The 57,671-nt window shown below is 59.1% G+C and carries 54 protein-coding genes, 1 tRNA gene and 1 pseudogene (2 of these 56 cut by a window edge); 31 read left to right on the forward strand and 25 right to left on the reverse strand.

Going from position 1 to position 57,671, the window contains the following annotated elements; translation table 11 throughout:
- From mazG to SIC17_RS00295, 7 genes are all read right to left on the reverse strand, one after another.
- Nucleotides 1-589: the 5' portion of a nucleoside triphosphate pyrophosphohydrolase gene (gene mazG, locus SIC17_RS00265; protein WP_412546029.1), read on the reverse strand. It extends 218 nt beyond the left edge of the window; only the first 589 of its 807 coding nucleotides appear in the window; its start codon is at nt 587-589; the stop codon falls past the left edge of the window.
- Nucleotides 590-713: 124 nt separating this feature from the next.
- On the reverse strand, nt 714-1,562 hold the full coding sequence (locus SIC17_RS00270; protein WP_412546030.1) for an MBL fold metallo-hydrolase: 849 nt from the start codon (nt 1,560-1,562) through the stop codon (nt 714-716).
- Complete coding sequence (locus tag SIC17_RS00275; protein WP_291895382.1) at nt 1,559-2,341, reverse strand: TatD family hydrolase; 783 nt, start codon at nt 2,339-2,341, stop codon at nt 1,559-1,561. The genes SIC17_RS00270 and SIC17_RS00275 overlap by 4 nt, the downstream gene beginning before the upstream one ends.
- 19 nt (nt 2,342-2,360) lie before the next feature.
- Nucleotides 2,361-3,401 carry a DNA polymerase III subunit delta' gene (locus tag SIC17_RS00280; protein ID WP_412546031.1) on the reverse strand — a complete coding sequence of 347 codons (1,041 nt, stop codon included), beginning with the start codon at nt 3,399-3,401 and terminating at the stop codon, nt 2,361-2,363.
- Nucleotides 3,398-4,030, reverse strand: a complete 633-nt coding sequence (gene tmk / locus SIC17_RS00285) for a dTMP kinase (RefSeq protein ID WP_412546033.1) — start codon at nt 4,028-4,030, stop codon at nt 3,398-3,400. Before tmk ends, SIC17_RS00280 begins: the two co-directional genes overlap by 4 nt.
- 1 nt (nt 4,031) lies before the next feature.
- The gene (locus tag SIC17_RS00290; RefSeq protein ID WP_412546034.1) at nt 4,032-5,177 is read right to left on the reverse strand and encodes a D-alanyl-D-alanine carboxypeptidase family protein; all 1,146 of its coding nucleotides are present in this window, start codon (nt 5,175-5,177) and stop codon (nt 4,032-4,034) included.
- Between the two features lie 103 nt (nt 5,178-5,280).
- Complete coding sequence (locus SIC17_RS00295; protein ID WP_412546035.1) at nt 5,281-6,171, reverse strand: septal ring lytic transglycosylase RlpA family protein; 891 nt, start codon at nt 6,169-6,171, stop codon at nt 5,281-5,283.
- 125 nt (nt 6,172-6,296) lie between these two features.
- On the opposite strand from SIC17_RS00295, the gene SIC17_RS00300 reads away from it, so the two are divergent.
- Nucleotides 6,297-6,384, forward strand: a tRNA-Ser gene (locus tag SIC17_RS00300).
- Here the strand turns inward: SIC17_RS00300 and SIC17_RS00305 are convergent.
- Together SIC17_RS00305 and SIC17_RS00310 are read right to left on the reverse strand one after the other, a co-directional pair.
- Entirely contained in the window at nt 6,385-6,966 is a 582-nt protein-coding gene (locus tag SIC17_RS00305) for a hypothetical protein (RefSeq protein WP_412546036.1), read from the reverse strand. It lies immediately after the preceding tRNA gene.
- Nucleotides 6,967-7,187: 221 nt separating this feature from the next.
- The gene (locus SIC17_RS00310; protein ID WP_291895397.1) at nt 7,188-7,571 is read right to left on the reverse strand and encodes a hypothetical protein; all 384 of its coding nucleotides are present in this window, start codon (nt 7,569-7,571) and stop codon (nt 7,188-7,190) included.
- A 196-nt stretch (nt 7,572-7,767) separates the two neighbouring features.
- Between SIC17_RS00310 and msrP the strand changes: the two genes are divergently transcribed.
- The gene (gene msrP / locus SIC17_RS00315; protein ID WP_412546037.1) at nt 7,768-8,733 is read left to right on the forward strand and encodes a protein-methionine-sulfoxide reductase catalytic subunit MsrP; all 966 of its coding nucleotides are present in this window, start codon (nt 7,768-7,770) and stop codon (nt 8,731-8,733) included.
- A complete protein-coding gene (locus SIC17_RS00320) occupies nt 8,733-9,410 on the forward strand; it encodes a sulfite oxidase heme-binding subunit YedZ (protein ID WP_412546038.1) in 678 nt (225 codons plus the stop codon). The genes msrP and SIC17_RS00320 overlap by 1 nt, the downstream gene beginning before the upstream one ends.
- Here the strand turns inward: SIC17_RS00320 and SIC17_RS00325 are convergent.
- Complete coding sequence (locus SIC17_RS00325) at nt 9,383-10,246, reverse strand: alpha/beta fold hydrolase (RefSeq protein WP_412546039.1); 864 nt, start codon at nt 10,244-10,246, stop codon at nt 9,383-9,385. The two genes, SIC17_RS00320 and SIC17_RS00325, sit on opposite strands and share 28 nt — an antisense overlap.
- Before the next feature lie 5 nt (nt 10,247-10,251).
- Nucleotides 10,252-10,740, reverse strand: coding sequence for a hypothetical protein (locus SIC17_RS00330; protein ID WP_291895405.1), 489 nt, complete (start codon nt 10,738-10,740; stop codon nt 10,252-10,254).
- Nucleotides 10,741-10,884: 144 nt separating this feature from the next.
- On the opposite strand from SIC17_RS00330, the gene SIC17_RS00335 reads away from it, so the two are divergent.
- The 4 genes from SIC17_RS00335 (at nt 10,885) to SIC17_RS00350 (ending at nt 16,827) form a co-directional block, all read left to right on the forward strand.
- Nucleotides 10,885-12,006 carry a M14-type cytosolic carboxypeptidase gene (locus tag SIC17_RS00335; RefSeq protein ID WP_412546040.1) on the forward strand — a complete coding sequence of 374 codons (1,122 nt, stop codon included), beginning with the start codon at nt 10,885-10,887 and terminating at the stop codon, nt 12,004-12,006.
- Between the two features lie 74 nt (nt 12,007-12,080).
- Complete coding sequence (locus SIC17_RS00340; protein ID WP_291895408.1) at nt 12,081-12,491, forward strand: BLUF domain-containing protein; 411 nt, start codon at nt 12,081-12,083, stop codon at nt 12,489-12,491.
- 274 nt (nt 12,492-12,765) lie between these two features.
- On the forward strand, nt 12,766-14,631 hold the full coding sequence (locus tag SIC17_RS00345) for a M2 family metallopeptidase (protein ID WP_412546041.1): 1,866 nt from the start codon (nt 12,766-12,768) through the stop codon (nt 14,629-14,631).
- Between the two features lie 171 nt (nt 14,632-14,802).
- Nucleotides 14,803-16,827: a M3 family metallopeptidase gene (locus SIC17_RS00350; protein WP_412546042.1), complete on the forward strand. Its 2,025-nt coding sequence runs from the start codon at nt 14,803-14,805 to the stop codon at nt 16,825-16,827.
- Nucleotides 16,828-17,032: 205 nt separating this feature from the next.
- Here SIC17_RS00350 and SIC17_RS00355 read toward each other — a convergent pair whose 3' ends face one another.
- Nucleotides 17,033-17,794 carry a HupE/UreJ family protein gene (locus SIC17_RS00355; protein WP_412546043.1) on the reverse strand — a complete coding sequence of 254 codons (762 nt, stop codon included), beginning with the start codon at nt 17,792-17,794 and terminating at the stop codon, nt 17,033-17,035.
- 290 nt (nt 17,795-18,084) lie between these two features.
- Between SIC17_RS00355 and SIC17_RS00360 the strand changes: the two are divergent.
- From SIC17_RS00360 to SIC17_RS00370, 3 genes and pseudogenes are all read left to right on the forward strand, one after another.
- Nucleotides 18,085-18,156: pseudogene (locus SIC17_RS00360) on the forward strand (hypothetical protein); the annotation flags it as partial.
- A gap of 63 nt (nt 18,157-18,219) precedes the next feature.
- Nucleotides 18,220-18,603: a hypothetical protein gene (locus SIC17_RS00365; protein ID WP_412546952.1), complete on the forward strand. Its 384-nt coding sequence runs from the start codon at nt 18,220-18,222 to the stop codon at nt 18,601-18,603.
- On the forward strand, nt 18,600-19,484 hold the full coding sequence (locus SIC17_RS00370; protein ID WP_412546044.1) for a sterol desaturase family protein: 885 nt from the start codon (nt 18,600-18,602) through the stop codon (nt 19,482-19,484). Before SIC17_RS00365 ends, SIC17_RS00370 begins: the two co-directional genes overlap by 4 nt.
- 9 nt (nt 19,485-19,493) lie before the next feature.
- Here the strand turns inward: SIC17_RS00370 and SIC17_RS00375 are convergent, their stop codons facing one another.
- Nucleotides 19,494-20,078 carry a HupE/UreJ family protein gene (locus SIC17_RS00375; RefSeq protein WP_412546045.1) on the reverse strand — a complete coding sequence of 195 codons (585 nt, stop codon included), beginning with the start codon at nt 20,076-20,078 and terminating at the stop codon, nt 19,494-19,496.
- 111 nt (nt 20,079-20,189) lie between these two features.
- Between SIC17_RS00375 and kynA the strand changes: the two genes are divergently transcribed.
- Genes kynA through SIC17_RS00445 form a run of 14 tightly spaced genes read left to right on the forward strand, consistent with a single transcriptional unit; the run spans nt 20,190 to nt 34,617 of the window.
- Nucleotides 20,190-21,038 (forward strand): tryptophan 2,3-dioxygenase, encoded by an 849-nt coding sequence (kynA, locus tag SIC17_RS00380; RefSeq protein ID WP_366940121.1) that lies wholly within the window; start codon nt 20,190-20,192, stop codon nt 21,036-21,038.
- Between the two features lie 3 nt (nt 21,039-21,041).
- Nucleotides 21,042-21,668 carry an arylformamidase gene (kynB, locus tag SIC17_RS00385; RefSeq protein WP_291895416.1) on the forward strand — a complete coding sequence of 209 codons (627 nt, stop codon included), beginning with the start codon at nt 21,042-21,044 and terminating at the stop codon, nt 21,666-21,668.
- Between the two features lies 1 nt (nt 21,669).
- Nucleotides 21,670-22,899 (forward strand): kynureninase, encoded by a 1,230-nt coding sequence (gene kynU, locus SIC17_RS00390; RefSeq protein ID WP_412546046.1) that lies wholly within the window; start codon nt 21,670-21,672, stop codon nt 22,897-22,899.
- Between the two features lie 6 nt (nt 22,900-22,905).
- The gene (locus SIC17_RS00395; protein WP_412546047.1) at nt 22,906-24,993 is read left to right on the forward strand and encodes a 3-hydroxyacyl-CoA dehydrogenase NAD-binding domain-containing protein; all 2,088 of its coding nucleotides are present in this window, start codon (nt 22,906-22,908) and stop codon (nt 24,991-24,993) included.
- A complete protein-coding gene (locus SIC17_RS00400) occupies nt 24,993-27,287 on the forward strand; it encodes a bifunctional salicylyl-CoA 5-hydroxylase/oxidoreductase (RefSeq protein ID WP_412546048.1) in 2,295 nt (764 codons plus the stop codon). Before SIC17_RS00395 ends, SIC17_RS00400 begins: the two co-directional genes overlap by 1 nt.
- Entirely contained in the window at nt 27,284-28,042 is a 759-nt protein-coding gene (locus SIC17_RS00405; protein ID WP_291895421.1) for an SDR family NAD(P)-dependent oxidoreductase, read from the forward strand. The genes SIC17_RS00400 and SIC17_RS00405 overlap by 4 nt, the downstream gene beginning before the upstream one ends.
- A complete protein-coding gene (locus SIC17_RS00410) occupies nt 28,042-28,527 on the forward strand; it encodes a MarR family winged helix-turn-helix transcriptional regulator (protein ID WP_412546049.1) in 486 nt (161 codons plus the stop codon). The genes SIC17_RS00405 and SIC17_RS00410 overlap by 1 nt, the downstream gene beginning before the upstream one ends.
- A complete protein-coding gene (locus SIC17_RS00415) occupies nt 28,517-29,332 on the forward strand; it encodes an enoyl-CoA hydratase family protein (RefSeq protein ID WP_412546050.1) in 816 nt (271 codons plus the stop codon). Before SIC17_RS00410 ends, SIC17_RS00415 begins: the two co-directional genes overlap by 11 nt.
- A gap of 1 nt (nt 29,333) precedes the next feature.
- On the forward strand, nt 29,334-30,497 hold the full coding sequence (locus SIC17_RS00420; RefSeq protein ID WP_412546051.1) for an acyl-CoA dehydrogenase family protein: 1,164 nt from the start codon (nt 29,334-29,336) through the stop codon (nt 30,495-30,497).
- Nucleotides 30,494-30,904, forward strand: a complete 411-nt coding sequence (locus SIC17_RS00425) for an acyl-CoA thioesterase (RefSeq protein ID WP_291895426.1) — start codon at nt 30,494-30,496, stop codon at nt 30,902-30,904. Before SIC17_RS00420 ends, SIC17_RS00425 begins: the two co-directional genes overlap by 4 nt.
- Nucleotides 30,904-31,296, forward strand: coding sequence for a RidA family protein (locus SIC17_RS00430; protein WP_412546052.1), 393 nt, complete (start codon nt 30,904-30,906; stop codon nt 31,294-31,296). The genes SIC17_RS00425 and SIC17_RS00430 overlap by 1 nt, the downstream gene beginning before the upstream one ends.
- Nucleotides 31,293-32,927, forward strand: a complete 1,635-nt coding sequence (locus SIC17_RS00435) for an AMP-binding protein (protein ID WP_412546053.1) — start codon at nt 31,293-31,295, stop codon at nt 32,925-32,927. Before SIC17_RS00430 ends, SIC17_RS00435 begins: the two co-directional genes overlap by 4 nt.
- A 40-nt stretch (nt 32,928-32,967) precedes the next feature.
- Nucleotides 32,968-33,234, forward strand: coding sequence for an Lrp/AsnC ligand binding domain-containing protein (locus SIC17_RS00440; protein WP_291895432.1), 267 nt, complete (start codon nt 32,968-32,970; stop codon nt 33,232-33,234).
- A gap of 3 nt (nt 33,235-33,237) precedes the next feature.
- Nucleotides 33,238-34,617 (forward strand): L-serine ammonia-lyase, encoded by a 1,380-nt coding sequence (locus SIC17_RS00445; protein ID WP_412546054.1) that lies wholly within the window; start codon nt 33,238-33,240, stop codon nt 34,615-34,617.
- A 3-nt stretch (nt 34,618-34,620) separates the two neighbouring features.
- Here SIC17_RS00445 and SIC17_RS00450 read toward each other — a convergent pair whose 3' ends face one another.
- The 5 genes from SIC17_RS00450 to SIC17_RS00470 form a co-directional block, all read right to left on the reverse strand.
- On the reverse strand, nt 34,621-35,691 hold the full coding sequence (locus SIC17_RS00450) for an efflux RND transporter periplasmic adaptor subunit (RefSeq protein ID WP_412546055.1): 1,071 nt from the start codon (nt 35,689-35,691) through the stop codon (nt 34,621-34,623).
- 11 nt (nt 35,692-35,702) lie between these two features.
- Complete coding sequence (locus tag SIC17_RS00455; RefSeq protein ID WP_412546056.1) at nt 35,703-38,792, reverse strand: efflux RND transporter permease subunit; 3,090 nt, start codon at nt 38,790-38,792, stop codon at nt 35,703-35,705.
- A 109-nt stretch (nt 38,793-38,901) separates the two neighbouring features.
- Nucleotides 38,902-39,561, reverse strand: coding sequence for a CoA transferase subunit B (locus SIC17_RS00460; protein ID WP_412546057.1), 660 nt, complete (start codon nt 39,559-39,561; stop codon nt 38,902-38,904).
- The gene (locus tag SIC17_RS00465) at nt 39,561-40,265 is read right to left on the reverse strand and encodes a CoA transferase subunit A (RefSeq protein WP_412546058.1); all 705 of its coding nucleotides are present in this window, start codon (nt 40,263-40,265) and stop codon (nt 39,561-39,563) included. Before SIC17_RS00465 ends, SIC17_RS00460 begins: the two co-directional genes overlap by 1 nt.
- An 81-nt stretch (nt 40,266-40,346) precedes the next feature.
- On the reverse strand, nt 40,347-41,222 hold the full coding sequence (locus SIC17_RS00470; protein ID WP_291895440.1) for a YihY/virulence factor BrkB family protein: 876 nt from the start codon (nt 41,220-41,222) through the stop codon (nt 40,347-40,349).
- Between the two features lie 76 nt (nt 41,223-41,298).
- Between SIC17_RS00470 and SIC17_RS00475 the strand changes: the two genes are divergently transcribed.
- Complete coding sequence (locus tag SIC17_RS00475) at nt 41,299-42,291, forward strand: helix-turn-helix transcriptional regulator (protein WP_412546059.1); 993 nt, start codon at nt 41,299-41,301, stop codon at nt 42,289-42,291.
- Here SIC17_RS00475 and SIC17_RS00480 read toward each other — a convergent pair.
- Entirely contained in the window at nt 42,288-42,539 is a 252-nt protein-coding gene (locus SIC17_RS00480; protein ID WP_412546060.1) for a hypothetical protein, read from the reverse strand. The genes SIC17_RS00475 and SIC17_RS00480 overlap by 4 nt on opposite strands.
- A 328-nt stretch (nt 42,540-42,867) precedes the next feature.
- Between SIC17_RS00480 and SIC17_RS00485 the strand changes: the two genes are divergently transcribed.
- Nucleotides 42,868-44,091 (forward strand): pentapeptide repeat-containing protein, encoded by a 1,224-nt coding sequence (locus SIC17_RS00485; RefSeq protein WP_412546061.1) that lies wholly within the window; start codon nt 42,868-42,870, stop codon nt 44,089-44,091.
- Here the strand turns inward: SIC17_RS00485 and SIC17_RS00490 are convergent.
- Nucleotides 44,088-45,182: a CaiB/BaiF CoA transferase family protein gene (locus SIC17_RS00490; protein ID WP_291895444.1), complete on the reverse strand. Its 1,095-nt coding sequence runs from the start codon at nt 45,180-45,182 to the stop codon at nt 44,088-44,090. The two genes, SIC17_RS00485 and SIC17_RS00490, sit on opposite strands and share 4 nt — an antisense overlap.
- Nucleotides 45,183-45,277: 95 nt before the next feature.
- Here SIC17_RS00490 and SIC17_RS00495 point away from each other — a divergent pair, with 95 nt between their 5' ends.
- The gene (locus SIC17_RS00495; protein WP_412546062.1) at nt 45,278-46,594 is read left to right on the forward strand and encodes a response regulator; all 1,317 of its coding nucleotides are present in this window, start codon (nt 45,278-45,280) and stop codon (nt 46,592-46,594) included.
- On the opposite strand, the gene mfd is transcribed toward SIC17_RS00495, so the two are convergent.
- On the reverse strand, nt 46,591-50,076 hold the full coding sequence (gene mfd, locus SIC17_RS00500; protein ID WP_412546063.1) for a transcription-repair coupling factor: 3,486 nt from the start codon (nt 50,074-50,076) through the stop codon (nt 46,591-46,593). The two genes, SIC17_RS00495 and mfd, sit on opposite strands and share 4 nt — an antisense overlap.
- Nucleotides 50,077-50,085: 9 nt before the next feature.
- A complete protein-coding gene (locus SIC17_RS00505; RefSeq protein WP_412546064.1) occupies nt 50,086-50,379 on the reverse strand; it encodes a succinate dehydrogenase assembly factor 2 in 294 nt (97 codons plus the stop codon).
- Nucleotides 50,380-50,454: 75 nt separating this feature from the next.
- On the opposite strand from SIC17_RS00505, the gene recG reads away from it, so the two are divergent.
- Nucleotides 50,455-52,539, forward strand: coding sequence for an ATP-dependent DNA helicase RecG (recG, locus tag SIC17_RS00510; RefSeq protein ID WP_412546065.1), 2,085 nt, complete (start codon nt 50,455-50,457; stop codon nt 52,537-52,539).
- Here recG and SIC17_RS00515 read toward each other — a convergent pair.
- Nucleotides 52,526-53,191 (reverse strand): DUF502 domain-containing protein, encoded by a 666-nt coding sequence (locus SIC17_RS00515; protein ID WP_412546066.1) that lies wholly within the window; start codon nt 53,189-53,191, stop codon nt 52,526-52,528. The two genes, recG and SIC17_RS00515, sit on opposite strands and share 14 nt — an antisense overlap.
- A gap of 142 nt (nt 53,192-53,333) precedes the next feature.
- Here SIC17_RS00515 and SIC17_RS00520 point away from each other — a divergent pair, with 142 nt between their 5' ends.
- Complete coding sequence (locus tag SIC17_RS00520) at nt 53,334-54,530, forward strand: DUF3089 domain-containing protein (RefSeq protein ID WP_291895451.1); 1,197 nt, start codon at nt 53,334-53,336, stop codon at nt 54,528-54,530.
- A gap of 7 nt (nt 54,531-54,537) precedes the next feature.
- Here the strand turns inward: SIC17_RS00520 and kdsA are convergent, their stop codons facing one another.
- Complete coding sequence (kdsA, locus tag SIC17_RS00525) at nt 54,538-55,386, reverse strand: 3-deoxy-8-phosphooctulonate synthase (RefSeq protein ID WP_291895453.1); 849 nt, start codon at nt 55,384-55,386, stop codon at nt 54,538-54,540.
- 100 nt (nt 55,387-55,486) lie between these two features.
- Between kdsA and SIC17_RS00530 the strand changes: the two genes are divergently transcribed.
- The gene (locus SIC17_RS00530) at nt 55,487-56,869 is read left to right on the forward strand and encodes a cryptochrome/photolyase family protein (protein ID WP_412546067.1); all 1,383 of its coding nucleotides are present in this window, start codon (nt 55,487-55,489) and stop codon (nt 56,867-56,869) included.
- Here SIC17_RS00530 and SIC17_RS00535 read toward each other — a convergent pair.
- Complete coding sequence (locus tag SIC17_RS00535; protein WP_291895458.1) at nt 56,866-57,474, reverse strand: DUF6134 family protein; 609 nt, start codon at nt 57,472-57,474, stop codon at nt 56,866-56,868. The genes SIC17_RS00530 and SIC17_RS00535 overlap by 4 nt on opposite strands.
- A 77-nt stretch (nt 57,475-57,551) precedes the next feature.
- On the opposite strand from SIC17_RS00535, the gene SIC17_RS00540 reads away from it, so the two are divergent.
- Nucleotides 57,552-57,671 carry the 5' portion of a cysteine synthase A gene (locus tag SIC17_RS00540; protein WP_412546068.1) on the forward strand. It continues 879 nt past the right edge of the window, so only the first 120 of its 999 coding nucleotides appear in the window; its start codon is at nt 57,552-57,554; its stop codon lies beyond the right edge, outside the window.

Below are 57,671 nucleotides of genomic sequence, written 5' to 3' on the forward strand. Positions count from 1 at the left end.
CTTCATCTATAGCCGACTGGTCGTTATGCATCATTGCATCGCTCACTTCGCCGATTTCCTCGTGCACTTTTTCAAGCACACGATCGGCATCCGGCCAGTCAAACCCGACGGTGGCGGCACGTTTCTGGAGCTTCTGTGCGCGCTTCAATGCGGGCAGGGCGACGGGGACATCATCCAGCAGGCTTTCGCCCTTGTCCTTCTGTTTGCGTTCCAGTGCTTTTTGTTCTTCCCAGGCCTGGTTCTGGGCATCCGTATCCCGCTCACTCGCATTGCCAAACACATGTGGATGGCGACGGATCATCTTGTCATTGATCGACTGGCACACATCATCAAAGTCAAACAGGCCAGCCTCCTTGGCCATCTGGGCGTGGAACACGACCTGCAGAAGGAGGTCGCCAAGCTCATCCTGCAGGTCCGGCATGTCCTTGCGCTCGATCGCGTCGGCAACCTCATAGGCTTCCTCGATCGTATAGGGCGCAATCGTGCTGAAATCCTGTTCAACATCCCACGGACATCCGGTGTGAGGATCACGCAGGCGGGCCATAATCGCCAATAGTTCGGACATTGGCTGGAGTGGAGTGTCGGACATGTGTTTGCTCGCTGAAAGGCTGGGCGCCAAGATGAGCAGATTCTGTGTGCGGAGCGATAGCAACACCTATCCCAAGTAAGCGCATAATGGATATTATGAGAAATACGATGTTGATTTGAGCTGGCTATACAACCGCAACCGCATCAGCACACTTCGTGATGCGCAGACCGTCATACGCAACATGAACGCCCTTGGGCAGACGCGATGACAGCGCTTGATAGTCCAGCGTGATGTGAAGGTTTGTCAGAACGGCCTGGACTGCGCCCACCGCTTCAACAGCATTCAGAGCTTCACTTACAGAGAAATGAGTCGGATGCGCTTCCTCACGCAGCGCGTCGACCGCCCAGCAATCCACGTCCTGCAGTAACGCTGCGCTGTTGGCCGGCAATGCATTGATGTCAGCAGAATACGCGAGGCCATCACACAGAAAGCCCAGCGAGTTGATTGGACCGTGTTCCTGGTTAAACGGTGTGATGATCAACTGACCACCTGGTCCGTCGATCGTGATCGCCTCTAGAGGTGTGAGCTCGCTGCGTGCATCCAGGATCGGCGGATAGATGGAGTTCTCGGGCGCCACGAAGGTGTAGCTGAAACGCGACAACATTATTTCCGCCGTACGCGCATCCATCCATACCGGAATGCGTTTGCGCTGCAACAGCGCGAAGGCACGCACATCATCAATGCCGTGCGTTTGGTCTGCGTGTTCATGCGTCAGCAGCACGCCGTCCAGGCGTCTGACACCAGCCGAGATCATCTGTTCGCGAAAATCGGGAGACGTGTCGATCACGATACGCGTGACGTCTTCGCCGGCATCGAGGTCCTCGACGCTCTTGGCGCGTTCCAGCAATGCCGAACAACGACGACGTCTGTTGCGTGGATTGGCCGGGTCGCAATCGCCCCAGTCACCATTTGCGCGCGGTACTCCTCCCGAAGAGCCTGTTCCGAGCAATGTCAGGCGCGTGACACCACTCATGGCCGGCTGACCGTGTCAAACAGTTGGAAAAAGGCGTCGGAGGTCTTCTGCGCGGCTTCGGTTTCGTCCCAGCCCTTGATCTCACCGAGTTTGGCGGCGACGGCAGGAAGAAAGCTCGGCTCACACCGCTTGCCACGATGCGGAACCGGCGCAAGATACGGGCAATCTGTTTCAACAATCACGCGATCATCCGGCACAATGTCCTTGAAAACCGCGCGAACATCATCGGCTTTCTTGAAAGTGATGATGCCGGACGCCGCGAAGTAAGCGCCGAGTTTTGCAGCACGTCTGGCGAGCTCAGGGCCACTGGTATAGCAGTGCATCAGCGGGCGAAACGCCCCCTTCCCCATCTCTTCCTCCAGGATGTCGCCCATCAAATCATCGGCTTCGCGGGTATGGATGATCAGCGGCAAGCCGGTGCGGCGAGCCGCCTCGACATGTGCCCTGAAGCTTTGGACCTGTTGCTCGATCGGACTGTACCCGTAATGCAGATCCAGGCCGGTTTCACCAATACCTGCAACACGAGGGTGCTGAGCGATTTCAACCAGTTCCTCTGCGGTGATGTCTGGTCGGTCCTTGGCATGATGCGGATGCGCTCCGATCGTGCACCAGATGTCATCATGCCTTTCGGCAATCACAGAAACTACTGGAAAGTCAGACAATTGGCAGCAGATCGTGAGCATTCGCTTAACGCCCGCTGCACGGGCGCGAGAGATGACCTCGTCGAGGTCGTCGGCGAATTGCTCACCGTGCAGATTGACGTGACTATCTACCAGCATGTCTTGGCTATCCGGATGATCAGGATGTGGTCGCGGCGGTGCGTGTCAGCGACAGTGCCTGAAGCACCGTCTGTTTCGGGTCGAGATAGAGCGCTTCCGCATCGCGGACAAGCTTGGCCATATCCGCCCAGGCCTTGATCCAGCCCTTGGGGTCCCTGCCATCGGTGGCGCACTGGAGCGCCTGGGCCTGATAGGCCCGGGCCAGCGCTTCATAAAAGACGGCGAGCTGATCTTCGCGGCCCTTGCCGGTGACACGGTCGGCAATACGGCGGGCATCCTGATCGCTCAGGGACTTTCCGCGCTTCACCAGGGCGTCGACGTCCTGGATAAGACTGGCGCCATCGCCGATCGCAAGCGCCAGTGCTCGCCCGGGAGACGCGCCCGCATAATCAACCAACTGATCCAAAGAGGCCTCAGAGGGCACTCCATTACGTTCGCTCAGCCACCGGCAGACGGCTGTAGGCTCAGGAGCGCGCAGCACAAGCTTGCGACAACGCGACCGAATGGTGGCGGGAAGGCGGCCTGGTGAATGTGAGATGAGAATGAGGATGCCGCGCTTGGGTGGCTCTTCAAGTGTCTTCAGCAAGGCATTGGCAGCATTGCGATTCATGTCATCCGCGCTGTCAACGATACACACACGCCAACCGCCCGCGCCAGCGCTTTTCTCGAAAAAGCTCGGAGCCTTGCGTGCCTCATCGACCGTGATCTCTGCACGCCAGCGCTTGCGTTTGTCATCCCAAGGACGACGCAGCATCAACAGGTCCGGATTGGCCCCGGCCTCAAGCAGCTGACTGGCCGGGTCGCGCGGACTGGAACCCAGTATGCCATATTCAGTGTCCGGCGCCGCGCCGAGAACCCTGCGCGCCATGCGCCAGGCAAGGGTGGCCTTGCCGATTCCCTTAGGCCCCGAAATCAGCCAGGCGTGGTGCAGGCGGCCGCTTTCCCAGGCTGTCTGGAATGCCCTTTCGGCGTCCAGATGCCCAAGGAGGTCATAACGTTCGCGAGGCGGCAGGCAGCCGGCTTCTTGATCCGAAGCGATATCCGGATCGGTCAGGCTCACGCGTTTGCACCCAGCTTGTCTGCCATGATCTCGAGAGCAGCCTCATATACTGCGTCGGGCGCCATGGAAGCGTCGAGAACAACACAACGATCCGGCTCGTCACTGGCGATGCGCAGGAAGGCGTCACGCAGACGAGTGTGGAAGTCGGTCTCGTGCATTTCGAACCGGGTCGGATCTTCTCCGCGCTCCACCGTACGGCGCAGGCCGACCAGCGGATCCAGGTCGAGAATAAACGTCAGGTCAGGATAGAAATCCTCGAGCGCGACAGTGTGCAACTGGCGAATACGCGCGATATCAACCCCGCCCGCAGCCCCCTGATAGGCCAGAGTACTGTCTGAAAATCGGTCCGAGATTACCCAGGCACCCCGCGCCAGTGCAGGCTGGATCAGGCGCTCGACATGATCGACCCGCGCTGCATACATCAAAAGGGCTTCGGTTACGGGCGACCAGCGATCCGTCTGGCCGGTGAGCAGGATATCACGCAAATCTTCTGCGCCTGGCGTTCCACCGGGCTCACGCGTGATGATCACTTCCAGGCCCTGGTTTTCCAGGTGGGTTTTAAGCTTGCGGATGAGGGTGGTCTTGCCAGCCCCCTCACCGCCCTCAAGCGAGATGAATTTGCCGGCCACGTCAGTTCCCGCGGATCATGTGCGCAATCGCAGCGCCGATACGGCCCATCAGACCTTTCTGGGCAACATCCTCGGACGCGACAACCGGAAACTCCCGATCTTCCTGGCCAGGGACCTCGACGATGACGCGGCCAATTTCGTCGCCTGCGCTGATGGGGGCCGGGATCGGACCATCGAAGGCCACGGAAACAGTCATGTTGCGACGAGCGCGCCGATGCAGCGCGAGCTGAACATCCTCGGCGACTTCCAGACGCACGGTTTCAGCTTCGCCCATGAAGACTTCAGCCTGAGCCTCAAGCGCATCTCCGGCGTCGAACAGGTCATAAAGGGCATAGTCATTGATTGCTGCGCGCATCATGCGTTCGGCTTCATTGGCGCGGTCGGTGTTGGAGCCCATGCCATTGAACACAATGATCCGGCGCACTCCGTCGCGTTCAGCCGTGCCGACAAGGCCGTAGCCGCTTTCCTCGGTGTGTCCGGTTTTCAGGCCATCGGCCCCGGAAAAGACACCCAGAAGCGGATTGCGATTGTACTGACGGATACCGTTGTAGGTGAACTCGCGCTCAGCCCAGAGGGAGTAGAGTTCCGGGTGATCCGCAATGATGATGCGAGCGAGTTCCGCCAGGTCCGCAGCGCTGATGCGGTGGTCGGGATGCGGCCAGCCGGTGGCATTGGCGAAGCTTGCGCTCTCCAGACCCAGTTCGCGTGCCCTGTCCGTCATCATTTCCGCGAACGCCTCTTCGGAACCGCCGAGGGCTTCGGCGATAACGATACAGGCGTCATTGCCGGACTGGATGATGATCCCGCGCAGCAAGTCCTCGACCCGCGCGCGTGAATTCACTTCCAGAAACATCGTGGAACTGCCTGAAGCAGCCCCGCCCCGGCGCCAGGCATTTTCGGAGACCGGGAGTTCGTCATCCAGGCTCAATTGACCATCGCGAATGGCCTCCAGCGTCATCAGGACCGTCATCAGCTTGGACATCGAGGCCGGCGGCATGGCAACATCGCCATTGCGATCAAACAGGATTTCACCCGTATCGAAGTCCATGATCACCGCGTGGGTGGCTTCGGTCTGGTACTGATCCTGGGCAACAACAGCGCTGATCGGTGTGCTCAGGAGAAGCAGGGATGCGAGAATGGCGCGCAACTTGGACGCTCCTTCGACGATTCGTGGATGACTGACGTGAAGCGCATTCAAGCGTGTGGACCCGGTCAGGTCCAGCGTTCAAACAGGGCATTTTCGTGAATTGTCAGCCGATGGTAACGATGCGGCTGTCGTATATCCCGTAGGAACTGAGCTGACGTGCCGCATCGACGGCGGCCTGTTCACTCGCCCAACGCCCCAGATACACACGATAAAGCGTGCGCCCATTGCCGTGGGTTTCTTCAACCCAGGCATCCCCGAGATCGGCGACACGGGCACGAAGATTTTCCGCATTCGCCCGCATGCCAAAAGCACCGAGCTGAACGGTGAAACGCCCCTGCCCGGCAATCTGTGACTGTTGAGATGCAGCCGTTGCCGCATGAGCCGGAGCCGGTGTTGGTGCCCGTGTTGGGACAGCCTGCGCCGGCTCACCATTGGAAGAATGCGTACGCGCAGGAGGTTCCGCGCCTGCATGAGCGGGACCAAGATAACGAACACGGACGCGGGCCAGACCACGTGAGCGATAATCCAGTTCTTCCGCGGCAGCGCGTGACAGATCGATTATGCGATCATCAACAAACGGACCCCGGTCATTGATGCGCACGATAACGCTGCGGCCATTTTCAAGATTGGTCACTTCGGCGATCGAGGGGATCGGCAGCGTTGTGTGCGCAGCGGTCATCAGATGCTGGTCAAAAACCTCACCATTGGCGGTCGCTCGGCCGTGGAAGGTTGGGCCATACCAGGAGCCGATGCCAATCTCGTCATAGTCATCATCCCGGCGTGGGACATAGCGCTCACCTGCGACGACATAGGGGTTGCCGACTTTCTGGTGATCGCTGGAGCGTGCGATCAGGGATCGTGTTTCAGTCCTGGAGAGAGGTCTCGCAAGGCGTTCGGCACTGCTGTCAAAAGACCGCAGATTGCTCGGTGTGGAAGAACAGGCCGCCGCCATAACGGTGCAGGCCAGAACCAGAAAAACTCTCAGCGCACGCAAGACATACCATCCCGTATCTGGAAGACGTCATTCTAACCGGAGAATATCGCCGAAATGGTGAAAGCTCCGTAAGCTGCATCAAGATAGTTGCCATTCGCACCGAAAGCCGGGTAATTGGGGCTATCGGAGGGGTGGCAGAGTGGTCGATTGCGGCGGTCTTGAAAACCGTTGAGCCGAGAGGTTCCGGGGGTTCGAATCCCTCCCCCTCCGCCACTAACCCCAGTCGGGAACCCATTTCAGTTGCAGCTGCACAACGCTTTCGGTCACACCATCCACACCGAACTTGTTGTCCCAGTACTGCCATTCAATTCCGGCCCAGAGATTTCCTGGCTCCCCGCTCAGCGAGCCCAGATTGACCAGCACTCGTGGCACAATCAGCGTATTGGCCACGCCGGTGCTCTCTCCGCCAGCCAGGTCAGAGAAGCCTTCGAACAAGAGGCGTGTATTGCCGATCATCACCGGGCGGTTCCAGGCCAGCGTCAGCTGTTCGGTGCTGCCAGGCCGTGCCGGATCATCCCGGTGCAGGGCCATCACCTTGAAAAAGAAGAAACCTGGCAGATCTAGATCTGCTGAAATTCCTCCCAGATAACGCTCCAGCCCCTGCTCCCCGCGTTCGTAATTCAGGGTGAAATAGACGTCACGCACCAGGCCGTCGCCGAAATCGATATCAAACAGATTCTCAAACGAGAAACGCGGCGTGATTTCGCCGTATGCGCCGATGCTGCCATCTTCGTTGAACAAAAAAATCGGTGAACAGGAAGAAATCGCCTCCGGACCAGCGACTGGCGTGTTCAACTGTGAAGATCGTGCGATCAGTTGATCCAAGCTCGTAGTCTTCACCGCGCAGGATCTGTATGTTTTCGGCGTGCCAGAAATCCTGGCCTTAAGCGGCGCATGACAACGCCGCTGCGGTCATCACGGCCATGCAGAGCTGAGTTCTTGGCCCCATGGCAACTTCCTCAGCGGGCAGCATGAAGACATGATTCTCTGCCAAATTGTTTCTCGAAGAGACTGACCTAGCCTCGACCCAACCAGGCCAGAGCGGCTTTCTCATCATCGTGGAAACCCACTTTGATCTGATGTCGCCAGGCGAGCGTTCCCAGAAGCATTTGTTCGGTATCATGGGATGACACGTCGAGAACGTAGGCGATCCGGCGAACGCTCGGAAATGCGGTCATGAACGCCTCGAACATGGAGATGAACTGGGCCGGTGTGAATTGGGCGTCACTCCGGGAAACGAGCATCAGGATGCGTGTCGAACGGAGCCGTATGCACGCCTCGCCCAGGGCGGCAGCGGCTTCTCCCAACCCCTCAGGCGTCGTCTTGCCCCAAATTTCCTGGATCAGAACACCTGTTGTGCGGTCTTCCCCAAGGCGGTGTCCGAATTCTCCGTCACTCATCCCGAACTTCTTTTCATGGCAACAAGCGCCGGCCAATGACACAGCGAGGCAAGACTGAAGAGTTTTAAAAAACAACTGTCGGCGGACGATCACGTCATCTCACAAAGCTGAATTCTCGATCACGAGCGCGTTGGTTGGGGAAGACAAATCAGATTGGCGGGCTATGTCTGGAGGCACGATACAAACCGGAGCCATCATGATCCGTCGCAAGAATGAAATCTGGCAATTGTCCAACGAGCTGGTCACGCCAAAACCGGCTTTTCTCAACCGTCGTCAAATCATGAAGGCCGCGGGTGCCCTTGGCGTCACAGCGCTTGCCGGGTGTGGCCAGGGATCGGCCTCGGCCCGCCAGATGCCAACTGAAGGCGCGCTGGCCGCGCAAGAGACCAACTGGCAGGTCAGTGACGATCTGACCCCGTACGAAGCCGTTACGGGCTACAATAATTTCTATGAGTTCGGCCTGGATAAGGGCGATCCGGCACGTTATGCGTCCGCTATGACAACATCACCCTGGAACATTGAGGTTTCAGGACTGACCGATGAACCCCGCGAATACTCCTTGCAGGATCTTGTTGATTTCGACGCGCTGGAAGAGCGCGTATACCGCCTGCGTTGTGTTGAAGCCTGGTCCATGGTGATTCCGTGGGTCGGTGTGCCGTTGGCATCGATCATAGAGCGATTGCGGCCGAGCAACGACGCGCGATATGTGCAGTTCGAGACCTATCTCAACCGTAACGAGATGCGTGGCACTCGCCTGCGTGTGCTGGACTGGCCCTATGTGGAAGGCTTGCGTCTTGATGAAGCTCGCAACGAACTCGCCTTCCTGGCTGTGGGGCTTTATGGCGAGGTTCTGCCCAAGCAGAACGGGGCACCGATCCGTCTCGTTGTTCCGTGGAAGTATGGCTATAAATCCATAAAATCCGTCGCGAAAATCCGATTTACGTCTGAAGAGCCCGCGACTTCCTGGAACCAGTCAGCACCAAATGAGTACGGATTTTATTCCAATGTGAATCCGAACCGCGCCCACCCGCGTTGGAGCCAGTCCAGCGAACGCATTATCGGCGGTGGCCTGCTGGCACGTCGGGAGACGGAGATGTTCAACGGTTATGAGGACCAGGTCGCGTCCATGTATGCTGGAATGGATCTGATCGAGCAGCATTGATGACAACACGAGCCGACCTCCTCAAACGGTTCGGGCGCGACTGGCTCAAACCGCTGAGTTTCTGGTTGCTTGCCTTGCCTGGTTTATGGCTTGGCTGGCAATGGTGGGCGCTGCTCACAGGCGCAGAGCACGCGCTCGGCTACAACCCGATCGAGACCACACACCGTTTTCTGGGCGATACCGCCCTGAGAATCCTGATTCTGTCGCTGGCCATCACGCCGTTCCGCGATCTCACGCAGTGGACAACGGTCATGAAAATTCGCCGCCGTGTCGGTCTGGCGGCGTTCTGGTACGCATTATTGCACTTGCTGGCCTACATGGGGCTCGACCTGCTGGTTGCTGCGCAGGGCAACGTGCCCGGCATGTTTGCAGGGCTGTGGAATGATGTGGTTGAGCGGATCTATATCACGCTGGGCATGTTTGCCGTTATCGGTCTGGTTCCGCTCGCGCTGACATCGTTCAACAGCTCGATCCGCGCTTTGGGGGCGCATCTCTGGCAGCGCCTGCACCTCGCCGTTTATCCGATCGCGGTGCTGGCCGTCTTCCACTATGGCTTCATGGTGAAGGGGCATCAGCTGGGGCCATGGGTCCACGGCGGTGTCCTGGGCATCCTTCTGGTGTATCGGATCGTGCATCGGCTTCGAAAGGTTCAAGCCCGTAACAGGTCCGCGGCCTGAGCGCGAACCCAGTCAGCGCATCCGATGGGGTCTTCCATCGGAGCCAAATGGCTTGCCTGGGTCAGATCAGGGTCGAGTCCGTGACGACGCAGGCGCCAGACCGGATAGACTGTCGACCCTCTTCGCACTGATTTCAGAATGGAAACGGGTGCATGGAGTTCGCGCAGCGCGCTCCAAGGGTTATGACCGTGCGACGCGAAAATCGCGGCCTCCCATTCAGGTGCGCAGGCGAGGCTTGCTGATTCATCGTGCTCGATAACGCCGGTGTCCAGATAATCCTCCAAAACGCCCGGCTGCCACCGCTCGAACAGAGGTTTCTCCTTATAATGGGCAATTGCCTCCGAGCGGCTGCCCCATAGCGAACGCCGCTTCCGAGCTGCCGTGGACATCGGGTTGTAGCGATACGCCCACGCCCCTCCGGGAATGTGAGGAATGGCATAAAACCATGATGGCATGAAAATTGGCTCGATCAGGGCAAATCGATCCACCCGCAAACCGTGCCAGGCCGCCGCCAATAGTCCGCAGACGGACCCCATTGAGTGTCCGACGAACAGTGTGGGTCGCGTTGAGCTGTCGTGGCAGGCAAGCGCCAGATCACGACCAAAAACCTGCCAATCACGCAAGTTTCCCGGCTCGACAGGCACTTGCGACAGACCATGCCCCCTCAAGTCCGGGGCAATGATTTCAAATTGATCGGCCAGCTCTGACAGGAACAATCGGTACGTGCCCGCGTTGAAACCATTGGCGTGGCCGAAGATCAAGCGGGGTGCAGAGGGCCGACGTGCAATCAAGACGCTCAGATCGCCATCGTCGACCTCGACACGTTTGCGCTCCAAGGCCATCAGGAACGATAACGATCATCGCGAACGAGCGCTGCGATGAAATCTCCGAGTAACGCCGCCAATTCACGCCGGTTCCAGACCACCAGGACGAGGCAAGAAAACCAGACGCCGACCGCCGCCATGAACAGGCCACCACCATCATTGTTGGGATCGATACCCAGGGGCGTGAACAGGTGGAAACTGATGGCACCGCTCATGATGGAAATGCCAAGAAGCGCGCCCAGGGCCTGAAAACGACGAAGCCCCGGCAACAGGCCAATCAGCACGCAGGCAGATGCAACAAGCTCCGCCCCTCCGATCATGTACTGGCTGAACAGGCCGCTATGTCCGAACAGCCCGGGCGCGCCGAGCGTGCCGGCCCAGGCATCCAGCCGGCCGAATATTTCCTGCGTCTCCGGCGCGTCTGTGAATTTGAAGCGCAGGGAATCAAGAAAGATGATGGATACGAAAACACTCAGTACCGTGCGGATAATCGTTGTCAGTTTCATGTCAGCCCCTTCCCGTGGCAATCGCCTGTTTCCTATCGCCTCCGCGGGCTCCGGTCTTTTCACATTCCGCGGCGTGGACCGTGATCGAACGGTTGGAAACCGGCCCGAATTGCGCCAGACATCTGCAAGGTTAGGGAGAGCCGCATGACAATCAAGATCAATTCCGCCTTCGACAGTGGCAATATTGATGTCGTTTCCGTTGATCAAGGCGGGGCGATCGAACTTGAGATCTGCAAGGATAACGGCTCCGACTTCTTCCAGTGGTTCCACTACCGGGTGAGCGGCGCCAAGGGCCAGGCGCTTTCAATGGCGATCACCAATGCCGGTGATGCAGCCTATCTGGACGGCTGGAAAGATTATCAGGCGTGCGCGTCTTATGATCGCGAAACATGGTTCCGCATCGACACCTCTTATGAAAACGGCGTCCTGACTCTAAGCCATGCCCCGGAACTGGACACGGTCTGGTATGCCTATTTTGCCCCCTATTCCATGGAACGCCATCAGGATCTGATAGCCTGGGCCCAAACCTACCCGGGTGTTGATTTAGAAGTACTTGGCGAAACGCTCGACGGCCAGAGCCTGGATTGTCTCAGTGTGGGCAATGGCGAAAAAACGATCTGGATCACGGCCCGACAGCATCCGGGCGAAACCATGGCCGAGTGGTGGATGGAGGGTTTCCTCAATCGTCTTCTTGATCAGGACGACCCGGTCGCACGAAAACTCCTCAGCCTCGCGCGTTTCCACATGGTGCCGAACATGAATCCCGATGGCAGTCGTCGCGGGCACCTGCGCACCAATGCCAAGGGTATCAATCTCAATCGCGAATGGGACAAGGCGTCACCAGAGAACTCTCCAGAGGTCTTTTTCGTCCTCGAACGGATCCGAGCGACGGGAGTTGACCTGCACCTGGATGTGCATGGCGACGAGGGGCTTCCCTACAACTTCATCGCCGGCGGGGAAGGCGCACCGAATTTCACGGCTGACGACCAATACAAGCTGGACGCCTACAAGGTCGCGCTCGAGGCCATTTCCCCGGATTTCCAGACTTTGCACGGCTATGACGTAGATGCGCCGGGAACGGCAGATCTGTCCATCTGTACCAACTATATGGCAAACACGTTCGGCTGCCTCGCGATGACGCTGGAAATGCCGTTCAAGGATAATGCCGATCTGCCAGATGTATTTGCCGGATGGTCACCCGAGCGTTGCCGTAAACTCGGCGCCGCCAACCTTGATGCCATGTTGGCGGTTATTGATGACGTCTGACACGTATTAGGCGAATTTTGCTTGTGAGAATCGCGCGCATCGGGAAGCATGAGGCGACTTGATGGAGCTTTCGCATGTATCTCACTCGCCTGCTTTACTTCTCTCGAGCATCCCAGGGCCTGGGCATGGATCTCGATCAGATCCTGGCCTCGGCCCGCGAACAGAACAGCAAGAATAATATCACCGGTGCACTGTGGTTTGACGGCGATTATTTCGTTCAGGTGCTGGAGGGCGGACGTCATGCGGTCAGCGAAACCTATCACCGTATTGCGGCGGACGAACGTCACACGGACATCGAGCTCGCTTCATGTGAGATGGTCGACAGCCGACTGTTCCACAAATGGCGAATGGCCTATTTCGCTGACACCCAGGAAAATCGGGACCTGATCACGAAATACTCCGGTCATAACCAGCTGATACCGGAAAAAATGAGCGCCCGCTCCCTGCTCCACGTCCTCGCCGAGGGACAGTTGCTCGGGCACTAGGGTCACTCCTGCAGCTCGAAGGTCATTCTGGTGCATCCAGATAGCCTGGACGCGGCCGATACCGTGCGGATCATATTCCTGCATGAAATGTCCGCCCGGCTCGCATCGAGCTTGCAATCTGCACTCTGGAAGCGTCCCTGCGATCTCATCCGGGTCTGGCCTGTCCGCCTAACAGGATCACCTGACACGACGGCTATCACCAGCGATTGACTTGACGCTTACGCAAACTCGGCGAGGATGATCGGCGTATTTTCGGTTTCTGAGGGGAACAATCATGGGCCGTTTGTTGATGGGCGTCGCTTCTGGCGCCCTGCTGATGGGCGCTGGCATCTATTTTTACCAGGGCGCGAATGAGGGTGATGCGGGCACACAGGCTGGCCCATCGACCACAAGCAGCGATGCACCGCTGACCGTTGCGGATGCGGAGGCCTTTGTGGAGGGGGCTGAAGCCGAGTTCCGCGAGTTCGGCGAGTTTGCTGCGCGCACTGCCTGGGTTCAGAACAATTTTATCACTCATGACACCAACTGGTTGCTGCAGCGCATGGGCGCCCAGTCCACCGCGATGTCCGTGCGGTATGCGACCGAAGCCGGTCAATATGCTGATCTGGATCTTCCCGCTTCGCTCGAGCGAAAATTGACAGCGCTTCGGGCCGGCATCACCCTGCCCTCGCCCAATGACCCGGCTGCGGCAGCGCGCATGTCAGAGCTGACCACACGCATGGGCTCGTCCTACTCCTCCGGCCTGATGGAAATCGACGATGAGATGGTCGATCACAACGAGCTTGAAAACATCATGCGGACCAGCCGCGATCCGGAATTCCTGGCCCATGTCTGGAATGGCTGGCGCGAGGCCTATGATCCCGAAGCCATGGCGCAGGACTATTCCGAAATGGTCGAGATCGCCAATCAGGGCGCCCGCGATCTGGGATATGACAATCTCGCACAGATGTGGCTGTCCAATTACGACATGCCGGCTGACGAGATGGAAGCCGAGGTTGAACGCCTCTGGGGCCAGGTCGCGCCGTTCTACGAGGAACTTCACTGTCACGTCCGCTCGAACCTGAACGAGCTTTATGGCGACGAGGTTCAGCCTGCCACCGGTGCGATCCGCGCGGACCTCCTGGGGAATATGTGGGCACAGGGCTGGGGCTCACTCAGCGATGTCGCCGGTGTGGGTTCGGGTGAATCCGCCTACAATCTCGACGACCTTCTGGTCAACAACGGCTACACGGCCCACCAGATGGTTGAAGTGGCCGAGACCTTCTTTACGTCACTGGGCCTGGAGCCGCTTCCGGAAACCTTCTGGGAGCGTTCGCTGATCACCCAGCCCCGGGACCGCCAGGTGGCCTGTCACGCTTCGGCCTGGAACCTCGACAGCGTCGATGATCTGCGTATCAAGATGTGTACGCTCGTCAATGGCACTGATTTCGTGACGGTTCACCACGAGCTCGGCCACAACTTCTACCAGCGCGCCTATAACCACCAGGACCTCCTGTTCCAGACCGGCGCCAATGACGGTTTCCATGAAGCAATCGGCGATTTCATCGCACTTTCCGTGACGCCGGAATATCTGGTCCAGATTGGCCTGCTCAATGAAGCCGACATGCCGGGTGCGGACGCGGATCTGAGCCTGTTGATGGATACGGCGCTCGACAAGATTGCCTTCCTGCCCTTCGCGGTAATGATGGACCAGTGGCGCTGGCGCGTGCTGCGTGGCGAGATTCAGCCGGACGAATATAACTCTGCCTGGTGGGAGCTCAGAAACAGCTATCAGGGCATCACCCCGCCGGTGGAGCGCCCGGCAGACGCGTTCGACCCGGGTTCAAAATACCACATCGCCAACAACGTGCCGTATTTGCGTTATTTCCTTAGCCATATCCTGCAATTCCAGTTCCATCAGGCCGCCTGTGAAATGGCGGGCTGGGAAGGCCCGCTGCACCGGTGTTCGATCTATGGAAACGAGGAAGTCGGTGAACGCTTCAACGCCATGATGGAGCTGGGCGCATCCCAGCCCTGGCCGGATGCGCTGGAAGCCTTTACCGGCACCCGTCAGATGGATGGCTCTGCAATCACGGCCTATTTCCAGCCATTGATGGACCATCTGCGAGAGGAAAACGAAGGTCGTTCCTGCGGCTGGTAATCTCTCCGACGCATTAAGATTGAGTCACAGACGGCTCGACACATTGCGCGCGTTATAGTGTAACGTTAGGTTTGCGATCATTTCTCCGATCGGATTCCGGACCTTGCCAAACGCCGCAATGTGCCGGGCCGTTCGCTTGTCTATTGGGGTGAAACTTTGAAACCAGTATTCATGGCTAGCGTCGCCAGCCTGGCGCTCCTGACCGCTTGCGGCCAGGTCAACACCGGAACCGATGCCGAAACGTCCGCCAATGCGGACGCCAGCAGCGAAGTTGCAGCCGACGTCAATGTCGCCAGCAATCCCTTCCTGGAAGACCGGTGGGATACACCGTTCGGCACGCCGCCTTTTGACCGCATTGAAAACGAGCATTTTGCACCGGCATTCGACGCTGGCATTGCTGAGTCCCGCGCGGAATTCGCTGCCATCGTCGAAAACGCTGACGCTCCGACCTATGAGAACACGATTATCGCCATGGAGCGTCTCGGTTCGTCCCTGTCGCGTGTGCAGTCAGTCTTCTTCGCGCTTGCCAGCGCACACACCAATGAGACCATCCAGACGCTGTCCCGGGAATATTCCTCGCAATTCTCCGCACTGGGCAATGACATCTCCCTGGACGGGCGGCTGTGGGAACGCATCAACACGCTCTACGAGACGCGCGACAGCCTGGGTCTGGATGCAGACCAGATGCGGGTTCTCGAACTCTATCACCGTGACTTTGTCCGCGCCGGCGCCCTGCTGAACGACGCCGCCAAGGAACGCCTGGCCGAGCTGAACACTCAGATTTCCGGACTGACGGTCGCCTATGGCCAGAATCTGCTGGCAGAAAACAATGGCTATGAGCTGGTCATCACCGACGAGGCTGATCTGGCCGGCCTGCCGGATGGGATCCGCGCTGCCGGTGCCCGCGAAGCTGCTCGCCGTGGATATGAGAACTCCTGGGTCTTCACGACCTCCCGCTCCTCCATCACGCCTTTCCTGACCTTCGCGGAAAACCGAGAGCTGCGTGAGGATATCTACAACGGCTATGTCATGCGTGGCTTCGCCGGCGGTGACAGCGACAATCAGGAAGAAGCGATCGAGATCGCTCGCCTGCGTGCTGAACGCGCCGAGTTGCTCGGTTATGCAAATCACGCGTCCTACCAGCTTGAAACACGCATGGCGCAGAACCCGGACAATCTCTCCGATTTCCTCAACCAGATCTGGGAGCCGGCCTTGGCCCGCGCACGCGAAGAGCGTGACGACATGCAGGCCATGATCGATGCGGAAGGCGGCGACTTCCAGCTCGCGGCCTGGGACTGGTGGTATTATTCCGAAAAGGTTCGCCAGGCGCGTTACTCTCTCAATGAGGAAGAGGTTCGCCAGTACTTCGTGCTCGAGAATGTTCGCAATGCTGCGTTCGAAGTTGCCAACCGTCTCTGGGGCCTGACCTTCCATCCGGTCGAGGACGCGCAGGTCTTCATCGACGGCGTTGAAGTCTGGGAAGTTCGCGAAGCGGACGGCACCCATGTCGGCGTCTTCTACGGTGACTTCTTCGCCCGCCCGACCAAGCGTGGCGGTGCGTGGATGAACAGCTTCCGCGGGCAGCAGAATATCGATGGTGAAAACCAGCGCCCGGTCGTAGGCAATTACCTCAACCTCTCGCCGCCGGCAGAAGGTGATCCGGCGCTGATGAGTTTCAACGAGGTCTCCACCCTCTTCCACGAATTCGGCCACGCCCTGCACGGCCTTCTGTCCGAGCAACGCTATCCGCGCATTTCCGGTGTCACCGGTCCGCGCGACTACACCGAATTCCCAGCCCAGATCTATGAACACTGGGCGGCCGCTCCGGAAGTCATGCGTGAATTCTTCACCCACGCTGAAACCGGTGAGACCATTCCGGACGAGCTGATGGAACGCCTGCAGGCAGCAGCCACCTTCAACCAGGGTTTCGCAACCACGGAATACATGGCCGCTTCGCTGCTCGATCTCGCCTGGCACTCGTTGAGCCCGGAGGAGATTCCGGAAGACGCGCTGGAGTTCGAGACCCGAGTGCTCGATGATATCGGCATGATGGAAGAGATCGCGCCGCGTTATCGCTCGACGTACTTCTCACACATCTTCGCGGGTGGTTATTCTGCCGGTTATTACGCCTATATCTGGTCAAACCTGCTGGACGCTGACGGATTTATTCCGTTCCGCGAAAAACGGTCTGTATGACGAGACCTATGCCCAGCGTCTGCGCGAGAACGTCTATGGCGCCGGCGGCATCCGCCCAGCCCTGGATCTCTACGTCTCTTTCCGCGGTCAGGAACCAACCATCGAGCCGCTGCTCGAAGGTCGTGGTCTGATCGAGAGCGAAAGCGAGTAAGCTGTCACCGCTATCCGAGAAAAGCCCCGGTTCATCGAGCCGGGGTTTTTTTTATTATCCGCCGAGAAAGACGCGCTCGATGGTCCACCAGATGGCCATCAATGCGATGGCACCGTTGGCGCCGCGAACCAGCCAGCTGCGATACCAGTCCTGTTCGAAAAACCAACGCAGGGCAAAATACATTGCTGCGATGATGGTCAGCTGTCCCAGTTCAACCCCGACGTTGAAACTCACCAGCGCGGGAACCAGCGCACTTCCAGGCAATCCGAGCTCAGATAACACGCCGGCAAAACCCAGCCCGTGAAACAGCCCGAAGCCGAAGACCACCAAGGGGCGCCATTTCTGCATGTCCTTGAAAAGAATGTTCTCGACAGCCACAAAAGCTATCGAAAGCGCGATGATCGGCTCGACGATTTGGCCCGGCACGACAATCAGTCCTGAAATCGCCAACCCCAACGTGATCGTATGCGCGATCGTGAAGCTCGAAACCTGCAGCACCAGCGGTTTCAGACGTGTAGAGGCGAAAAACAGCGCGCACACGAACAAGATATGATCCAACCCCTTGGGGAGGATGTGCTCAAACCCCAGCTTCACGTAAAGCGCTATCGTCTCCCACAGGCCGCGTTCCAGCGTGACGTCGAAACCCAGTGCGGCTTCTCCAGAAGGCAACTCGCTGTCCATGCTTTCCAGTGCCGCACAGAGATCCGGGTCCAGCCGACAGATTTCGTCATCGGGGTGCGCCCAGGCAGTTGCCGCGCCCAGCACCATCAGTCCAAGCATCAGAACGAGGGAGCTGAGCACAAAAATTCTTGGCATTCATGCCTCCGAAGGGTGGTCGCGCGCCGCCGAAGCGCGGTGGAAACTCCGCGTTACCTTATAACGGGAGCACAGTTATTTGGAGTATCCACTACACTTGGGGATGCCGCTGCCGGAACCATTCGAAACCAAAGCAAGCAGCGGAAAATTATACGAAAACCGACCCTGCTGGCTTTCGTTCACTAGAACGCCTCGACGAGTTGCTCAAATTTAATGTGACCCAACAACATCAAATGAGACATGATTGTCTCATGAATGATCCAATCAGACCCACCGCCAAAAATGCTATTATGGAAGCCGGTTTTCGACTTTTGTCAGCCGAGCCATCAAGCTCTCTGTCCCGCATCGCTGAACACGCCGGTGTCGGGAGAGCCACATTGCACCGTCACTTTACTTGCAGGGACGAGCTTCTGCGGGAGCTTGCCATGCGCGCTTATGAAGAGATGGACGAGGCTGCGGAAAGCGCGGCAGAACACGCGCCTAGCTATTCTGCCGCTCTCAAGAATATTCTGGACGCCCTCATCCCTCTCGGTGATCGCCACGGCTTTCTCGCACATTTTGGGCTCGAGGATGATGCAGAGCTGAAAAATGAAATTGCGCGCCAGGCTGAGGAAACGCGCGATCTGATCGACGCGGCTCGCGGGGAAGGACTGTTCGACCCTGCCATTCCAACAAGCTGGATCGAGCGCATGTACGACGCCGCGATCATGGCCGGCTGGGAAAGCATGCGTGCCGAGGAAACAACCCTGAACCAGGCCAGCGAACTCGCCTGGAACAGCCTCATCAAGGGTGTAGGAGCGAAATCATGAACGGTGATGCAATTGAGTATCTGGGCAGCCAAATTGATGATGCTTTCTTCCTTCTCGGCGCAGCCATCCTGCTGATCGAGCTGGTGACCGGTGTCTTCACGAAGAAGATGACCGGCCGGACCCTGCTGGACATGATCGCCAATATCTCGACCCAGATTCCCTATCTGGCCTTCGAAATATTCGCTATGGGATTTGTGTATCTCGGCTTTGTCGCCATCAATGCGAACTTCGTCAGCTGGGATATTCCAGTGACGCTATGGAGCGTGGTTCTCGCGCTCCTGGTCGCCGACTTCACCTATTATTGGGAACACCGAATGGCGCATGAAATCCGTCTGTTGTGGACCCAGCATGCCGTGCATCACTCTTCTCGCTTCATGAACATCAGCGTGGCGATCCGCTTCGGGCCGTTTGAGAGCCTGACATCAGCGATCTTCCATCTGCCCATGCTGTTCATGGGCTTTCATCCAGGCGTCGTCTTCTTCTCGATCGTCGTGGTGCAGGCCTATCAGACCTGGATCCACACCGAATTGGTCGGCAAGCTGGGCGTGCTGGACGGCATCCTGAACACACCCGCCAATCACCGGGTCCACCACGGCTGTGACGACAAGTATATCGACAGGAATTACGGCGGCATCCTGATCATCTGGGACCGCATCTTCGGCACCTATCAGCGCGAAGAGGAAACCCCGCACTACGGCCTGGCGCGCGACTTTAACAGCGTCAATCCGCTGGCCGTCTGGTTCTCGGAACTTCCGGGCCTCTTCAGGGACCTCGGCTCGGCCCGCAATGCCGGAGAATGGTGGGGGTATCTTTCGAAGCGACCCGGATGGGCGCCTGAAAATGGCTCTGCCAAGCGTCAGATGGAAGGGCCGGCTGAATAGCCGGCTCCCCTAGCCTCCCAGAAACACGCGTTCGATCGTCCACCACAGCGCCATCAGCGCGATGAGACCAGTGCCCCCCAGACGGAGATAATTATAGGCAGGCTTCTCGCGCCACCAGAACACGGCGATCCACGCCATGGCCAGGATCGACAATTGCCCCAGCTCAACCCCGACATTGAAGCTGATAAGCGCGGCTGCCAGATCGCCTTCCGGCAAGCCCAGCTCACCCAATACGCCCGCGAACCCCAAGCCGTGAAAGAGCCCGAAGGCGAAAACCAGCGCGGGGCGCCATTTCTGGACATCCTTGAAGACGATGTTCTCGATCGCCACGAAGGCGATGGACAGCGCGATTATCGGCTCGACTATACTGCCCGGTAGGCTGACATGGCCCAACGTGGCCAGAGCCAGCGTGATCGTGTGGGCCAGGGTGAAAGCGGAGACCTGCCAGATCAGGTCCTTCCATTTTGATGATGCCAGAAAAAGCGCCAGGACAAAAAGAATATGGTCCAGGCCCAGCGGCAGGATGTGCTCGTAACCCAGGTTGAGATAAAGCCAAATCACGTCCCAAACAGTCTGTTCCACAGCATCCAGCATAGCACTCACCCCTGATCGCGCTTGACGGATCGATGTCATCACGCGAAATTATTTTAGTTCTAAATTATCTCCGACTCGCACTCCGGCGATGTCGATTTCGCAGGCATGAATATGACCGACACCTTCTCCTCGCAAGTCGATGTCTCTGATGAAGATATTCATTGGGATTTCAAGGACGACATGTCCTACGGCAAGTATCTCCGTCTGGACACCATCCTGTCCCAGCAGGAGTTGCTGACCGGCGAGCATGACGAGATGTTGTTCATCGTCATCCACCAGGTCGCCGAATTGTGGATGAAGCTGGTGATCCACGAGATTGAGGCTGCCTCCCGCCGTATTGCGCAGAACGAGGTCGGACCGGCGCTGAAGATGCTGACGCGGGTGTCGCGCACCCAGGAACAACTGATCGAGGCCTGGTCGGTTCTGGCGACCATGACCCCTGCTGATTACCTGGTTTTCCGCGACAAGCTGGGCCACAGCTCGGGTTTCCAGTCCTATCAATATCGCACAATCGAATTCCGCCTGGGCAACAAGAACGCCGCCATGGCGCGCGTGCACAAGGATAATCCGGTTGCCCACGCCATGGTCACCGAAGCACTGACCAAGCCCAGCATCTGGGATGAGACGCTCGCCTTCCTCGCCCGCAAGGGATACGAGGTTCCGAAGGACCGGCTGGAGCGTGACTGGAGCGAAGCCTACGAGGCGAGCGAACAGGTCGAGGCGGTCTGGCGCGAGATCTACGCTAACAGCGAGAAACACTGGGAAGCCTATGAACTCGGCGAGAAACTCGTCGACGTCGAGCACAAGTTCCAGCAATGGCGTTTCAATCACATGAAAACTGTCGAGCGTATCATCGGCTTCCGCAAGGGCACTGGCGGCACAGCCGGTGTGGGCTATCTGGTCAGGGCCCTGGATCTTCGTTTCTTCCCGGAAATCTGGACCGTGCGGACGCTGCTCTGATCCATGAAACATCTCTGGGACATATCACAACCGCTCCGCGCCGAGCTGCCTGTCTGGCCCGGTGACACCGCTTTCCAACGCGAAGACAACTGGGTGATTTCCGACGAGTGCCCCGTCAAGGTCTCCCGCCTGACCCTGTCCACGCACTCCGGTGCCCATGCGGATGCGCCGGAGCATTATGACCGTGATGGCACAGATATCGCCTCGGTTTCGCTGGAGCCCTACCTGGGGGAATGTGTGCTGGTCACCGCGGGCGGTTCCGGTGTCGATGTGACGCCAGACGATGTTGACTGGGACAAGATCGGCGCCCATGCACGGGTTCTGGTGCGAACTTATGAGTATTTCCCGCACGACAGCTGGGACAGTGATTTCCGTGCCATCAATGCGTCAACAGTCGAACGACTGGCTGCTGCCGGCTGCAAGCTGATCGGCACCGACGCTGCCTCGCTTGATCCGGAAACATCCAAGACGCTCGACGCGCATCACGCTGTCAAACGGCATGACATGCGCATTCTGGAAGGCCTCGTCTTCGACGGCGTACCGGACGGACGATACGAGCTGATCGCCCTGCCCCTGCCCATCATCAATGCGGACGCCTCGCCCGTTCGCGCGATTTTGAGAGAACTCTGAGATGACCCTCGACGAGATCAACGCGCTTGATGCCACCGATCCGCTGCGCGAGATGCGCGACCTGTTCACCATTCCTGATGGCGTGATCTATCTGGACGGTAATTCGCTGGGTGTCCTGCCCAAGGCGACGCCTGACGCGATGAGCGACATGATCCACCGCCAGTGGGGCCAGGATCTCATTCGCTCCTGGAACAGCAATGACTGGATCAATGCGCCCCGTCGCCTGGGTGACAAGATCGGAAGCCTGATCGGCGCGGCGCCCGGTCAGGTCGTTGCAGCCGATTCCACATCCGTAAACGTATTCAAGGCACTGTCTGCAGCTTCTCAACTCAACTCTGACAAGTCGGCTTTGCTTTCCGAGACCGGGAATTTTCCGACAGACGCCTACATGATGGAGGGGCTTGCGAGCGCCTCCGGTCGTCAGCTCAGTGCCGAGCTGGTCGAACGTTCGCAAATTCTGGAGCGTCTCACAAAGGGGGATGTTGCCGCCCTGCTCCTCACCCAGACGCATTACAAGACCGGTGCGCTCTGGGACATGGCAGAGGTTACACGCCGCGCCCACGACGTTGACGCCCTGGTGATCTGGGATCTCAGCCATTCCGCCGGAGCCCTGCCTGTCGAGCTGGATGCCTGCAACGCCGATTTCGCCGTCGGGTGTGGCTATAAATACCTCAATGGCGGCCCTGGTGCGCCCGCCTTCATCTATGTGGCAGAGCGTCATCAGGGCAAGGTCATGCCCGCGCTTTCCGGATGGATGGGCCATGCGGCGCCGTTCGCCTTCGACGACCGCTACGATGCCGGCAAGGGCATTGACCGGTTTCTGTGCGGCACTCCGGGGATTCTCGGCATGTGTGCGCTGGAAGTCGGGCTGGATATCTTCGCGGACGTCGACATGGCCGCCCTGCGCAGGAAATCACAAATGCTGGGCGACCTCTTTATCAAGCTGGTTGAGGAAAACACGTCCGGTTTCGAACTGGCCTCACCGCGTGTCGCTGAACACAGAGGCAGCCAGGTGTCGATCCGTCATCGCGACGGATACGCGATCATGCAGGCGCTGATCGATCGCGGCGTCATTGGTGATTTCCGTGCTCCGGACATCCTGCGGTTCGGCTTCACCCCGCTCTACACCCGCTACAGCGATGTCTGGACGGCGGTTTCCGAGCTCGCCGATGTGATGAACACGAATAGCTGGAAGGACGAGAAATATACCGTCCGCGCCGCCGTGACCTAGGAGACGATGATGAGCCCTGTTTCCACCCGAAAAACCGGTTCTGTCCTGGTCATCACCATCGATCACCCGCCGGTCAACGCACTCTCGCATTCCGTTCGCGAGGGCATAGTAAGCGCACTCAACTCGGCACCGGCGAGTACGAATGCTGCGGTATTGCAATGTGCCGGACGAACCTTCTTTTCAGGCGCAGATATCTCCGAGTTCGGCAAACCGCCCCAGGCGCCCAGCCTCGCTGACGCGATCTCAGCCCTGGAAAACGCGCCCTTCCCAGTTGTTGCAGCTATTCACGGCCAGGCGCTGGGTGGCGGTCTGGAGATCGCTCTGGGCTGTGATTACCGGGTGATGGATGCGCGTGCAAAAGCCGGGCTTCCCGAGGTCAATCTGGGTCTGATCCCCGGCGCGGGCGGCACGCAACGTCTGCCCCGTATTGCTGGTATGGCACTTAGCCTGGAAATGGCCAGCCAGGGCAAACCAATCACAGCGGCCAAGGCCCTGGAAGCCGGGATCGCCGATGCAATTGCAAGCGATGACCTTGCCAGCTCCGCGCTTGATTTTGCGAAAAGCAAAACCCGCAACGACAAACGCTCCACAGGTGCGCTTCCCAATCCTGAGCAAGATCAGTCGGCGCTGGACCACTGGCGCGCCCATGCGGGCAAACGCCAGCGCGGTCAAAAGGCCCCGCTCGCGGCAATCGATGCCGTCGAAGCCAGTGGCACGCTGGACATCCAGGCCGGCTTGAAAAAGGAGCGCGAACTGTTCGTTGAGCGCATGTCGGACACGCAGTCCGCTGCCATGCGCCATCTCTTCTTCGCCGAGCGTAAATCCGCCAAACTTCCCGGCGTCGCTGCAGAGCCCCGCAAACTCGAACGCGCGGCCGTCATCGGCAGTGGCACAATGGGAGTCGGCATAGCCGCTTCGCTCCTTTCTGCGGGCCTGTCTGTCAAGCTGCTGGACATGTCAGACCAGGCCCTGCAGGCCGGTTACAATCGCATCAAGGGCATTTTCCAGAATGACGTTGCCAAGGGGCGGTTGAGTGAAACTGCCTGCTCGGCAGTTCTGCAGCGTCTGACCGCCACCACGAAGTACGCAGACCTTTCGGACTGTGAAATCGTCATCGAGGCCGTGTTCGAAGATATCGAAATCAAGCACAAGGTCTTCGCCCAGTTGACGGAAGCGGTGAGCGAGAAGGCCATCCTGGCAACCAACACATCCTATCTCGATGTAGACGCGATAGCAGATCGCGTCCCCAATCCAGAACGCGTTCTGGGCCTCCATTTTTTCTCACCCGCGCACATCATGCGACTTCTCGAGGTTGTGCGTGGCGCGAAGACGGATCCGTCCGTCCTGGCCACTGCCATGTTGCTGGGCAAGCGTATGCGCAAGGTCGCGGCAGTTTCCGGTGTTTGCCATGGCTTCATCGGCAATCGCATGCTGTCCTGCTACGGGCGCGAGGCCGGGCTGATGCTTCTGGAGGGGGCTTCACACCGCCAGATCGACAAGGCCCTCACCGATTTCGGCATGCCGATGGGGCCCTTCACCATGGGTGATATGGCGGGCCTCGATATCGGCTACATGAACCGGCAGAAGCTTGACCCGGAGAGTTTTGAGCAGCGGGCTTTTCTCATCCATGACCGTCTGGTCGAGATGGGGCGCAAGGGCCAGAAAACCGGCGCGGGCTTCTATCGCTATGAAAGGGGCAATCGCGCACCGCTGGATGACGAAGCACTTGACGAAATTCTGGCCACGGCACGCTCGGAACAGGGCGTCACTCTGCGTGAGGTAGATGATGGTGAGATCGTCGATCGCTGCATGCTCGCGCTGATCAACGAAGGTGCGAAAATCCTCGACGAAGGGATCGCGTGGCGTGGCAGTGATGTCGACGTGGTCTACGCCAATGGCTACGGCTTCCCGCGTTATCGCGGTGGTCCGATGTTCCACGCCGACACGATCGGCCTAGACAAGGTACTTGCCGGTATTCGTTCCAATGCCGAACGCTTCGGAGCGCGCTGGTGGACACCTTCGGATCTGCTGGTCCGGCTTGCGGAAACGGGTGGTCGCCTTTCCGCTCATGAAATCAACACAGGAGCCGCGTGATGAAGATTGCTTGCCTGGGCGGTGGTCCCGCCGGCCTCTACTTCGCAATTTCCATGAAGCTGCGCGATCCCGATTGCGAGATCGACGTCTATGAGCGTAACAAGCCAGGGGACACTTTTGGCTGGGGCGTGGTCTTTTCCGATCAGACCATGGAAAACCTGGAAGGCAATGACCCGATCAGCGCAGCATCCATTGGCGACAGTCTTGCCCACTGGGATGATATCGACGTGCATTTCGGTGGCAGTGTCGAGACGTCTACGGGGCACGGGTTCTGCGGCATCGGGCGCAAGCACCTGCTGAACATACTCCAGGACAGGGCTCGTGAGCTGGACATCAATCTGCACTTCGAAGTCGAGATCGAACCGGGTCTGGATCAATTCTCCGACGCCGACATCATCATCGCCTCAGACGGCCTCAACTCGAAGATCCGCAACACCTACGCCGATGTTTTCAAGCCGGATATCGAGGTTCGTCAGAACAAGTTCATCTGGCTTGGCACAAACAAGGTGTTTGAGGCCTTCACCTTCATCTTCACCGAAACCGAACATGGATGGGTCTGGGCGCACGCCTATCGTTTTGACGACGAAACCTCGACCTTCATCGTGGAATGCGAACCGGAGACCTGGGAAAAGCTGGGGTTTGACCAGCTCGACAAGGAGGAGACCTGTCGCAAGTGCGAAGCGCTCTTTGCGGACTGGCTGGACGGTAATGAGCTCATGTCTAATGCCCGCCATCTGCGCGGCTCGGCCTGGCTGAATTTCCCGCGTGTTCTGTGTGAGACCTGGATCCATGACAATGTGATCCTGCTGGGTGACGCAGCTCACACGGCCCACTTCTCGATTGGTTCAGGCACAAAGCTGGCATTCGAGGACGCCATCATGCTGGCGGACGTTCTGACCTCGACCGAGAAACCGCTCGCCGAAGGCCTACATGACTACCAGGAAGCGCGAAAGGTCGAGGTTCTCAAACTCCAGAGCGCAGCGCGCAATTCCACCGAATGGTTCGAACATCTCGACCGCTATCTCGGTTTCGAACCCAAGCAGTTTGCCTATTCCCTGCTCACCCGCTCCCAGCGCATCAGCCACGAGAACCTTCGCCTGCGTGACGAGAAATGGCTCGGCAGCGTAGAGAGCTGGTTTGCCAAAACGGCCACAAAAAAAGCCGACACCCCGTCGCGCCCGCCAATGTTTGCGCCATTCGAGCTGCGCGACATGCGGCTGGAAAACCGCGTCGTGGTTTCACCCATGTGCATGTATTCCGCTGCGGAAGGAACGCCCAACGCTTTCCACAAGGCTCACTATGGCGCTCGCTGCATGGGAGGGGCCGGACTGGTCTATACCGAAATGACGGATGTCAGCGCCGACGCGCGCATCACGCCGGGCTGCGCCGGACTCTACACCGATGAACATGTTGCGGCTTGGCGTGAAATCACCGACTTCGCCCACAGCCGCAGCAGCGCCAAAATGGCTATCCAGCTCAGTCATGCCGGTCGCAAGGGCTCCACCCGTATCGGCTGGGAAGGCTATGACCTGCCGCTCGAAAGCGGAAACTGGGAGATCATCGCCCCCTCTCCGATCGCCTGGTCAGACGGCAACCAGATCCCGCGAGAGATGACCCGTGCCGACATGCATGCCGTCAAGGCGGATTTTGTTGCAGCGACAAGGCGCGCTCTGGAGGCCGGTTTCGATCTGGTCGAGCTTCACTGTGCCCACGGCTATCTGCTCTCCAGCTTCATCACACCAATCTCAAACCAGCGCACCGACGAATACGGCGGATCGCTCGACAATCGAATCAAGTTTCCGCTGGAAGTCTTTGAAGCGATGCGCAATGTCTGGCCATCAGACAAGCCGATGGCGATCCGTCTGTCAGCCACTGACTGGCTCGGTGAAGACGGCATTACCGGCGATGACACGGTGCGTATTTCCCAGGCCTTTATAGAGGCTGGCGCCGATCTGATCGATGTGTCTGCCGGCCAGACCAGCCCGCTCGCACGTCCGGTCTACGGACGCATGTTCCAGACACCGTTCTCTGATCAGATCCGCAACACACTTGGCTGCGCCACCATGGCGGTTGGCAATATCTTTGAACCCGATCACGTCAATTCGATCCTCGCGGCCGGCCGGGCCGACCTGGTCGCCCTCGCCCGCCCGCATCTGGCGGACCCGAACTGGACTCTGCGCGCCGCCGCGGAACTCGGTTATCGCGGCGTTACCGCACCCAACCCCTATGTCGCCGGCTTTGAACAGCTTGGCCGCAATCTCAAAAAAGCCCAGGAAATGGAGCAACGCGCATGAGCACGCTAAACGGACGCACAGCCGTCATCACAGGTGGCGGAACCGGTATCGGTGTCGCCTGTGCCAAGGGTCTCGCTGCCCAGGGCGCCAGGGTCATTCTGATGGCCCGCAATCTGGAACGTCTCGAAGCCGCCGCTGCTGAAATCGATGGCGCAAAGGCGATCAAGGTCGATGTCACCGATGATGCCAGCGTCGCCCAGGCCTTTGGTTCTGCCATGGCAGATGGCCCGGTGGACATCCTCGTCAACAATGCCGGTATCGCTGCAGCATCCGCCTTCCACAAGACCTCGCTGGAAGAGTGGCGGCGCATCCAGGCCGTTAATGTCGAAGGCCTGTTTCGCTGCACCCAGGCTGTTATCGGCGAAATGATGCGTTCCGACTATGCGCGGATCGTCAACATCGCCTCGATCGCAGGTCTGCGTGGTGGCGCCTATATTGGTCCCTATGTCGCCTCAAAACACGCTGTCGTCGGCCTGACCAAGTCCCTGTCGCTGGAATATGCAAAGACCAACATGACCGTGAACGCGGTCTGCCCGGGTTATGTAGACACAGCGATTGTCGACAATTCCGTCGCCAACATCATGGAGAAGACCGGCCGTTCCCGCGACGAGGCCCTGGCCGAACTAACGAAGAACAACCCCCAGGGGCGTCTGATCCGGCCCGAGGAAGTTGCGGAAATGGTCACCTGGCTTTGCTCTCCACTCAGCGCGTCCGTTTCCGGTCAAGCCATCATGATAGCCGGCGGCGCAATCTAGTGTCGCTCGCGGCAACTCATACCCCCGCGGCTCCGCAACAACATCTTCGCCTCTGGCTGCGTCTCTATCGTACGGTCGGCCTGATTGAACGCGAGATCCGCGCTCGCCTGACCCGTGAGTACAACGTCAGCCTGGCTCGGTTTGACCTGATGTCTGCCCTGGAACGCGCGGATGGCCCGTTGACCATGGGCCAGCTCTCCGAGCGCCTTTTGGTAAGCAACGGCAATGTCACCGGCCTGATCACGCGTCTGGTCGAGGATGATTGGGTGACCCGCACGCCTCTGCCCAACGATCGCCGCAGCTATCACATCGAAACCACCGAAAAGGGCCGCGAATGTTTTGCCCAAATCGCCACGGCTCATGCCGCCTGGGTTGATGAACTGCTGAACGCCGTACCGGCCGACATTGCCGAGGCACTCAGCGAAAATCTCGACCACATCCTGCATTCACCCCGTTTCAAGTCCGGAGACCACCGTGCGCCTTGATCCAGCAAACTACACACCTGAACACTTCCTCTGGCAGTTCGAGGACGGCATTGGCCGCATCACCCTCAATCGCCCTGAACGCAAGAATCCGCTGACTTTCGAGAGTTATGCCGAGCTGCGCGATTTCCTGCGTGACCTCTGCTATGTGCCGGATGTGAAGGTGCTGGTCTTTTCCGGTGCCGGCGAGAATTTCTGTTCCGGCGGTGATGTGCACGAAATCATCGGACCGCTGGTCCAGATGGATATGCCTGGATTGCTCGATTTCACTCGCATGACCGGCGATCTCGTCAAGGCGATGCGGGACTGCCCGCAACCCATAATCGCCGCCATCGATGGTATCTGTGTTGGGGCAGGTGCGATTATCGCCATGTCCTCTGACCTGCGCATTTCAACACCGCGTTCCAAGACCGCATTCCTGTTCAACCGTGTGGGCCTGGCGGGCTGTGATATGGGCGCCTGCGCGATCCTGCCGCGCATCATCGGCCAGGGCCGCGCGTCCGAACTGCTCTATTTCGGTCGCTCGATGAGCGCGGAAGAAGGCGAACGTTGGGGCTTCTTCAATTCGATCGTCGAACCCGATGCATTGATGGAAAAGGCGCTGGACTGGGCAAAACGCATCCGTACAGGCCCGACCTTTGCCAATGCCATGACCAAGAACCAGCTCAACACAGAGTGGGATATGAGCCTGCACACGGCCATCGAGGCGGAAGCCCAGGCCCAGGCGATCTGCATGAAGACCAAGGACTTCGAACGCGCCTATCGTGCCTTCGTGGCCAAGGAAAAACCGGTTTTCGAGGGCGACTGACATGGCAGATCGTTCCTATCTCGACTGGCCTTTTCTGGACGACAAACACCGCCGGCTTGCGGCGGAGATCGAAACCTGGGCCAACGACCGCTTCGGCGATGACGGGTTTCACGATCATGCCGATGTCGATGCTGACTGCCGAGCTATCCTGAAAGACCTTGCTGCAGCCGGGTGGACCGCTCATTCGGTCCCGGTCAATACGGACCGCCTGGACGTACGCACGCTCTGCCTGATCCGCGAACACCTGGCTTATCGATCAGGCCTCGCGGATTTCGTCTTTGCCATGCAGGGTTTGGGGTCCGGCGCAATCTCGTTGTTCGGGACACCGGAGCAACGCCAGCGCTATCTGCGCAAAGTAGCAGCCGGTGAGTTCTGCGCCGCCTTCGCGCTCACCGAACCGGAAGCAGGATCGGACGTCGCCAACCTCGCGACAACTGCCGAGCTGGTCGATGGAGAATACCGGCTCAATGGCGAAAAGACCTTCATCTCCAATGGCGGAATTGCCGATTTTTACGTCGTGTTCGCCCGGACGGGTGAGGCAGAAGGCGCACGCGGCCTCAGCGCCTTCATTCTCGATGCTGACACGCCGGGGCTGGAGATTGTTGAACGTATCGACACTATCGCCCCGCACCCGCTGGCGCATTTGCGGTTCAATGATTGCCGCCTGCCCCTGGATCGTCTGATCGGCACATCTGGTCAGGGCTTCAAGATTGCCATGGCAACGCTCGACGTCTTTCGCTCCACGGTGGGCGCCGCAGCGCTGGGCTTTGCACGGCGTGCGCTTGATGAGGCCACCAGACGTTCCACGACACGTCAGCTGTTTGGGGCGGCGCTCTCCGACCTTGCCGGTGTGCAGACCCAGCTCGCCGAAATGGCACTGGGTATCGATACCAGCGCCCTTCTCATCTATCGCGGTGGCTGGGCCAAGGATAACGGCGCAGAGCGCATCACCCGCGAAGCCGCCATGTCAAAGCTGCACGCGACCGAAACCGCCCAACAGGCAATCGACATGGCTGTGCAGATCTTTGGCGGCCTGGGTGTCACCAAGGGGTCGGTTCCCGAAGCCCTCTATCGCGAGATCCGGGCCCTGCGCATCTATGAAGGCGCCTCGGAGGTCCAGAAACTCGTTATTGCCCGCGCACACCTGTCCGGAGCGAAGTCATGACCTTCACACATCGGCACAAGGTCGGCTTTGCCGATGTGGACCCGGCCGGGATCGTCTTCTATCCGCGTTATTTCGAGATGATCAACGCGACCATCGAGGATTGGTTCCGCACCCTGGATTATGGCTTCGACCAGATGATCCTCAGGGATGGATACGGCGTTCCCACCGCCACCATCCAGGTTGATTTCAAGGCCCCAAGCCGACTGGACGACCTGGTCGAGCTGGAACTGAACCTCGTCCGACTGGGGCGCAGCTCCATCGGGCTGGAGATCCGGATCAGTGCTGAGGGCGAGCTCCGCGCACTTGTCCAGCAAACCCTCGTTTTCATTCGCATGGAAGGCAACAAGCCCGTGCGGATCCCGGACCCACTCAGGGCCCGCATCGAACGCAGCATGGAGGCAAGGTGATGGATATCATCAATCCACGCAGATGGCCGCGCCCTCGCGGGTATTCCAACGGTATCAAGTGTGATGGCGAGATGATCTTCATTGCCGGACAGATCGGGTGGGATGAGACTGAAACCATCGTCTCCGATGATTTCGCCGAACAATTCCACCAGGCTCTGCAAAATGTGATCGCTGTTCTCGAGGCCGGTGGCGGCAAGCCGGAAAACATTGTCCGGCTGACAGGTTACGTGACTTCACGTGAAGAATATCTCGCGGCGGGCAAGTTGATCGGAGCGAGTTGGAAGGAGTTGATGGGGCGCAGTTATCCAGTGATGTCCTTTGTTATCGTCGCCGGGCTGATCGAGGAGCGCGCCAAGGTCGAACTGGAAGCCACAGCGGTACTGCCGTCATGAGCATTCTGGACAACACGCAGGAGGACAAGATGATCGCCACTGGCCATGCCGATACATTCTGCCGGGATCGCCTCCCGCCCGCTGACCAGCGCCCGGACCTCCTGTTCGGCGGAGAAGCCCCGCAATACGCGGATCGCCTGAACGCCGCAGTCGAGCTGCTCGATGCCAATGTCGACAAGGGGCTGGGTGACAAGACCGCGATCTACTCGGTTGCCGAGACCCTGACTTATCGCCAGCTCATGGAACGCGCCAACCAGCTGGCAAATTATCTCGTCGATGAAATGGGTGTCGTACCAGGAAATCGCGTTTTACTGCACGGCTTCAATGGCATCGCTCTCAGCGTCGCCTGGTATGCGACCATCAAGACCGGTGCTGTCGCGGTTACCACAATGCCGATGCTGCGCGGAGGCGAACTGGCCAAGATTATTGCCAAGGCAGAAGTCAATTTTGCTCTGTGTGACAACAAGCTGCGCCCAGTTGTTGAGGAAGCGCGAGAGATTACTGGCAAGCTCGCCTCGATCGTCGACTGGGCCGGTGATGGCATGCTTGAAGATGATGTCGCCGGGAAACCTGTCACCTTCGACAATGCCGACACCGCACGCGATGATATAGCGCTGCTGGCCTGTACCTCGGGCACGACGGGAGAGCCAAAGGCCTGCGCGCATTATCATTCTTCGGTTCTGGCCATGGCCGATACCTTCGCGCAGCATTGCCTGGAACCGCAGCCGGATGATGTTTACGCGGGCACGCCACCCCTGGCTTTCACATTTGGCCTGGGGGCCTTCCTGGTCTTCCCGGCCCGCGCAGGCCTTGCCGTTGCTTTCCCGGACCGACCAGGATTTGACGCCCTGTGCGAGACCGTCGAACGCTTCAAGGTGACGACGACATTCACCGCTCCCACGGGGTATCGCGCGATGATGGGGCTGTGGGACCAGCATGATCTGTCCAGCCTTCGCAAGGGAATCTCGGCGGGCGAACACCTTCCGGCAGCGACGTCCGATGCCTTCCACACACTAACCGGCATCCGCCTGATTGATGGCATCGGTGCTACCGAGATGATCCACATCTTCATTTCGACCACCGCGACAGATGTTCGTCCCGGTGCGACCGGACGTGTGGTGCGAGGGTATGAAGCGCGCATTGCAGACGAGAACGGCGAAACGCTGCCGGCTGGAGAAACCGGGCGTCTTGCGCTCAAGGGGCCGACCGGGTGTCTCTATCTCGATGATGACCGTCAGTCCCAGTATGTGCGGGATGGCTGGAACTATACCGGCGATCTCTACTCCCGGGATGCCGACGGGTATTTCTGGTACGTCTCACGCGCGGACGACCTGATTGTGTCCAGCGGCTATAATATCGCTGGCCCCGAAGTCGAACAGGCCCTGCTCACGCATGAAGCGGTCGCAGAAGCCGCTGTCGTTGGCCTGCCGGATCCGGAACGTGGGGCCGTTGTCAGCGCCTTTATTGTTCTCGCGGAGGGCGTTTCCGGTGATGAAACACTAATCAAGGCGCTTCAGGATCACGTCAAGACGAGTATCGCGCCGTACAAGTACCCGCGCCGGGTCGAATTCATCGAGACGCTGCCGAAAACACAGACTGGCAAGATTCAGCGTTTCAAACTTCGCGGATGACGTACTAGTTTGGCATGAATCAACCGCCCAGAGGGATGAGATGCGCCAGTTTTATGTCTTCATCAAATGCGAGCTCGGCCGGACTTATGACGTGGCAGCGTCGCTGGTGGACAATCTCGACGAGGCACCGATGGTGCACTCGATCTCGGGTGCGTTCGACCTGCTGGCGCAGTTCACACTGTCCGACGAGACCGATATCGGTCGTTTCGTGAACCAGCAAGTCCAAACAATATCGGGCATCAAGGACACGCAGACCATCATCTGTTTCAACGCATTCACGCGTGACCGCGGTCTCGGCGAAGGCTGATCCATGCATTTTGGCGTTTTCGACCTGTTCAAGATCGGAATAGGTCCGTCCAGCTCCCATACGGTTGGCCCGATGAAGGCCGGCAAGGTTTTTGTCGACCGTGTTCTGGCCGACGGGCTGGACATCAAACGGATTGAGACTGAGCTCTACGGCTCACTCGCCCTGACCGGTCTGGGTCACGGAACAGATACGGCTGTGCTCCTCGGCCTCGAGGGCAATGCCCCCGCGAAGCTGAACCCGGATACGGTCCCACAGCGGCTTGAACGCATTCGCACGGAAGAAACGCTCAAACTGGCCAACGGCACCGAAATCCCCTTCATTGAAAAACGCGATCTGGACTTTCGGGGCGATGTTCGCCTGCCCTTCCACTCCAACGCTCTGAAATTCAAGGTCTATGGCGAGGGCGAGGAAATCCTGCGCGAAGAGATCTGGTATTCGATCGGCGGCGGTTTTGTCATCAATGAACACGAAGCGGGGCGCAATTCAGCGGCGGATGTGAAGGAAGGCGAACCCTACCCGTTCAGTTCCGCCCAGGAATTGCTTGAAATCGGCGAACGCACCGGCCTCTCCATCCACCGTATCATGCTTGAGAACGAACGGACCTTCCTGCCCGAAGATACGATCCGGGCCGGCATTGAAGGGCTGTGGCGCACGATGGAAGACTGTATCGATCGCGGCTTGCGCCAGGACGGCATCCTGCCCGGCGGTCTGAACGTCAAACGCCGTGCGCCCAAAATGCATCGCGACCTCAAGGAAGAGGCGAAAAACCCGACAGATGATCCGCTGGCCCCGATGGACTGGATCAATCTCTGGGCCATGGCAGTGAATGAGGAAAACGCTGCCGGCGGACGTGTCGTCACCGCGCCAACCAATGGCGCAGCAGGCATCATCCCGGCCGTGGCGCGCTATTTCGATCGCTATCATCGTGACCCCGACGATGAAGAGGCGCTGCAGCGCTTTTTCCTGACCGCTGCGGCGATTGGCTCGCTCTACAAGAAAAACGCCTCAATCTCGGGCGCTGAAGCCGGCTGCCAGGGTGAAGTGGGCGTAGCCTGCTCGATGGCTGCCGGGGCCCTCGCCGCGGCCATGGGTGCAGACAATCACCAGATCGAGGATGCCGCTGAAATCGGCATGGAGCACAATCTTGGACTGACTTGTGACCCGGTCGGCGGCCTCGTTCAGATACCCTGTATCGAACGCAATGCCATTGGTGCCATCAAGGCGATTGATGCCGCTCGTCTTGCCCTTCGTGCCAATTCCGAAGACATGAAAGTCTCTCTGGACCAGGTCATCGAGACCATGCGCCAGACCGGTATCGACATGATGGAAAAGTACAAGGAAACCAGCCAGGGCGGTCTCGCCGTCAATGTGGTTGAGTGCTAACGCCTAGGCATCATCCTGTTGTTCCTGAACCGCACGTCCCTCGCTGAGCGTTTCAGCACCGGACACCACGACACGCTGACCACGCTCGATATCGCCATCAATAGCGATGAAACCGCCCGAACGCACACCCGTGGACACAGCGATCTGGTGAGCAATGTCGTCCTCGCCGACCGTGAAGACAAAGGATCCATTCGCACGCAGGATCACGGCGTCATACGGCGCGGCCGTCTGGCTGCGCGGTGTTTCCGCCGGGAAAGCCGCACGCGCGGCTGAACCGACCAGCCACCCCGTGCCCTCCAGATCAATACGGACTTCAAAAGTTCGCGAGACCGCGTCTCCCACCGGAATAATGGCGCGGATCGGTGCTTCGATACTCGCCCCATCGCGAAGGGATACCGTCACGGTCTGGCCAACGCTGAGATAAGGCGCGATCGCAACGGGCGCCATGGCAATGGCCTCGGTATGATCCGTATCTACCAGGCGCGCAATCTCGCGACCTGGCGCTGACAGTTCCCCTGCCTCAATCAGGCGTTCAGCCACGCGACCAGCAAAAGGCGCCAATATCTGCGTGCGCTCCAGCTCGAGCTCGGCGCGTTGCATGGCAGCGCGGGCCTGTCTTTGATCCTGCAGGGCAAGGTCACGGGCCAGCTCGACCTCTCGCAGTCGCGTTGTCGGCACGGTGCCGTTTTGCGCCAGCTGTGTAAAACGTTCCGCTTCTGCCTGCTGATAGTTCGCGTTGGCCGTGCTGCGCGCCAGGCTGGCACGCGCTTCATCCAGCTGAATGCGCGCCTGACGATCATCAAGCTGGGCGATGACACCACCGGCGGCAATGAAATCTCCCGGCTCGGCGATCATGATGATCCGGCCGGAGGATTCCGCAGCGATACGGGCATCATTGCGGGCGATGACACTGGCAGGCGTGGTGATCGTCCGGGCCATGTCGAGTTCAACGACCTCACCGATACGTACGATGGCGGGCGGCGGGCCGTTTTGGGCCAGGACAGGCGTTTCGACTAGGGCCGTAACGCTGAGAGCCAGACCGGCGATTACGCTCGAGCGGATTGAGTTCAACATGGTCTGTCCCTTTATTCGGCCGGCTGCGAAGCCGCAGAGGCGCCAATGGCCCGCTCCTGGCGCCCTTCCCCGAGGCGCAGAAGACAGGGAATGAGAATGAGGGTGAAGATGAGGCTAACTGTCATGCCGCCAACAATGGCCGCCGCCAGGCCGCGATATATAACACTGCCTGGGCCAGGGTTGAGCAGCAGCGGCAACATGCCGAGCAGGCTGGTCATGGTCGACATGAAGATCGGGCGCAAACGCATGCGCAGCGCCTGTTCCACAGCTTCGCGGCGTGGCAGGCCGGAGCGCTCCCCCTGCCGGGTCTGATCAACCAGTAGAATGGCATTATTGATGACCAGGCCGAGCAGGATCAGGAAACCCATCTGGGTCAAAAGATCGAGCGGCTGTGTCACGAAGACATCCAGAATCGCCAGCAGGATCACACCACCAACTGCGGCCAGCGGGATGGAGACCAGAACCAGCAAGGCATCACGCAGGGAGCGGAAAAGTCCCGCCAGGATCATGAACAAAACCACGAGCGCCATGGCCAGGTTCATCAACATGGTCTCATTGGCGCGCTGTAGGCTGTCAGCGCTGCCACCATAGGCGACAGAACCAGACGTGGACAATTCCTCCATGATCGCGGGCTCTACCTCGTTGCGGATCACGCTGACGATCTCGCCCAGGGTCAAGTCCTCGGGCTGGTTGATATTGATGGTGACCGTACGCCGGCGGTTCAGACGCTGAATACCGCCCACACCGACTTCCTCACGCACGCTTACAAGATCGCCCAGCGGAACAACGGCGCCTGACGGTGTTGCAATTGGCAGGCCTGCCAGCTCGTCCGGCGTCTCCCAGCCCTCCGTCCGCAGGATCATGTTCATGCGACTATTGCCATCGAAATACTCACCAATGAACTGGCCGTCACCGAGCATGGAGATCATCCCGGCCACATTGCGACGCGACCAGCCCGCCTCCTGGATGCGACGGTCATCCGGCACCATGGTCAGACGCGGCTGGGTCGCCTCGGGCGGCGGATTGGCGTTGATGTTCACGCCTGGAAAGCGCTCGCGCAACATGCTCAACCCGACATTGACAGCCCTGACACGGGCATCGGGGTCAGCGGACTGGATATTGACCTGTATCCCCCCGCCCTGCTGGAAACCGCCAAACAGATTGCCCTGCTGCGCAGAGCTGAACACCACATCGGGAATGTCCCCGATGATCTCCTCGCGAACAATCTGTTCTAGCTCGCCTACGCGGGACTGGTCCGCCACACGGATACCGGCAGTGGCGCCCCCGCCCCCCGGGAACGTCCCGAAATAATAATTGCGCAGGCGCGGCTCCTGTTCGCCGCTCATATAGGGTTCAAGACGCTCGACAACGCGTGTTGCCACCTCCTCTTCGACCCAGTCCAGATTGGTGCCAGGAGGGAAGATCCAGAAGGCATCGACAGCGTCTCGCTTGACCTCCGGCAAATAGCCGTCATCCGGTTTGAACTGCCAGGCCAGAAGGCACGGCAGGATAATGAGACTGGCCGCCAGTGCGATCCGTTGGCGCGGCGTGTTGGACAGCCAGAGCACCCCGTCAGCGACCCGGTTAAGCAGCGGCTGCTCGGTCTGCGTCTTGCGGTCACGCACGAATTGTTTGACGGCGACCGGAAGAATGGTCACGGCAACGATCATGGAAAGGCCAACGCCCACGGCGATGGTCAATGCGAGATCGGCAAACAGCTGCCCTTCCACATCGCGTACAAAAATCAGCGGCAGGAAGATGGCGACGGTGGTCACCGTCGACGCCAGCAAAGCTCCCCAGACCTGGGATGCCCCCGCCTCGGACGCGGTGTGGCTGTCTTCTCCCGCTTCTCTGCGGCGGATGATGTTCTCAAGCACGACAATCGCGGCGTCCATGACCATGCCTGTGGCAAACGCCAGTCCCGCGAGCGAGATGATGTTGAGCGTGCGCCCGAAAAGATAGAGCACGATCAGCGTAGATAGCAGACACACCGGAATGGCGGCCGAGATAATGATGGTCGCCCGCATGCGGCGCAGGAACAGCCAGAGGCCGAACACTGCCAGACCCACGCCAAGGAACAGGTTGACGACAACCAGATCAATCGCGCGATTGATAAAGACCGAAGCGTCGAAAGAGGGCGCCATGACCAGTTGCCGGTCTGCGAGCAAATCCTCATTGATGCGGTCGACTTCCGCTTTCACCGCCTCGAGGGCAGCCAGGACATTGGCGCCCTGTTGACGGCGCACCTCGATACCCATGGCCGGATTGCCATTCTGGTAGGTGAAATCGCGTCTTTCACCAAAACCGACCTCGACATCTGCCACATCGCTCAGACGCACAGGACTTCCCTCGCGCCAGTCAATGACAAGCTCACCCATTTCGAGCGGATCAAACTCACCTTCAAACCGCATCTGGTAGGAACGGCGACCGATCTCGGCATTGCCGCCGGAAACATCAGAGTTGTTGGCAATGGCTGCACTGATCTGCGGCAGCGTCACGCCCAGCGCCGCAGCGCGATACGGGTCGACCGTGATCTGCAGCTCCTCCGGACGCAGTCCCCAGCCCACCTGGACGCTGGCCACCCCCGGAATCGCCTCGAGACGCGGGATGACGGTATCACTCACAAAGGCGGAATATTCGTGGATCTCCTGAGGATTGCCAGGCAAGGCCTGCATGAAGAACCAGATCAGGCTCTGCTGCGCATCTCCCCCGAAAGAACCGATATTCGGCCCGATGGCATCACGAGGCAGTGGCGGGACCTGGTTGAGACGGTTCGAAATCTCGATCGCCGTCTGGGTCATGTCGGTGTCGATAGCGAAGGTCAGATTGATGAAGGCGTTACCTTCATTGACAAAAACACGCATCTCCTCGAGCCCGGGAAGGCCCGAAAGCGCCTGTTCTTGCGGCTCGACGATTTCCGATTCCATTTCCAGCGGAGACGCGGAACGCCAGAATGTGGCGATGTTGACCTGTGGCCGCTCGACGTCCGGCATAAGCTGCACCGGCAAGCGGGTGAACGCGACAATGCCTGCCAGCGCGACAAGCGCAAGCATCACAAAAACAGCGGCCGGGTTGTTCAGGGAAAGTCGCGTTAAAGGCATGTCTGGCTCCTCGCATAGCCGACGCACCTGATAACACGTGAAATGTCTAGGGGTATTAAACCTTGCTAAGGCGGCTCACATAGCCGTGAACCGCCTTAGAATTCTTTCATCAAGCGGTCTCGTGAGAGACCAGCCTGTCGGAAACCGTGTACTTGGCTTCCGTCTGTTCCTTTATCAGGTCCAGCGTAGCGCCCGGCGCCAGTTCGATCAGCTCCAGACCGTCATCCTTCACGTCGAACACACCCAGCGTAGTGATGATACGGTGAACGCAATTCTTGCCGGTCAGCGGCAGAGAGCATTCCTTGAGCAGTTTGGGTTCCCCGCGCTTGTTCGCGTGGTCCATGATCACAACGACGCGTTTAACGCCGGCAACCAGGTCCATGGCACCGCCCATACCCTTGACCAGCTTGCCGGGGATCATCCAGTTGGCGATATCGCCCTCTTCCGAGATTTCCATCGCGCCCAGGATGGACAAGTCGATATGCCCTCCCCGTATCATGGCAAAACTGTCTGCGGACGAGAAATAGCTGGTGCGACGCAGCTCGGTGATCGTCTGCTTGCCAGCATTGATCAGGTCAGCATCAACCTCATCGTCGAACGGGAACGGACCCATGCCCAGCATGCCGTTCTCTGACTGCAGCGTGACGTCGATGCCGTCGGGAATATGGTTGGCGACAAGTGTCGGGATGCCAATGCCAAGATTGACGTAGAAACCGTCTTCGAGTTCCAGGGCGGCGCGGGCCGCCATTTCATCACGTGTCCAGGCCATTATGCGTCCTCCCGCTCACGAATGGTTCGCTGCTCGATGCGTTTCTCAAACTCGCCCTTGACGATGCGCTGGACAAAAATGCCCGGCGTGTGGATCTGATCCGGATCCAGCTCGCCCGGGCCAACGATTTCCTCGACCTCGGCAATGGTGATCTTGCCCGCCGTTGCCATCATCGGATTGAAATTGCGAGCGGTCTTGCGGAACATCAGATTACCCTGCGGGTCCGCCTTCCAGGCCTTGACGATCGCGACGTCCGCGGTCAGGCCGGTTTCCATGATGAAGGTCTCGCCGTCGAACTCGCGGTGTTCCTTGCCCTCGGCGATCAGCGTGCCGACACCGGTCTTGGTGAAGAAGCCCGGAATGCCCGCGCCACCGGCCCGAATACGCTCGGCCAGCGTCCCTTGCGGGTTGAATTCAAGCTCCAGCTCGCCTTCAAGATACTGGCGCTCGAATTCCTTGTTCTCGCCAACATAGGACGAGACCATTTTCTTAATCTGCTTGGCATCCAGCAAGACGCCGAGACCAAATCCGTCCACGCCGCAATTGTTGGAAATCACCGTCAGGTCCTTCACACCGGTGTCGTGCAGCGCTGCGATGGAGTTTTCTGGGATACCGCAAAGGCCGAAACCACCGGCCATGATCGTCATCCCGTCGAACACCAGACCGTCCAGGGCGGCCTTGGCATCGGGAAATACCTTGTTCATGAGGACCTCAGTTCAAAGTTGATAACTGGTTCATGTTTATACTGCAGGTGCGAAGAACACCAGCGAAAGGGACATGCCGCATTATCTGTCGAGGTGCCGACCGTCGATTTCGATCGCCAGAGCACCGCCGAAGAAAACGGCATATGCGCTCCAATAAATCCACAAGAGGAAGACGACAAGAGCGCCGAGTGATCCATACACGCTAAAATCGATCACTTCAGTGACATAAGTTGAAAATCCCTTCGACAAACCCAGCCACAAACCAGTCGCCACCAGGGCTGCGCTTGTCGATGCTTTCCAGGTCACAGCCTGTTCCCGCTTGCGCATGGTGAGCCGGTAAAGCATTTCCAGCGCCAGGAACATCGACAGGCCGGCCGCGGTCCATTCATTGATGAACAGGCCCAGATCAGGCTCCGGCATATTGAGAAACTCGAACACCTGGTGAGCCACGACCGGAATGATCAGCACCGCCAGATTGGCGAGGGTCAGAAGCACGCCGCCAATCAACACACCGACCATGGCCAGGATGTTGAAGTGGATGACATTGCGAATGTCCTTGTCCTCGGCGAGATGGTTGAGCCCTGCGATCAAAGCCTTCACACCCCGCGACGCGGCAAAGAGCGCGATGGCAAGGGCCACAGCGCCCTGTGCGGACAGAACCGCGATCGGCGCGTCCGCGATACGCGACATTTGACCCAGCACGAAATCCTGTGCACCTGCTGGCATGATTTCAGAAAACCGCGCGAACTGGCTTTCTGCATCGGCGATAGAAAACACCACGCCGTAAACCGACATCGCCAGCGCAATTGCGGGAAACAAGGCCAGCATGCCGAAAAATGACGCTCCACCGGCGAACAACATCACATCCCGCGCCATTGACCGACTGATCGCCGAAAAGACGATCATGACGGCTGCCCGCTTGCGGGTCGGCTTGGAAAGGGTTTCGCTGGCTGACATCCGGCCTGCTAAGCGTGAGTCCGGTTAAAGAATCACCAAGTCTCGATAAGCTGCGAGCGATTAGGGAGTTAGCCATATGTCCTTTGCCAAGGCTGTCGATCTTTTGCAGCTGGCGCGCCTCGCCAATGGTCGTACCGGCGTATCCCTCGCCGAGATCGAGGAAGAGTTCGCCTGTGTCCGTCGCACCGCGCAACGCATGACCCAGGCGCTGGAAACAGTGTTTCCCGATGCCGAGGCCTATGTGGACTATGAGGGTCACAAGCGCTGGCGCATTCCTCACGGCAAGGTCTCGGAGTTTTTTGCACCGACTGCCGATCAGCTCGCCGCGCTGGAGCTGGCCAAGGAAACGTTGACAAATGCGGGCCTGACAAGCGAAGCGAAACAATTGTCCGATCTTGGCGGTGCGGTGAAACTCCTGACGTCAGACCGTCGTCGTGCAGGCATCGAGGCTGATGAGGAAGCCCTGTTGGAGGCAATGGGCCATGCCGCCCGTCCCGGCCCTCGCCCGGCGACCAATTCACAGGTGGATGAAGCCATCGCGGACGCTCTCAAGGGGCCGTTCCGCCTGGTCATCCTCTATCGCGGTCGCAATGACGACACAGCCCGAGAACGGCGTATCGAACCCTATGGTATTCTCCTTGGAACCCGGCGCTATCTCATCGCCAGGGATCCCTCCAGGGATGATAATCGCCTGCGACACTTCCGGATCGAGGATATTGAACGCGCCGTGCTGACTGAGGAGTGGTTTGCACGCGATCCGGACTTCAATCTGGCGGAATATTCGGCGCGAAGTTTCGGCGTTTTCCAGAATGATCGCGAGTTCAAGCCGGTACACTGGCGCTTTACGCCGAAGGCCGCCCCCCATGCCGCGCGATATCGATTTCATCCGGATCAGGAAATCGTTGAAAACCCGGATGGGTCTCTCGATGTCCGTTTTACTGCCAGCGGCCATCTGGAGATGTGCTGGCATCTTTATGCTTGGGGTGACCAGGTCGAGGTTCTGGAGCCGAAGGAACTCGCCGACCTTGTCAATGAACATCGTCGGGAAGATTTCCCGGGGCTGCCTTAGCGAACGGCGATCCTGACCTGTTCAGCCGGCAGCCAGGACGGCATGGAGTGGCCGTCAGCAGCGCTCATGGCCAGCTGATAACCCTTGTGCAGATAACGGCAGACCGAACGCAGATCTTCGACATGGATGCAGCTTATGTCGTCACCTTCACGCTGGACGCGGAAGAAGCCGTCACGAAAGCGATGCGGGACCAGATTGCTCTGGGAACCTGCTGCGCCGGGGATGGATGCCTGAAGTGCGATTGCCATGTCTGAACTCCTTCTTGTCTTCGTGTTGAGAACAAGATGAGCCACCGCCACGACAAAACCTGTCACCCCCATTTCAGGGCAAAAAGAAACGCCGGCCGTTGGGGGCGGCCGACGCTTCGGGGTATCAATTCGATAGCGAGAAGGCGATCCGGCGAGGGACTGAAATGCGGCCGCTCATCTCGAATACAAATATTAGTGATTGCTGCTGAACCCTGGATGAACAAAAATGAATGGGATTTTCTACAACAATTTGAATTATTTGCGCCTGACCCCTTGTGACTTCCAGAGCAAATCACATAGGCTGCCGCAAAGCCCATAAGGACTGACCTTGCCTGCCACAGCCAACGCCCCCGACCGGCAACAGGAAATCGACCGTATCTGCGATGAACACGCGCGAGCACTCAGCGGCTCGGGCGGTGGTTTTGCGCGTTTTGATGGCGAGGACCTCAGCCGGCTGGTGCTGACCAATCGCGATCTTCAGGATGCGAGTTTCGCGGATTGTGACCTGTCGGGTGCTGACCTGTCCGGCTCGGATCTGCGGGGTGCCAATTTTTCGGGCGCAAAGCTTGTTGGTGCGAGGCTGATCGGCGCCAATCTGGATGATACCGACTTACGTGGCTGTGACATGAGCGAGGCGGACCTGTCTGCATCGCAATGCCAGAATGCCGATTTTCGCGAACTGGCACGCCTGCCCGCTATCGGCAGTGAAGGCACGCCTACAGCTTCGGTCCAGTCAACAAAACTCGGCAATGCCCGGCTTGGCGGAGTGAATTTTTCACATGCGCGGCTGGCAGGCGTGGAAGCCGAGGGCGCCGATTTCTCCGACGCCAATCTCAACAATTCCCGCCTGCTACGCGCGAAGCTGAAAAACGCCGTCATGCAGCGCGCCATCCTGACGGCGACAGACATGTCCGGTGCGGATCTGACCGATGCTGACATGCGCGGTGCACTGGAAAAGGATCTCAAGCTTGCCCAGGCCATAACCTCCGGCATGTTGACAGGAGAACTCGACGAAGAGGCCACAAACGGCTTCGAGCCCGATAATGACCCCCGCCCCCTCACCTCCAAACTGCGCGATCATGAAAAGCTCTGTCGCACCCAGGGCAAAGACGGCGCTCCGGCCAGTTTCAAGGGCATGGACATGCGCGAAGTCGGTGATCTGCGCGAACGAGAGCTGACGGCCATGCAGGCCCATGGGGCCAATTTTTCCGGCATGGACATGCGCGATATCGCCTTGCAGGGCGCCAAACTGGTCCAGGCAGATTTGCGTGGCTGTGACCTGCGTGATGCCGATCTTCGTGGTGCAGACCTGAGTGGCGCCAATCTCTCCCATGCCGATTTGCGTGGCGCGCGTCTGGACAGCCTCACACTTGGCGCTGGACGGTCCCTGCCTTCCAACCTGGCCAATGCGGATTGTCGCTACACACTCTGGGAAGGCGCACAGCTCAATGGCGTTGCAGCCACGGGCGCATGTTTCGCCTATGCCCGCATATCGGACGAACAGGCCACGACGCTCGCCGCCGCAGACCTGGCCGATGTTATTCGCGCCTAGATCTCCACACCCCAGTCCTTGAGAACATCCGCCGTGTCAGCGCCGGGCTGTGACGCGGCACCCTGGATTGCAGACGGTGTGTGCGAAAAGCGCGGCGCCGGCGATGGCTGCATCACGCCTTCCACGCTCTGGAATGTTCCACGCTCAACCATGTGCGGATGTTTGTGCGCTTCCTCATAGGTCAAAACAGGCGCAAAACAGGCATCCGTGCCTTCCAGCAATTCACACCATTCATCGCGAGACCGGGACTTGAACAGCGCTTCGAACACGGATTTGGCCTCTGCCCAGTTCTTTCCGCTCCAGTCTGCCGGAATCGTACCCGCATCAATTCCGGCCTTTTCACAGAAAAGCGCATAGAATTCCGGCTCCAGCGGGCCCAGCGAGATATGCCGACCGTCCGCGCATTCATAGATCGAGTAGAAATGGGCCGCTCCGTCGAGCAGGTTTGCGGCGCGTTCCGTCTTCCATAAACCCAATGCCATCAACTGGTATTGCGAGGCCATAAGTGAGGCAGAACCGTCCACAATCGCAGCATCGACAACCTGCCCCTGACCGTTGGCGCGGGCATGGTGCATTGCAGCCAGCACCCCCATCGCCAGATAGAGCGCGCCTCCGCCAAAATCCCCGACCAGATTGAGCGGAGCGACGGGCGTCTCGGCCGTGCCGATGGCTCCGAGAGCCCCGCTGAGAGAAATATAGTTGATGTCATGCCCGGCCGCGTGAGCCAGTGGGCCGAACTGTCCCCATCCAGTCATTCGACCATAAACAAGAGCGGGATTGAGCTTCAGCATGTCATCGGGACCAAAACCAAGCCGCTCCATAACCCCGGGCCGGTAGCCCTCAAGCAGGATGTCCGCCTGTCCGACGAGTGCGCGGCAACGGGCCTGGTCGGTTTCGTCCTTGAGGTTCAGGGCTACGGAGCGCCTTCCCCGCGCCAGAACATCCGCTGCACCCGTCCCGAACGCGCCGGGACGATCGATACGGATGACGTCCGCTCCCATGTCGGAAAGCAACATCGCTGCGAATGGTGCCGGGCCCAGACCGACGAATTCGACGATTTTAACGCCTTTTAGAGGACCTTGTGCTTGCATTGAGACCAACCTCACGATTCTTCGTTTTGGGGATCGTGGCATTTGTGAGAAACTCAAGAAACAGGATTGTGTGGATGCGGACGCCAGGGGGACAAATGGGGCGTGAACTCGACGTCCTGCTGATTGGTCCAGCGGATCAAACGGGGGAACTTGCCAACGCGATGGAAAAACTCGCGATGCGCGTACGCATCGTGCGTTCCGACACACCCCAGTCCGCGACCAGCCGTGCCTTTGCGTGCGGCGTGATCTTCGCGGCGGATCCGGAAGAGTTTGATGCCCATCGCAAAGCGCTGGAAAGTTTTGCCCTTGGTGATCGCCCGATCATCGCGATCGGCCCGTCCTCGCTGGCCGAGATTGCTGCGGTCGATGCCTGGGTGCCTGAACCGGCGCTACCGGCCCAGGTCGCTGCGCGAGCACGATCCCTCTTCCGCTTGCACTCGATGGAAGCCATTGCCAAGCGCCGCGCCAGTGTCAACGCACTTTATGGCGAAAGGCCCGAACTCGTCGCCCGGCCGGAAGCGCGCAGCTCCGTGCTATATGTCGGGGATGCCTCGCCTCGCTTCATGAGTCTCCAGCACATAATGGAAGCTGACAATGTCGAGGTGGTCGCCGCCTTCTCCTCCTATTCGGCCTTTGACTATCTGCACGAGCGCAGCTTTGACGCCGTGGTTCTCAATGCCAACGACAAGGCGGATGCGGCGTTCACAATCAGCTCGGCCATGCGCCGCAATGCCCGCCTCTATCACACACCGGTTCTCTTGCTGACACGAGACACCAATCACGAAACGGCCGACGAGGCGTTTGCCCGCGGCGTGTCCGATATCATCAGTGCTCAGACATCGGATCAAGAGATGCGCGACCGCATCCTGACGCTGACCGCGGAACGTCGGCGCAGGCGCGACGCCAAGGCGGCACTGGAAGCATGCCGTGAACCGCGCACGCTGGATATCGATACCGGCCTTTTCCACGCCGGTTTTCTGACCTCGCACCTGCAGGACATGATCAATGATCATGATCGCGGTGAAGTCAGTTTCAGCGCCCTGATCCTGAACACAGACCTGCCCGAGGGAATCGAACGCCCGGATGATCTCTCTGCTGAAAAAGCCCGCCGTCAGTTCGCCGCCATGTTGCGCCACCTCCTGCGCAGCGAGGATGCAGCCTGCCGGGTGAATGCCGATACTTTCCTGGCCTTGCTGCCGTTTACCGAAGAAGAAGGTGTCTCCGCTGTCGCGGCTCGGGTCTCTGCCATCGCTGAATGCACGGCATTCGAGAGCGAGGACCCCTTGCACCCCTTCAGGCTGCACGTGCGCTCGGAGTGTATCATGCCTCGCCCGGCCGAGACCGCTGAAGGCATGATCGAACGCGGTATTCGCCAGCTGCAATCCCGTAATGCCTTTGTCGCTCGGGCCTAGCCCGCTTCACGCGCTCGATCAGCAATTTCAGCGAGGGGTGTCATCGATTTTTCGATCGCCCGCAACCGATCTTCCGGCTCATCCCAGCCTGCGCGCAGCACAAGCTTGTGATCCGGGCGTGCCTTGAACAGCCCCGGATTGGCACTGATGTGGGCGATGAGAGATGGCGGGTCGATGAAACGGTCCTTGCGGAAATGAATGACGGCACCCTTGGGACCGGCATCCACTTTTTCCACGCCTGCGCGCTTGCAGAGCATTTTCACGGCGACCACCCGCATCAATGTTTCGACTTCCTTGGGAAGCGGTCCGAAACGGTCGATCAGCTCCGCGGCGAACCCTTCGCGTGCGGCCTTGTCCTCCAGCGAAGACAGGCGGCGATAGAGCTGCAGGCGCACATCCAGATCCGGGATATAGTCTTCCGGGATAAGCACCGCACCGCCGGCATTGATCTGCGGTGACCATTCACCGTCATCCTCATCCTGTCCCTCACCGCGCAGTGAAGCAACGGCCTCCTCGAGCATGGACTGATAAAGCTCGACGCCCACATCCTTGATATGACCGGACTGTTCCTCGCCCAGAAGATTGCCGCCACCTCGCAAATCGAGATCGTGCGACGCCAGGCTGAATCCGGCACCAAGTGAATCGAGGGATTGCAGGACCTTGAGACGCCGTTCCGCGCCATCGGTCAGCTTGCGATTGGCGGATGTTGTGAAATAGGCGTAGGCACGTGTCTTGGAGCGACCGACCCGGCCCCGCAGCTGGTAGAGCTGGGCCAGGCCAAACCGATCCGCACGGTGAATGACAAGCGTGTTGGCGGTCGGGATATCAATTCCTGATTCAACAATCGTCGTGGAAAGCAGGACGTCATACCGGCCCTCATAAAAGGCCGTCATGATGTCTTCCAGCTGACCGGCGGCCATCTGACCATGCGCAATCACGAAGGACACTTCCGGCACACTCTCGCGCAGGAAGCTGGCGATATCATCCAGGTCGGATATTCGCGGCACAACAAAGAAAGCCTGTCCGCCGCGATACTTCTCCCGTAGCAGGGCCTCGCGCACAGTGACAGAATCGAACGGCGTCACATAGGTGCGCACGGCCAGTCGGTCGACCGGCGGCGTGGCGATGATGGATAGGTCCCGGATCCCGGTCAGGGCCAGCTGCAGCGTTCGCGGGATCGGTGTCGCGGTCAGCGTCATGACATGCACATCTGCTCGCAGTGCCTTGAGCGTTTCCTTGTGCTTGACGCCGAAATTCTGTTCCTCGTCTACCACCAGCAGGCCCAGATCATTGAACTTGACTGTCTTGGCGAGCAGAGCGTGCGTGCCGATGACGATCTCGACCTTGCCGTCGCGCAATTCTTCCCGGGTCGCCTTGGCTTCCTTTGCCCCCACCAGGCGTGACAATTGCCGAACCTTCACCGGCCAGCCACGGAATCGTTCCGAGAACGTCTTGAAATGCTGGCGCGCCAGCAAGGTGGTTGGAGCCACCACAGCAACCTGCTGCCCGCTCATCGCCACCACAAAGGCCGCCCGCAACGCCACTTCGGTCTTGCCGAACCCAACATCACCGCAGATCAGGCGGTCCATCGGGCGCCCCTTGGTCAGGTCGCCCAGCACATCGTCCAGCGCGTTGAGCTGGTCATCTGTCTCCGCGTAGGGAAAGGCCGAGCAGAATTCGTCATACATGCCACCGGAACCGTCAATGACCGTCGCCTTGCGTGACAGCCGCTGGGCAGCGATCTTGATGAGTTCATCCGCCATGTCGCGCAGACGTTTCTTGGCCTTGGCCTTGCGCGCCTGCCAGGCGACGCCACCCAGCTTGTCGAGCTGGGCATTTTCGGCCTCTGCGCCATAACGCGAAAGCAGCTCAATATTCTCGACCGGCAGATAGAGCTTTGATCCGCCGGCATATTCCAACTGTATACAGTCGTGCGGAGCATCCTGGACCGGTAGTGTTTTCAAGCCGATGAAACGCGAAAGGCCGTGATCGGCATGGATCACCAGATCTCCAGGTGCGAGGCTGCCCGCCTCCACGATAACATCAGCGGTTTTCTTGCGTTTGCGCGGACGGGCGAGGCGGTCGCCGAGGATGTCCTGCTCGGAAATGACCACCAGGCTCTCGGTTTCGAACCCTCGTTCAATCGGCAGAACAACCCGACCGATTTTCGGTCCGGACGATGCATCCTGCCAGTTGTCGGACAGCTTGATATTCTTGAGCCCGTGATCACCGAGCACACTGGCCATACGCTCGGACGCACCAAGGCTCCAGGAGGCGAGAAGGACCTGTTTTCCGGTCTTTTTGAGCTCGAGAACATGTTTCGCGGTGGCATCGAACACATTGGTGTTTTCCGCTGCACGCTCCGCAGCGAAAACCCGCCCCTGCTTGCCCCCGGCATCAACCGTATTGGCGCCCGGCTCCACAAAACTGGTGAAGTTGCGCACGGCCCGGTCTGCCAGGGCTGCGTCCCAGTCTGACCGGGTGAGATAAAGCGCATCGGGTTCCAGCGCGCGATAGGTCGAGGCGGACAGGCTGGAACTGTGGGACGCATCCGCCGCCAGCTGGCGAGCTTCGAAATAGTCCTTTACCTGCTCGACACGCTCATCGAAGGCTTCATGCGCCAGCGCATCCACGCCGACGAGTGTGTTCTCAGGCAGATAAGAAAAAGCCGTGACCACTTCGGGATAAAAAAGCGGCAACCAGTGTTCGACACCGGCAGGGCGCGCGCCTTCGCTCACGGCCTGATAAACCGGGTCATCCCGCTGAACTGCACCGAAACTTTTCACGAAACCACCGCGGTAGAGCGAGATGGACGTCTCGTCGATGATGACTTCGCTGACCGGCGTGAACTCGATGGCGTTCAACTGTTTCTGTGAGCGCTGGGTTTCCGGATCAAAGGTGCGGATGCTCTCCAGGCTGTCCCCGAAAAAGTCGAGACGGACCGGCTCCTCACTGTCTGGCGGGAAGACATCGATCACACCACCGCGCACAGCAAAATCACCTGGCTCCATCACCGTGGCGGCTCTTGCGTATCCGTTGGAGGTGAAATGATGCAGAAGCGCGTCATTATCCACGCTCTGACCCGGCTTCAGCTGGATGCGGGACCCGGCCAGCACGGTTTTCGGCGGACACCGCTGGGCCATCGCGTTGATGGTGGTGACGACCAGCAGGCTTTCCTTGCCATCATGATTGGCCAGGCTTGCCAGGGCAGCAGCACGGCGGGCCGCGAGCCGCGGTGACGGCGAGATCCGGTCATAGGGCTGGCAATCCCAGGCTGGCAGGCGCAGCATTTCCAGATCGGGAGCAAAGAACTCAAGCGCCGTCGCAAACGCCGCCGCCCGCGAATCGTCACGGGCAATGAAGACATTCAAACCGCCGCGCAGACGCGCTGCGTCGGCAAAAACCAGCGCATCGAGGCCTTCCGGCGCGCCACAGACACGCGCCGTTCCGCTCGCCCGGGCGATCAGATCAAGATCCGTCATATTCGTCTCTTAGATGCGCGGCCCGTCGCCGTATTGCGCATCATCTTCTACTTTGAAGGCCTGCAGGGCGGTCATGACAGAGTTGCGAAACGCCTCCGGCACCGGTTCACGACCAATGATCCAGCCATAGATGTCCTGATCCTCCTGCTCGAGCAATTGCTCAAACAGGACAACCTCATCATCGCTCATCGTGTCCAGATTGGCGTCAGCGTATCGTCCCAGGATCAAGTCGGCTTCCTTGAAGCCACGTCGCCAGGCGCGGATACGCAGTTTCTTGCGCTTGATGTCAGTGCTTTCGGTCATGGCGTGCATATAGTGCGGCTCGAGCCTCTCGTCGACCACTGGTCTGTGTGAAATCAAGCGCTACACTCGCGATCAATGCGCCCAGAGATTCTCTTTCCGCTCTTCCAGGACCTAACCGCCCTGCCCGGCATCGGCCCGCGGCTGGCGGCACTGCTTGGCAAGGTCTCGGGCCCGCGTGTCAAGGACGTGCTGTTTCTCAAACCATCCAGCTTGATTGACCGACGTTACAAGACCAGCGTTGCAGACGCGCCGGAAGACCAGATCATCACGCTCCAGGCCACCGTCGAAACGCATATTCCCGGGCGTCGCAAGGGCCAGCCCTACAAGGTTCGCATGTACGACCAGACCGGTTTCCTGCACCTGGTCTTCTTCCATGCGCGCGGCGACTACCTCAAGAAACTGCTGCCCGAGGGGGAAACTCGGATCGTATCGGGCAAGATCGAGCGTTTTGGATCAGAGATCCAGATGGTTCACCCCGACCTGGTGATCACAGAGGAAGAGGCGGAAACCACGCCACTACTGGAAACTGTCTATCCACTGACAGCTGGCCTTACGGCCAAAACGGTTCGCAAGGCCGTGGACGGGGCACTGACGCTCCTGCCGGGCTTTCCGGAATGGTGCGATACCGGTCTGAAACAGAAATATAACTGGCCGGACTTCACGGACGCCTTGCGCGGCCTGCATCGGCCGGAAGACGCGGAAGGCCTCTCGCCGGACACGCCGGAGCGCTCGCGCCTGGCTTTTGACGAACTCACGGCGCGACAACTGGCCTTGCAGCTGGTCAGGGCCCAGCGCAAACGTGTTGCCGGACGGGAAATGAAGGTGGACGGCCGTTACGTAGCGACCATGCTTGAGCACGCGCCCTTCAAGCCCACCGGGGCCCAGGAACGCGCCCATTGCGATATCCGCGGCGATCTGGAACAGCCCGAGCGCATGACACGCCTACTGCACGGCGATGTTGGAGCGGGCAAGACGTTCGTGGCCGCCATGGCGGCCGCACATGTCGCTGAAGCCGGCGCCCAGTCCGCCATCATGGCACCTACCGAAATTCTCGCGCGCCAGCACCACAAGACCATCGCCGCATTGCTGGAACCGGTCGGCATCGAGGTCATCACCCTGACGGGACGGGACAAGGGCAAGTCTCGAAAGGCCCTGCTGGAGAAGATCGCATCGGGAGACGCCATGGTCGTGTGCGGAACACATGCCCTCTTCCAGGATGATGTCTCGTTCAGCGACCTGGGCCTCGTGGTTATAGACGAGCAGCACAGGTTTGGTGTGTCAGATCGTATGCGCCTGGCGTCCAAGGGATATCGCCCCGAAACGCTGGCCATGACGGCCACCCCCATACCCCGCACGCTGGCCCTGGCGGTCTATGGTGACATGGATGTGTCCAAGCTCGATGAAAAACCCGCCGGCCGGAAACCGCCAACAACCCGCCTAGTATCGATGGACCGTCTTGGCGAGATGGTTGAAGGCGTGCGCCGTGCTGTGGCGAAGGGCGAGCGGGTCTACTGGGTCTGCCCGCTGGTTGAGGAAAGCGAGGTGTCGGAACTATCAGCAGCAGAGGATCGCTGGCGACATCTGCGCGCGGCACTCGGCGATGACCGGATCGGGCTTTTGCACGGGCGTATGAAAGCGGAAGAGAAGGAGCGCATCGCTGCCAGCTTCCGGGCCGGCGAAATCGATATCCTTGTGGCTACAACGGTCATTGAGGTTGGTGTTGATGCACCGGACGCGACCATCATGATCATCGAACATGCCGAACGCTTCGGGCTGGCCCAGTTGCACCAGCTGCGCGGGCGTGTCGGCCGGGGTGACCGGGAATCATCCTGCATGCTGCTCTACAAGGGGCCGCTGGGCGAAACGGCGCGCGCCCGGCTGGAGATGATGCGCGAGACGGATGATGGCTTTGCCATTGCCGAGGAGGACTGGCGACTTCGTGGTGCCGGCGATCCGCTAGGCCTGCGCCAGAGCGGCCTGCCCGATTATCGCCTGGCCGATATCGAGGCGCATGCGGACCTGATCCCGGTGGCCAATGACTATGCGCGGCTCATCGTGGAGAGCAATCCACAGCTGGAGGGTGAAAAAGGCGAAGCCCTGCGGACGCTGCTCTACCTCTTCGAACAGGATACCGGTATCCGCCTTCTCAAGTCTGGCTAGGCTTGACCGCGTCCGGCAGGCTCTCTTGAACGTCGCTGGGCAATTTGTCCGGCGTGACCATGCCAAAAGAGATTATCAGCTTCGCCGCCTCCTCAACCGACATGTCAACCGGGATGGTGTTGGCCCGTGAGGTGTAGAGCAGAAAACCAGAAGTCGGATTGGGTGTCGTGGGTACAAAGAGGCCGATCACGTCATCGGCGATCTTTTCCTTCAGGGTGGAGTTACCCTCCGCGGAAACAAATGCGACAACATAGAGCCCCTTCATCGGGTATTCGGTCAACACGACTTCCTTGAAGGAATTCTGCTTACCGGAAAACACGGTCTCAACGATCTGTTTCAGAGCACCATAGACATTGCGGACAAGGGGCACGCTTTCAAGCAGGCGTTCGCCGACCTGGATGATGGAACGACCGAAGATATTTGCTGCCAATGCACCCAGTGCTGTCAGCAGGACCACTGCAATAGCAACACCCAGTCCCGGAATGGTAAAATCACCGGGCAGATAGGTTTCCGGATTATAGCGGGCCGGAATCATGGGTTTCACAACCCGATCCACATAACCGACAAAGGAAATGATCAGCAGTGCCGTCACACCCAGCGGCGTGGCGATGACGATTCCCGTCAGAAAGCTGTTGCGTAACCAGCGTAACATTCATTGAAATCCCGAGACACGCGATAACCGGGGGGTATTATCGAACTTTGCGAGCATAGGACATGTCGTCTCGCTCGCCAATCGGTTGCACATGCCGCGCGAGACCGCGATCATGGAGCGACTCGTTTCGGAGTGAGAGGTCGTGAGTTCATTTCGCATCGCCCGCTGGATTGTCGTGACAATCATCACCGCCACCGTACTCCTGACCGGAGCGGCGGCGTGGTTGCTGCGCGAACAAGTCTTCCAGACATTTCAAGACCCGGGTGAACCCTACCAGACCTATACACCTCCGCCAGCGCCGGTGTACGCCAGCGCGGAGGCCTGGTTCATCCGTGGAAGCTTCGAAGACAACTCGACGCCAGCGGTATTCTTCGTCCACCCCACCACTTATTCCGGCGGGGCCGATTGGAATGCCAAGCTGGACAAATATAGTGCCAATGCGGAAGTCGAACATGTCGTCATTCCCAACTATGCGGCTCCATTTGCCGATTCCGGCGAGCTATTTGTTCCGCGCTATCGGCAGGCCTCACTCTACACTTTCATGAACAATCGTGAGGACAGCGTTCTTGCCCGTGAATTTGCCTATCATGATGTTGAAGCCGCGTTCCGGCAATTCTTGCTCGACGTCGGTGAAGAGCGCCCGATCATCATTGCCGGTGTCGGCCAGGGTGGATTACATGCGCTGCGCGTCACGATGGACGTCATCGCTCAGGATGAGGCTCTGACGGCGAGACTTTCCGCGGCCTATGTCCTGGACGCGCCTGTCCCGCTGGATCTGTTCGAGGGCCCGCTTGCAAACATCCCCGCCTGCGATACGCCTGAGGATGTGCGGTGTATCTATTCCTTTTCCTATGCCGAGGAAGACGAGATACGCCGCTTACGTATACTCACTGAACGATCCATGAGCTGGACGCACCGCGGGGAGCTGGATTTCGTCGAGGAACGGCGACTTTTGTGCACGAATCCTCTGCTGGCGGCGCCCTCCAACCAGTATGCGTCGGCACGGATGCATCGCGGCGGTGCCTCGGCGACAGGGTTTTCGGCCGATGCCAATCCTGCGCCGCTACCCATGCAGACCGGAGCGCAATGTGCGGATGGCGTGTTGCTGATCGAACGTCCGGAATCGCGCCTGTTACGCAGACCCTCCCGCATCGCGGAGGATTTCCTCTACGCGCCGTTCAATCTATTCTACGAGGATCTGCGCCTGGATGCGGCGCGTCGCAGCATGATCGTGACAACGATTCTGGAAGAGGAGCGGCGCTGGGCACCGCCCCTTGAAGATCCGGAAGCTGTCGAGGAAGCTCCGGTTATCCCGATCCCCGACCGCCGCCGTTTCTAAGCCCGGCTCAATAGCCCTTGGTCAACTGATCATATTCAAGCAGTCGCGCGACCAGACCTTCAAACTCATTCAGCGGAACCATGTTCGGACCGTCTGACGGCGCATTGTCCGGATCAGGATGGGTTTCCATGAACACGGCGGCAACGCCGATCGAGACTGCGCCTCGCGCCAGATGCGGAACAAACTCGCGCTGGCCGCCAGACGACGTGCCCTGACCTCCCGGCTGCTGTACCGAGTGGGTCGCGTCGAACACGACCGGAGCACCGAACCCGGCCATGATCGGCAGGGACCGCATATCCGTCACCAGCGTATTGTAGCCGAAACTGGCACCACGCTCACAGGACATCACATTCGGATTGCCCGCGCTGGTAACCTTGGCGAGGACGTTTTTCATATCCCAAGGCGCCAGGAACTGGCCCTTCTTGATATTGATCGGCTTGCCCGTCTTGGCTGCTGCAAGCAGCAGATCCGTCTGGCGGCAAAGGAAGGCCGGGATTTGCAATACATCGACCGCCTCGGCGGCAATCTTACACTGCTCGGCGGTGTGAACGTCTGTCAGCACCGGCAAACCGCTTGTCTCGCGAATTTCCTGAAAAATCGGCAGAGCCGCTTCCAGGCCAACACCGCGCTGCGCGGAGGCGCTGGTCCGATTGGCCTTGTCAAAAGAGGTTTTGTAGATGATGCCAACATCCAGACGGTCGGCGATCTCGCGCAGCTGTGCGGACACCTCAAGGCCATGCTCACGGCTTTCCAGCTGGCACGGTCCTGCAATCATGACCAGGCGTTTGTCATTTGCGATCTCGATCGCATCCTGACCCGGACGCGGAACGCGAATCGTGGAATTCTGCTCGCTCATGGTGTTCTCCAGTCAACGTATAACGCCTTTGATACGCTCATGATCCAAGCCGGAAACATGAACGTACAAGCTAGTGTTCTTATCAACATTGGCGACAAACATGGCAACAGCTGAAGCCACACAACCGGCAATCGTCTGGTTCGGACGAGATCTGCGTCTCACCGATCACCCGGCACTGCATGCCGCCGTGCGTTCCGGTCGGCCACTGATCTGCATCTACATCAAGGAAGCCTTTCAGAGCGTAAGCCTGTCGCCCGGGGCAGCCAGCAATTGGTGGCTGCATCACTCACTGAAGGCCCACTCCAGGGAACTCGCCCGGCTCGGCGCGACACTGCACCTGTTGAGCGGCGAAGCCTCTGTCCTGCTCCCTCACCTCGTCCGGAAGTTCAATGTCGCGGAGCTGTTCTGGAACCAGACGGAAATTCCCTGGATTGATGAGCGTGACCGGCACCTGGCCCACCGATTGATCGAAATGGGCTGTCAGCCGAGGGTCTTCCGCTCGACGACACTGACCCAGCTGGACACCATCCGCAACAAGCAAGGAGATCCGTTCAGGGTCTTTTCGGCCTTTTGGCGGGCAGCGCAGCCGACACTCGGCCATGAACGTGCCCTGCCCGCTCCGGAGACACTGCGCGTCCATGACGAACAGCCTGAAGGCGAGGATTTGGACAGCTGGAATCTGTGCCCGGCCGAACCGAACTGGGCGGCCGGGTTCGGCGCTGCCTGGAAGCCCGGTGAGCGAAATGCCCTGGCACGCCTGGCTGAGTTTACGTCCGAGGACCTTGGCAGATATCCCGAAGAGCGCGATCGGCCTGATCTGGATACCACCTCTCGGCTTTCGCCTTGCCTGGCCCATGGCGAACTGTCAGCGCGCACAGTCTGGCAGGCCTGCCTCGAAGCCGAGGTGAACGGCGTATCCGCAAGAGCAATCGAAAAGTTCCAGGCGGAGCTCGGCTGGCGTGACTTCGCCTACTATCTCTTCCGGCATTTTGGGGATCTGCGTAACGAGAACTTCAACGCCAAATTCGACAATTTCCCCTGGCGGGAGGATTCGGCAGCATTCCGGTCCTGGACTCGAGGTGAAACGGGTTTCCCCATTGTCGATGCCGGCATGCGTCAACTCTGGCAAACCGGCTGGATGCATAATCGTGTCCGGATGATCACGGCATCCTTTCTCGTCAAGCACCTGGGCATCCACTGGCAGCAGGGCATGCGCTGGTTTGAGGACACGCTCGTCGATGCGGACACACTGGTGAACGCGGCATCATGGCAATGGGTTGCCGGATCAGGCGCCGATGCAGCTCCCTACTTCCGGATATTCAATCCTCTCGCCCAGGCAGAAAAATTCGACCCCAGGGGGACATATGTCCGACGTTATGTTCCGGAGCACGCGCAAGGCTTTGGTGCCTACCCGGATGAGATTATTGATCTGAAGGAACGCCGCAACTGGGCGCTTGAGGCGTTTAAATCACTGCCGTCCTAGCCGACCCGGACATAGCGAATTCGCTGGCCACGAGCCTCAAATTCACATCCCACCCAGTTGCCGTCAGCATCGTACCAGAGATCAACTGTCAGCGTGCCTGTCATGCGAATGCGCTCTGCCTGAACACTTCCGGCTGAAGTGGGAAACGCTTCCAGACCCAGCGACACGATTTCAACCGGCATGGCCTCACCGGTTTCAGTATTCAGGATGGCCACTGTCGCAGGATCATAGCGTGTCCAATGGCTGGACGGCGGCAACTCGGCTAGCGGCACACCATCTGTGTCATTCAGAGCGGCTTGCCAGCGGCTCCATTCTCCATCGCTGAATGTGGCGGCCTGGATGGCGATGAGCTGACCGTCTCGCCAATACTCCGTCGCGTCGTGCTGGTAACGAAACACCGGGATGGGTCCGAGGCGAACCGCCAGATCGATATCAACATCGACTCGCAAATCACCGGCCTCTGTCCTTGAAAACGCAACCGCGTGTTCACCCATGCGTGAGTTGTTGCGGTAGACCTCGAAACGAATATCTGCAGGTGTTTCAGCCTCCGCGGACGACAGGCCGACGGCAGCAGCTATGACGGGTATCTGGCTAAGAATGCTCATACCTAGATTACGCAGTTCCTGCCTATTTGGATCACGTTGAGAACACCTATATGCAGACTTCATCCAGGGAGATTTTGATGACCGCGACCTCCGTTATTGACCTGATCGGCAACACGCCGCTTTTGCGCCTGAACAAGGCGTCCGAAGCGACCGGCTGTACCATTCTCGGCAAGGCCGAATTCCTAAATCCGGGCGGT

This window comes from Maricaulis sp. MIT060901 (assembly GCF_047123815.1).
In the GTDB taxonomy this organism is placed as follows: Bacteria; Pseudomonadota; Alphaproteobacteria; order Caulobacterales; family Maricaulaceae; genus Maricaulis.

Bases quoted from the DNA above. Each gene is read 5' to 3' on its own strand.
- SIC17_RS00480 (WP_412546060.1), bottom strand. From the start codon at position 42,539: ATGGCAATCGCACTTCAGGCATCCATCCCCGGCGCAGCAGGTTCCCAG.
- SIC17_RS00375 (WP_412546045.1), bottom strand. From the start codon at position 20,078: ATGCTGGATGCTGTGGAACAGACTGTTTGGGACGTGATTTGGCTTTAT.
- SIC17_RS00320 (WP_412546038.1), top strand. From the start codon at position 8,733: ATGACAACACGAGCCGACCTCCTCAAACGGTTCGGGCGCGACTGGCTC.
- SIC17_RS00335 (WP_412546040.1), top strand. From the start codon at position 10,885: ATGACAATCAAGATCAATTCCGCCTTCGACAGTGGCAATATTGATGTC.
- SIC17_RS00340 (WP_291895408.1), top strand. From the start codon at position 12,081: ATGTATCTCACTCGCCTGCTTTACTTCTCTCGAGCATCCCAGGGCCTG.
- recG (WP_412546065.1), top strand. From the start codon at position 50,455: ATGCGCCCAGAGATTCTCTTTCCGCTCTTCCAGGACCTAACCGCCCTG.
- SIC17_RS00435 (WP_412546053.1), top strand. From the start codon at position 31,293: ATGAGCATTCTGGACAACACGCAGGAGGACAAGATGATCGCCACTGGC.
- SIC17_RS00460 (WP_412546057.1), bottom strand. From the start codon at position 39,561: ATGGCCTGGACACGTGATGAAATGGCGGCCCGCGCCGCCCTGGAACTC.
- SIC17_RS00370 (WP_412546044.1), top strand. From the start codon at position 18,600: ATGAACGGTGATGCAATTGAGTATCTGGGCAGCCAAATTGATGATGCT.
- SIC17_RS00365 (WP_412546952.1), top strand. From the start codon at position 18,220: ATGCGCGCTTATGAAGAGATGGACGAGGCTGCGGAAAGCGCGGCAGAA.
- SIC17_RS00465 (WP_412546058.1), bottom strand. From the start codon at position 40,265: ATGAACAAGGTATTTCCCGATGCCAAGGCCGCCCTGGACGGTCTGGTG.
- mfd (WP_412546063.1), bottom strand. From the start codon at position 50,076: ATGACGGATCTTGATCTGATCGCCCGGGCGAGCGGAACGGCGCGTGTC.
- kynA (WP_366940121.1), top strand. From the start codon at position 20,190: ATGACCGACACCTTCTCCTCGCAAGTCGATGTCTCTGATGAAGATATT.
- SIC17_RS00470 (WP_291895440.1), bottom strand. From the start codon at position 41,222: ATGTCAGCCAGCGAAACCCTTTCCAAGCCGACCCGCAAGCGGGCAGCC.
- SIC17_RS00430 (WP_412546052.1), top strand. From the start codon at position 30,904: ATGGATATCATCAATCCACGCAGATGGCCGCGCCCTCGCGGGTATTCC.
- SIC17_RS00515 (WP_412546066.1), bottom strand. From the start codon at position 53,191: ATGTTACGCTGGTTACGCAACAGCTTTCTGACGGGAATCGTCATCGCC.
- SIC17_RS00530 (WP_412546067.1), top strand. From the start codon at position 55,487: ATGGCAACAGCTGAAGCCACACAACCGGCAATCGTCTGGTTCGGACGA.
- SIC17_RS00490 (WP_291895444.1), bottom strand. From the start codon at position 45,182: ATGCAAGCACAAGGTCCTCTAAAAGGCGTTAAAATCGTCGAATTCGTC.
- SIC17_RS00535 (WP_291895458.1), bottom strand. From the start codon at position 57,474: ATGAGCATTCTTAGCCAGATACCCGTCATAGCTGCTGCCGTCGGCCTG.
- SIC17_RS00455 (WP_412546056.1), bottom strand. From the start codon at position 38,792: ATGCCTTTAACGCGACTTTCCCTGAACAACCCGGCCGCTGTTTTTGTG.
- kdsA (WP_291895453.1), bottom strand. From the start codon at position 55,386: ATGAGCGAGCAGAATTCCACGATTCGCGTTCCGCGTCCGGGTCAGGAT.
- SIC17_RS00450 (WP_412546055.1), bottom strand. From the start codon at position 35,691: ATGTTGAACTCAATCCGCTCGAGCGTAATCGCCGGTCTGGCTCTCAGC.
- kynB (WP_291895416.1), top strand. From the start codon at position 21,042: ATGAAACATCTCTGGGACATATCACAACCGCTCCGCGCCGAGCTGCCT.
- SIC17_RS00395 (WP_412546047.1), top strand. From the start codon at position 22,906: ATGATGAGCCCTGTTTCCACCCGAAAAACCGGTTCTGTCCTGGTCATC.
- SIC17_RS00475 (WP_412546059.1), top strand. From the start codon at position 41,299: ATGTCCTTTGCCAAGGCTGTCGATCTTTTGCAGCTGGCGCGCCTCGCC.
- SIC17_RS00405 (WP_291895421.1), top strand. From the start codon at position 27,284: ATGAGCACGCTAAACGGACGCACAGCCGTCATCACAGGTGGCGGAACC.
- SIC17_RS00275 (WP_291895382.1), bottom strand. From the start codon at position 2,341: ATGCTGGTAGATAGTCACGTCAATCTGCACGGTGAGCAATTCGCCGAC.
- SIC17_RS00425 (WP_291895426.1), top strand. From the start codon at position 30,494: ATGACCTTCACACATCGGCACAAGGTCGGCTTTGCCGATGTGGACCCG.
- SIC17_RS00440 (WP_291895432.1), top strand. From the start codon at position 32,968: ATGCGCCAGTTTTATGTCTTCATCAAATGCGAGCTCGGCCGGACTTAT.
- SIC17_RS00400 (WP_412546048.1), top strand. From the start codon at position 24,993: ATGAAGATTGCTTGCCTGGGCGGTGGTCCCGCCGGCCTCTACTTCGCA.
- SIC17_RS00270 (WP_412546030.1), bottom strand. From the start codon at position 1,562: ATGAGTGGTGTCACGCGCCTGACATTGCTCGGAACAGGCTCTTCGGGA.
- SIC17_RS00310 (WP_291895397.1), bottom strand. From the start codon at position 7,571: ATGAGTGACGGAGAATTCGGACACCGCCTTGGGGAAGACCGCACAACA.
- SIC17_RS00420 (WP_412546051.1), top strand. From the start codon at position 29,334: ATGGCAGATCGTTCCTATCTCGACTGGCCTTTTCTGGACGACAAACAC.
- SIC17_RS00495 (WP_412546062.1), top strand. From the start codon at position 45,278: ATGGGGCGTGAACTCGACGTCCTGCTGATTGGTCCAGCGGATCAAACG.
- kynU (WP_412546046.1), top strand. From the start codon at position 21,670: ATGACCCTCGACGAGATCAACGCGCTTGATGCCACCGATCCGCTGCGC.
- SIC17_RS00355 (WP_412546043.1), bottom strand. From the start codon at position 17,794: ATGCCAAGAATTTTTGTGCTCAGCTCCCTCGTTCTGATGCTTGGACTG.
- SIC17_RS00345 (WP_412546041.1), top strand. From the start codon at position 12,766: ATGGGCCGTTTGTTGATGGGCGTCGCTTCTGGCGCCCTGCTGATGGGC.
- SIC17_RS00330 (WP_291895405.1), bottom strand. From the start codon at position 10,740: ATGAAACTGACAACGATTATCCGCACGGTACTGAGTGTTTTCGTATCC.
- SIC17_RS00445 (WP_412546054.1), top strand. From the start codon at position 33,238: ATGCATTTTGGCGTTTTCGACCTGTTCAAGATCGGAATAGGTCCGTCC.
- SIC17_RS00350 (WP_412546042.1), top strand. From the start codon at position 14,803: ATGGCTAGCGTCGCCAGCCTGGCGCTCCTGACCGCTTGCGGCCAGGTC.
- msrP (WP_412546037.1), top strand. From the start codon at position 7,768: ATGATCCGTCGCAAGAATGAAATCTGGCAATTGTCCAACGAGCTGGTC.
- SIC17_RS00505 (WP_412546064.1), bottom strand. From the start codon at position 50,379: ATGACCGAAAGCACTGACATCAAGCGCAAGAAACTGCGTATCCGCGCC.